At 70.1% G+C, this 55,736-nt stretch carries 53 protein-coding genes and 1 tRNA gene (1 of these 54 running past the window's edge); 31 read left to right on the forward strand and 23 right to left on the reverse strand.

Annotation, left to right across the window (positions count from 1 at the left end):
• Positions 1-59: 59 nt before the first annotated feature.
• Positions 60-758 carry a DUF5324 family protein gene (locus ACWGKJ_RS13575; RefSeq protein WP_385033028.1) on the reverse strand — a complete coding sequence of 233 codons (699 nt, stop codon included), beginning with the start codon at positions 756-758 and terminating at the stop codon, positions 60-62.
• A 353-nt stretch (positions 759-1,111) separates the two neighbouring features.
• On the opposite strand from ACWGKJ_RS13575, the gene ACWGKJ_RS13580 reads away from it, so the two are divergent.
• Together ACWGKJ_RS13580 and ACWGKJ_RS13585 are read left to right on the forward strand one after the other, a co-directional pair.
• Entirely contained in the window at positions 1,112-1,663 is a 552-nt protein-coding gene (locus ACWGKJ_RS13580) for a peptidylprolyl isomerase (protein ID WP_385033031.1), read from the forward strand.
• A 154-nt stretch (positions 1,664-1,817) separates the two neighbouring features.
• Complete coding sequence (locus ACWGKJ_RS13585; RefSeq protein WP_385033034.1) at positions 1,818-2,711, forward strand: rhomboid family intramembrane serine protease; 894 nt, start codon at positions 1,818-1,820, stop codon at positions 2,709-2,711.
• 278 nt (positions 2,712-2,989) lie between these two features.
• On the opposite strand, the gene crgA is transcribed toward ACWGKJ_RS13585, so the two are convergent.
• Positions 2,990-3,247, reverse strand: coding sequence for a cell division protein CrgA (gene crgA, locus ACWGKJ_RS13590; protein ID WP_385033037.1), 258 nt, complete (start codon positions 3,245-3,247; stop codon positions 2,990-2,992).
• A 145-nt stretch (positions 3,248-3,392) separates the two neighbouring features.
• Here crgA and ACWGKJ_RS13595 point away from each other — a divergent pair, with 145 nt between their 5' ends.
• From ACWGKJ_RS13595 to ACWGKJ_RS13620, 6 genes are read left to right on the forward strand one after another with little or no spacing between them, the layout of a single operon-like run.
• Positions 3,393-4,160, forward strand: coding sequence for a DUF881 domain-containing protein (locus ACWGKJ_RS13595; RefSeq protein ID WP_385033040.1), 768 nt, complete (start codon positions 3,393-3,395; stop codon positions 4,158-4,160).
• A 20-nt stretch (positions 4,161-4,180) separates the two neighbouring features.
• The gene (locus ACWGKJ_RS13600; RefSeq protein ID WP_385033043.1) at positions 4,181-4,888 is read left to right on the forward strand and encodes a class E sortase; all 708 of its coding nucleotides are present in this window, start codon (positions 4,181-4,183) and stop codon (positions 4,886-4,888) included.
• A gap of 60 nt (positions 4,889-4,948) precedes the next feature.
• Complete coding sequence (locus ACWGKJ_RS13605) at positions 4,949-5,125, forward strand: hypothetical protein (protein ID WP_385033046.1); 177 nt, start codon at positions 4,949-4,951, stop codon at positions 5,123-5,125.
• Positions 5,122-5,760 carry an aminodeoxychorismate/anthranilate synthase component II gene (locus tag ACWGKJ_RS13610; RefSeq protein WP_385033049.1) on the forward strand — a complete coding sequence of 213 codons (639 nt, stop codon included), beginning with the start codon at positions 5,122-5,124 and terminating at the stop codon, positions 5,758-5,760. The genes ACWGKJ_RS13605 and ACWGKJ_RS13610 overlap by 4 nt, the downstream gene beginning before the upstream one ends.
• On the forward strand, positions 5,757-7,211 hold the full coding sequence (locus tag ACWGKJ_RS13615) for a class E sortase (protein WP_453315734.1): 1,455 nt from the start codon (positions 5,757-5,759) through the stop codon (positions 7,209-7,211). The genes ACWGKJ_RS13610 and ACWGKJ_RS13615 overlap by 4 nt, the downstream gene beginning before the upstream one ends.
• A gap of 29 nt (positions 7,212-7,240) precedes the next feature.
• Positions 7,241-7,972 (forward strand): class E sortase, encoded by a 732-nt coding sequence (locus tag ACWGKJ_RS13620; RefSeq protein ID WP_385033055.1) that lies wholly within the window; start codon positions 7,241-7,243, stop codon positions 7,970-7,972.
• Positions 7,973-8,165: 193 nt separating this feature from the next.
• Here the strand turns inward: ACWGKJ_RS13620 and pknB are convergent, their stop codons facing one another.
• From pknB to ACWGKJ_RS13650, 6 genes are all read right to left on the reverse strand, one after another.
• A complete protein-coding gene (gene pknB, locus ACWGKJ_RS13625; protein ID WP_385033058.1) occupies positions 8,166-10,178 on the reverse strand; it encodes a Stk1 family PASTA domain-containing Ser/Thr kinase in 2,013 nt (670 codons plus the stop codon).
• Between the two features lie 163 nt (positions 10,179-10,341).
• Entirely contained in the window at positions 10,342-11,805 is a 1,464-nt protein-coding gene (locus tag ACWGKJ_RS13630) for a peptidoglycan D,D-transpeptidase FtsI family protein (protein WP_385033061.1), read from the reverse strand.
• Complete coding sequence (locus tag ACWGKJ_RS13635) at positions 11,802-13,211, reverse strand: FtsW/RodA/SpoVE family cell cycle protein (RefSeq protein ID WP_385033064.1); 1,410 nt, start codon at positions 13,209-13,211, stop codon at positions 11,802-11,804. Before ACWGKJ_RS13635 ends, ACWGKJ_RS13630 begins: the two co-directional genes overlap by 4 nt.
• Before the next feature lie 24 nt (positions 13,212-13,235).
• Entirely contained in the window at positions 13,236-14,747 is a 1,512-nt protein-coding gene (locus tag ACWGKJ_RS13640; RefSeq protein WP_385033068.1) for a PP2C family protein-serine/threonine phosphatase, read from the reverse strand.
• Between the two features lie 130 nt (positions 14,748-14,877).
• The gene (locus tag ACWGKJ_RS13645) at positions 14,878-15,396 is read right to left on the reverse strand and encodes an FHA domain-containing protein FhaB/FipA (protein ID WP_385033071.1); all 519 of its coding nucleotides are present in this window, start codon (positions 15,394-15,396) and stop codon (positions 14,878-14,880) included.
• Positions 15,397-15,406: 10 nt separating this feature from the next.
• Positions 15,407-16,234: an FhaA domain-containing protein gene (locus ACWGKJ_RS13650; RefSeq protein ID WP_385033074.1), complete on the reverse strand. Its 828-nt coding sequence runs from the start codon at positions 16,232-16,234 to the stop codon at positions 15,407-15,409.
• Positions 16,235-16,558: 324 nt separating this feature from the next.
• Here ACWGKJ_RS13650 and ACWGKJ_RS13655 point away from each other — a divergent pair.
• Positions 16,559-16,644, forward strand: a tRNA-Leu gene (locus tag ACWGKJ_RS13655).
• A gap of 178 nt (positions 16,645-16,822) precedes the next feature.
• Here the strand turns inward: ACWGKJ_RS13655 and ACWGKJ_RS13660 are convergent.
• Entirely contained in the window at positions 16,823-19,186 is a 2,364-nt protein-coding gene (locus tag ACWGKJ_RS13660; RefSeq protein WP_385019645.1) for a DHA2 family efflux MFS transporter permease subunit, read from the reverse strand.
• 10 nt (positions 19,187-19,196) lie between these two features.
• A complete protein-coding gene (locus ACWGKJ_RS13665) occupies positions 19,197-19,808 on the reverse strand; it encodes a TetR/AcrR family transcriptional regulator (protein ID WP_385019643.1) in 612 nt (203 codons plus the stop codon).
• Between the two features lie 133 nt (positions 19,809-19,941).
• On the opposite strand from ACWGKJ_RS13665, the gene ACWGKJ_RS13670 reads away from it, so the two are divergent.
• On the forward strand, positions 19,942-20,304 hold the full coding sequence (locus ACWGKJ_RS13670) for an ArsR/SmtB family transcription factor (protein ID WP_385019653.1): 363 nt from the start codon (positions 19,942-19,944) through the stop codon (positions 20,302-20,304).
• Entirely contained in the window at positions 20,288-23,044 is a 2,757-nt protein-coding gene (gene mgtA, locus ACWGKJ_RS13675) for a magnesium-translocating P-type ATPase (protein ID WP_385019641.1), read from the forward strand. Before ACWGKJ_RS13670 ends, mgtA begins: the two co-directional genes overlap by 17 nt.
• Before the next feature lie 72 nt (positions 23,045-23,116).
• Here the strand turns inward: mgtA and ACWGKJ_RS13680 are convergent, their stop codons facing one another.
• On the reverse strand, positions 23,117-24,862 hold the full coding sequence (locus ACWGKJ_RS13680) for an LCP family protein (RefSeq protein ID WP_385019639.1): 1,746 nt from the start codon (positions 24,860-24,862) through the stop codon (positions 23,117-23,119).
• A 144-nt stretch (positions 24,863-25,006) separates the two neighbouring features.
• On the opposite strand from ACWGKJ_RS13680, the gene tatA reads away from it, so the two are divergent.
• A complete protein-coding gene (gene tatA / locus ACWGKJ_RS13685; RefSeq protein WP_385019637.1) occupies positions 25,007-25,351 on the forward strand; it encodes a Sec-independent protein translocase subunit TatA in 345 nt (114 codons plus the stop codon).
• 175 nt (positions 25,352-25,526) lie between these two features.
• Here the strand turns inward: tatA and ACWGKJ_RS13690 are convergent, their stop codons facing one another.
• Positions 25,527-26,141, reverse strand: a complete 615-nt coding sequence (locus ACWGKJ_RS13690; protein WP_385019635.1) for an FMN-dependent NADH-azoreductase — start codon at positions 26,139-26,141, stop codon at positions 25,527-25,529.
• A gap of 164 nt (positions 26,142-26,305) precedes the next feature.
• Between ACWGKJ_RS13690 and ACWGKJ_RS13695 the strand changes: the two genes are divergently transcribed.
• A complete protein-coding gene (locus tag ACWGKJ_RS13695; RefSeq protein ID WP_385019633.1) occupies positions 26,306-26,653 on the forward strand; it encodes a winged helix-turn-helix transcriptional regulator in 348 nt (115 codons plus the stop codon).
• 66 nt (positions 26,654-26,719) lie between these two features.
• Here ACWGKJ_RS13695 and ACWGKJ_RS13700 read toward each other — a convergent pair whose 3' ends face one another.
• A complete protein-coding gene (locus ACWGKJ_RS13700) occupies positions 26,720-27,163 on the reverse strand; it encodes a MarR family winged helix-turn-helix transcriptional regulator (RefSeq protein WP_266855192.1) in 444 nt (147 codons plus the stop codon).
• Positions 27,164-27,254: 91 nt separating this feature from the next.
• Between ACWGKJ_RS13700 and ACWGKJ_RS13705 the strand changes: the two genes are divergently transcribed.
• The 4 genes from ACWGKJ_RS13705 to ACWGKJ_RS13720 all read left to right on the forward strand — a co-directional run bounded on the left by ACWGKJ_RS13705 (position 27,255) and on the right by ACWGKJ_RS13720 (position 31,448).
• Positions 27,255-28,406 (forward strand): ABC transporter permease, encoded by a 1,152-nt coding sequence (locus ACWGKJ_RS13705; protein WP_385019630.1) that lies wholly within the window; start codon positions 27,255-27,257, stop codon positions 28,404-28,406.
• 348 nt (positions 28,407-28,754) lie between these two features.
• Positions 28,755-30,179 (forward strand): DUF2252 domain-containing protein, encoded by a 1,425-nt coding sequence (locus tag ACWGKJ_RS13710; protein WP_385019628.1) that lies wholly within the window; start codon positions 28,755-28,757, stop codon positions 30,177-30,179.
• A 96-nt stretch (positions 30,180-30,275) separates the two neighbouring features.
• Positions 30,276-31,058, forward strand: coding sequence for a J domain-containing protein (locus ACWGKJ_RS13715; protein WP_385019651.1), 783 nt, complete (start codon positions 30,276-30,278; stop codon positions 31,056-31,058).
• Positions 31,059-31,103: 45 nt separating this feature from the next.
• On the forward strand, positions 31,104-31,448 hold the full coding sequence (locus ACWGKJ_RS13720) for a rhodanese-like domain-containing protein (RefSeq protein ID WP_385019626.1): 345 nt from the start codon (positions 31,104-31,106) through the stop codon (positions 31,446-31,448).
• 123 nt (positions 31,449-31,571) lie between these two features.
• Here the strand turns inward: ACWGKJ_RS13720 and ACWGKJ_RS13725 are convergent, their stop codons facing one another.
• From ACWGKJ_RS13725 to paaA, 6 genes are all read right to left on the reverse strand, one after another.
• Entirely contained in the window at positions 31,572-32,735 is a 1,164-nt protein-coding gene (locus ACWGKJ_RS13725; protein ID WP_385019624.1) for an acyl-CoA dehydrogenase family protein, read from the reverse strand.
• 115 nt (positions 32,736-32,850) lie between these two features.
• Complete coding sequence (locus tag ACWGKJ_RS13730; RefSeq protein WP_385019622.1) at positions 32,851-33,921, reverse strand: 2Fe-2S iron-sulfur cluster-binding protein; 1,071 nt, start codon at positions 33,919-33,921, stop codon at positions 32,851-32,853.
• Positions 33,922-34,407, reverse strand: a complete 486-nt coding sequence (gene paaD, locus ACWGKJ_RS13735; RefSeq protein ID WP_385019620.1) for a 1,2-phenylacetyl-CoA epoxidase subunit PaaD — start codon at positions 34,405-34,407, stop codon at positions 33,922-33,924.
• Positions 34,401-35,102 carry a 1,2-phenylacetyl-CoA epoxidase subunit PaaC gene (paaC, locus tag ACWGKJ_RS13740; RefSeq protein ID WP_385019618.1) on the reverse strand — a complete coding sequence of 234 codons (702 nt, stop codon included), beginning with the start codon at positions 35,100-35,102 and terminating at the stop codon, positions 34,401-34,403. The genes paaD and paaC overlap by 7 nt, the downstream gene beginning before the upstream one ends.
• Positions 35,099-35,410, reverse strand: a complete 312-nt coding sequence (paaB, locus tag ACWGKJ_RS13745) for a 1,2-phenylacetyl-CoA epoxidase subunit PaaB (RefSeq protein WP_385019616.1) — start codon at positions 35,408-35,410, stop codon at positions 35,099-35,101. Before paaB ends, paaC begins: the two co-directional genes overlap by 4 nt.
• Positions 35,407-36,459, reverse strand: a complete 1,053-nt coding sequence (gene paaA / locus ACWGKJ_RS13750) for a 1,2-phenylacetyl-CoA epoxidase subunit PaaA (protein WP_385019614.1) — start codon at positions 36,457-36,459, stop codon at positions 35,407-35,409. Before paaA ends, paaB begins: the two co-directional genes overlap by 4 nt.
• Before the next feature lie 225 nt (positions 36,460-36,684).
• Here paaA and ACWGKJ_RS13755 point away from each other — a divergent pair, with 225 nt between their 5' ends.
• The 3 genes from ACWGKJ_RS13755 to ACWGKJ_RS13765 all read left to right on the forward strand — a co-directional run bounded on the left by ACWGKJ_RS13755 (position 36,685) and on the right by ACWGKJ_RS13765 (position 39,724).
• The gene (locus ACWGKJ_RS13755) at positions 36,685-37,587 is read left to right on the forward strand and encodes a DUF5819 family protein (RefSeq protein WP_385019612.1); all 903 of its coding nucleotides are present in this window, start codon (positions 36,685-36,687) and stop codon (positions 37,585-37,587) included.
• The gene (locus tag ACWGKJ_RS13760; RefSeq protein ID WP_385019610.1) at positions 37,584-38,915 is read left to right on the forward strand and encodes an HTTM domain-containing protein; all 1,332 of its coding nucleotides are present in this window, start codon (positions 37,584-37,586) and stop codon (positions 38,913-38,915) included. The genes ACWGKJ_RS13755 and ACWGKJ_RS13760 overlap by 4 nt, the downstream gene beginning before the upstream one ends.
• 155 nt (positions 38,916-39,070) lie before the next feature.
• Positions 39,071-39,724, forward strand: coding sequence for a TrmH family RNA methyltransferase (locus ACWGKJ_RS13765; RefSeq protein ID WP_385019608.1), 654 nt, complete (start codon positions 39,071-39,073; stop codon positions 39,722-39,724).
• A 65-nt stretch (positions 39,725-39,789) separates the two neighbouring features.
• On the opposite strand, the gene paaN is transcribed toward ACWGKJ_RS13765, so the two are convergent.
• Positions 39,790-41,463, reverse strand: a complete 1,674-nt coding sequence (gene paaN, locus ACWGKJ_RS13770) for a phenylacetic acid degradation protein PaaN (RefSeq protein ID WP_385019606.1) — start codon at positions 41,461-41,463, stop codon at positions 39,790-39,792.
• A gap of 122 nt (positions 41,464-41,585) precedes the next feature.
• On the opposite strand from paaN, the gene ACWGKJ_RS13775 reads away from it, so the two are divergent.
• Both ACWGKJ_RS13775 and ACWGKJ_RS13780 read left to right on the forward strand, forming a co-directional pair.
• Positions 41,586-43,118, forward strand: a complete 1,533-nt coding sequence (locus ACWGKJ_RS13775) for a 3-hydroxyacyl-CoA dehydrogenase (RefSeq protein WP_385019604.1) — start codon at positions 41,586-41,588, stop codon at positions 43,116-43,118.
• Positions 43,118-43,717: a TetR/AcrR family transcriptional regulator gene (locus ACWGKJ_RS13780; RefSeq protein WP_385019602.1), complete on the forward strand. Its 600-nt coding sequence runs from the start codon at positions 43,118-43,120 to the stop codon at positions 43,715-43,717. Before ACWGKJ_RS13775 ends, ACWGKJ_RS13780 begins: the two co-directional genes overlap by 1 nt.
• 30 nt (positions 43,718-43,747) lie before the next feature.
• Here ACWGKJ_RS13780 and ACWGKJ_RS13785 read toward each other — a convergent pair whose 3' ends face one another.
• Positions 43,748-44,266, reverse strand: coding sequence for an Lrp/AsnC family transcriptional regulator (locus ACWGKJ_RS13785; RefSeq protein WP_385019600.1), 519 nt, complete (start codon positions 44,264-44,266; stop codon positions 43,748-43,750).
• Positions 44,267-44,437: 171 nt separating this feature from the next.
• Here ACWGKJ_RS13785 and pdhA point away from each other — a divergent pair, with 171 nt between their 5' ends.
• The 7 genes from pdhA (at position 44,438) to ACWGKJ_RS13820 (ending at position 52,993) form a co-directional block, all read left to right on the forward strand.
• A complete protein-coding gene (pdhA, locus tag ACWGKJ_RS13790) occupies positions 44,438-45,556 on the forward strand; it encodes a pyruvate dehydrogenase (acetyl-transferring) E1 component subunit alpha (protein WP_385019598.1) in 1,119 nt (372 codons plus the stop codon).
• Positions 45,553-46,557 (forward strand): alpha-ketoacid dehydrogenase subunit beta, encoded by a 1,005-nt coding sequence (locus ACWGKJ_RS13795; protein WP_385019596.1) that lies wholly within the window; start codon positions 45,553-45,555, stop codon positions 46,555-46,557. Before pdhA ends, ACWGKJ_RS13795 begins: the two co-directional genes overlap by 4 nt.
• On the forward strand, positions 46,557-48,065 hold the full coding sequence (locus ACWGKJ_RS13800; protein WP_385019594.1) for a dihydrolipoamide acetyltransferase family protein: 1,509 nt from the start codon (positions 46,557-46,559) through the stop codon (positions 48,063-48,065). The genes ACWGKJ_RS13795 and ACWGKJ_RS13800 overlap by 1 nt, the downstream gene beginning before the upstream one ends.
• A 501-nt stretch (positions 48,066-48,566) precedes the next feature.
• Positions 48,567-49,427: an NTP transferase domain-containing protein gene (locus tag ACWGKJ_RS13805; protein ID WP_385019592.1), complete on the forward strand. Its 861-nt coding sequence runs from the start codon at positions 48,567-48,569 to the stop codon at positions 49,425-49,427.
• Positions 49,424-50,929: a molybdopterin molybdotransferase MoeA gene (locus ACWGKJ_RS13810; RefSeq protein WP_385019590.1), complete on the forward strand. Its 1,506-nt coding sequence runs from the start codon at positions 49,424-49,426 to the stop codon at positions 50,927-50,929. The genes ACWGKJ_RS13805 and ACWGKJ_RS13810 overlap by 4 nt, the downstream gene beginning before the upstream one ends.
• The gene (locus tag ACWGKJ_RS13815) at positions 50,926-52,005 is read left to right on the forward strand and encodes a potassium channel family protein (RefSeq protein ID WP_385019587.1); all 1,080 of its coding nucleotides are present in this window, start codon (positions 50,926-50,928) and stop codon (positions 52,003-52,005) included. Before ACWGKJ_RS13810 ends, ACWGKJ_RS13815 begins: the two co-directional genes overlap by 4 nt.
• A gap of 10 nt (positions 52,006-52,015) precedes the next feature.
• The gene (locus tag ACWGKJ_RS13820; protein WP_385019585.1) at positions 52,016-52,993 is read left to right on the forward strand and encodes an NAD(P)H-quinone oxidoreductase; all 978 of its coding nucleotides are present in this window, start codon (positions 52,016-52,018) and stop codon (positions 52,991-52,993) included.
• A gap of 95 nt (positions 52,994-53,088) precedes the next feature.
• Here ACWGKJ_RS13820 and ACWGKJ_RS13825 read toward each other — a convergent pair whose 3' ends face one another.
• Positions 53,089-53,523 (reverse strand): VOC family protein, encoded by a 435-nt coding sequence (locus ACWGKJ_RS13825; protein ID WP_385019583.1) that lies wholly within the window; start codon positions 53,521-53,523, stop codon positions 53,089-53,091.
• 502 nt (positions 53,524-54,025) lie between these two features.
• Here ACWGKJ_RS13825 and ACWGKJ_RS13830 point away from each other — a divergent pair.
• Both ACWGKJ_RS13830 and ACWGKJ_RS13835 read left to right on the forward strand, forming a co-directional pair.
• Positions 54,026-54,256 carry a hypothetical protein gene (locus tag ACWGKJ_RS13830; protein WP_385019581.1) on the forward strand — a complete coding sequence of 77 codons (231 nt, stop codon included), beginning with the start codon at positions 54,026-54,028 and terminating at the stop codon, positions 54,254-54,256.
• Positions 54,257-54,263: 7 nt separating this feature from the next.
• On the forward strand, positions 54,264-55,412 hold the full coding sequence (locus tag ACWGKJ_RS13835; protein ID WP_385019579.1) for a helix-turn-helix domain-containing protein: 1,149 nt from the start codon (positions 54,264-54,266) through the stop codon (positions 55,410-55,412).
• A 67-nt stretch (positions 55,413-55,479) separates the two neighbouring features.
• On the opposite strand, the gene ACWGKJ_RS13840 is transcribed toward ACWGKJ_RS13835, so the two are convergent.
• On the reverse strand, positions 55,480-55,736 hold the final stretch of the coding sequence (locus ACWGKJ_RS13840) for a dienelactone hydrolase family protein (protein ID WP_385019577.1). It continues 505 nt past the right edge of the window; only the last 257 of its 762 coding nucleotides appear in the window; its start codon lies off the right edge, out of view; the stop codon is at positions 55,480-55,482.

Consider the following 55,736-nt stretch of genomic DNA (forward strand, 5'->3'; position numbering starts at 1 on the left):
CCTGAGTCTCCTGGCGCCCCGCACGCGCGTCCCTGTCCACCGCGACCGGCGTCCGCCGGTCAGTTCCGGGGGTCGTCGCGTTCCTGGTCGCCCTCCTCGGCCTTGGCCTGCTTGGCCTTGACCTCGGGGTCCAGGGCGTCGGCGCTGCCGTCGACCGCAGTGAGCGGCGGCCGGCCGTCCCCGACCTCGGTGGGCGCGGGCGGCTCGACCAGCCAGTCGGGGTTCGCCTGCTTGTCCCACCACTTCCAGGCGGCGAACGCACCTCCGGCGACCACGCCGAGCACGAAGACGCCCTTCGCCAGCCGGCCCGCCTTCGCGCGCCGCTGCTGCTTTCTGACCAGCTTCTGAATCTGCTTCGCCGACACCTGACCGCGCAGCGCGGCGACGGCGGCCGCACTGCGGGCCGCGGCCTCCTCACGGACGGGCTGAGCCGCTGCCACGGCCTGCTCCACCCGCGGCGCGAGCTGACACTGCGCCTGCCGGGCGGCCTTCGCCGCGCGCTGCGCGGCGGCGTCGACCTTCGGCGGTACATGAGTGAGGGCCTGGTCGACGTGGGGTGCGAGCCGTGCGTCGTACTGGGTACGGGCCTGCTGCGCTGCCAGCGAGACCTTCGGGGCCAGCCGTACACGAGCTTCGTTGGCGTAATGCGTGGCCTGTTCCTTGGCCGTTTCGGCGTAGGGCGCCACCACTTCCGCGGCGTGCAGCACGTTCTCCTTCGCCGTACCGGTCGCGGCGCGCACGCTGTCCATGCGGGTCACGGGTTCCTCCTCATCGGTGGCGTTCTGTCATTCGCCTGTCCACCCTTTTCGAAATCATGCCTGCACGGCACCTTCGCGGCACGTGAGGGCAGGCATCCGGGTCAGGAAAGACATAATTCGTCATTGTGGTGCAAGGGGGCGTCTGCGCCCCGACAATGCCATGATTCGGCCCCGGGCGCGCCCGGTTCGCCGGTGACCCGGGTGCTTTTCCCCTGCGTGGCGGCCTGAACAGGACGACGTGAACCAGCCGCACCGGACGGGCCGGACCGGACGGAAGGCGCTGGGCCCCGGGGCCTCCGGGGCCGTGCGAGGATCGGGGAACGTCAGAGAAGACTTACGGAAGGCACACACCCGTGGCCGAGCAGCTTTACGCCACCCTGAAGACCAACCGCGGCGACATCGAGATCCGGCTGCTGCCGAACCACGCGCCGAAGACGGTCAGGAACTTCGTCGAACTCGCCCAGGGAGAGCGGGAGTGGACCCACCCGGCCACCGGCCAGAAGTCCACGGACCGGCTCTACGACGGCACCGTCTTCCACCGGGTGATCAGCGGCTTCATGATCCAGGGCGGCGACCCGCTGGGCAACGGCACGGGCGGCCCCGGCTACGAGTTCGCCGACGAGTTCCACCCGGACCTGGCCTTCGACAAGCCGTATCTGCTCGCCATGGCCAACGCGGGCCCTGGCACCAACGGCTCGCAGTTCTTCATCACGGTGCAGCCGACGACCTGGCTGACCCGCAAGCACAGCATCTTCGGCGAGGTCACCGACGCGGCGAGCCAGCAGGTCATCGACGCGATCACCGCCACGCCGACCAACCCGCGCACCGACCGGCCGGTCCAGGACGTCGTCATCGAGACGGTCGTCGTCGAGACCCGTGACGGGGCCGGCACCCGCAAGAGCTGAACCACGGCGGCCGGTGCCGGCCGCCGGATCACACGGGCGCGGGAGCGGGGAGCCCGTTGCCTTGGCGGGTACGGGAACCACCGGCCCCGTCCGTCCGTATGACGAGCGGGGCGGGTGCAGCGCGTACGCGGCCCGTACGAGACGAGGGAACCCGATGGAAGAGTTGCCAGGAGGCCCGGAGCGGCGGTCAGGGGCGGGCGGTCTGCCCCACTGCTACCGCCACCCCGGCGTGGAGACGGGCATCAGCTGCGTCCGCTGTGAGCGGCCGATCTGCCCGCAGTGCATGGTCAGCGCCTCGGTCGGCTTCCAGTGCCCGGAGTGTGTACGCGGCTCGGGCACCGGCAGCACCCCGGCGGCGGCGAGCAGACCGCGCACCGTGGCGGGCGGTACAGTCACCGCCGACCCGCGTCTGCTCACCAAGATCCTCATCGGGATCAACGTCGTGGTGTTCATCATGCAGGTGGCGAACAACAACAGCTTCGACACCAGTTACGAGCTGCTGGGGCAGGCGCGGACCATGCCGTTTGGGCCGCTCGAGGGCGTTGCCCAGGGGCAGTGGTACCGGCTGTTCACCGCGATGTTCATGCACGCCAACTACGCGCACATCGGGTTCAACATGCTGAGCCTCTGGTGGATCGGCGGGCCGCTGGAGGCGGCCCTCGGCCGGGCCCGCTACCTCGCGCTATATCTGCTCTCCGGGCTCGCGGGCAGCGCGCTCACCTATCTCATCGCGTCGCCGACCGAGGCGTCGCTCGGTGCCTCCGGCGCGATCTTCGGGCTGCTGGGCGCGACCGGTGTCCTGATGAAGCGCATGAACTACGACATGCGGCCGCTCATCGGGCTGCTCGTGGTCAATGTGATCTTCACTTTCACCGGCGGAATCGCCTGGCAGGCGCATCTCGGCGGCTTCGTCGCCGGGATCGTCATCGCGATCGGCATGGTGCACGCACCGCGCGAGCGGCGGACGCTGCTGCAGTTCGGCACCTGTGTACTGGTGCTGCTGGCGACCCTCGGCATGGTGCTGGCCAGAACGGCCATGCTGACCTGACAGGGCCGTCCCCGGGGGCTCCGGGCCCGGTTGTCCACAGCGAGTGGCGGGCCCTGTGCATCCTGTGGGGAACAACAGTGCCCCTCGCCGCTGACCTGGGTTTCCCCAGGAAGGGCAAGGGGCGGGGCACTGTTGTGGTATGGCGTCGAGTAGTCACACCGGTGTCAACGCCCGAAAGTTATCCACAGATCTTCTGAGTTTTCCCCGGCTGTGGATAGCGCTGTGGATAACTCAGGGCAGGGCTTGACGGGAGCCAAGGCGTGTGAAGGGCCCGCGGGCTACTTCCACTGGGTCGAGACGCCGAAGCCGCCCGCGATGAAGCCGAAACCGACCACGATGTTCCAGTTGCCGAACGCCTCGATGGGCATATCGCCGCCCGTGACGTAAAAGACGACGATCCAGGCGAGACCGATCAAGAAGAACGCCAGCATCACCGGCGCCACCCAGCTGCGGTTCGTCAGCTTTATGGGAGTCGCCTGCTTCGTCGCGGGCGGCGGCGTGAAATCGGCCTTCTTGCGGATACGTGACTTCGGCACGAGGGGCTCTCCTGTCGATGCGCTGCGTGACCGCGCAGGGGGAACTGTGTGGGAAGTGCCGGGAGCGGTTGCGACGGGGCGCATGGCCTCCCCCGGGCGTCCGTTAGCGTAGTGCTTCCGGGGTGTGGAAGGAGATAAGGGTACGTTGAGCAATTCTGACGACTCTCCCACAGGGGCCACCCGCCACCGCATCCGGCGGCCGGTCCGGATCCTCACCGCGGCCGTCTTCGCGCTCGCCGGACTCATCTTCGTGACCAGCTTCAACACCGCCAAGGGCACCGACATCCGCACCGACGCCTCGATGCTGAAGCTCTCCGACCTCATCCAGGAGCGCAACGGCAAGAACAAGGCGCTCGGCGACTCCACCGCCGCCGTACGCCGCGACGTCGACGCGCTCGCCCAGCGTGACGGCGGGGCCACGAAGAAGCAGGACGAGGGGCTCAAGGCCCTGGAGAAGTCCGCCGGTACGCAGAAGCTCAGCGGCGCCGCGGTCTCGGTCACGCTCGACGACGCCCCGCCGGACGCCACCGCCAACCCCGGCTACCCCGACCCGCAACCCAATGACCTGGTCATCCACCAGCAGGACCTCCAGGCCGTGGTCAACGCCCTGTGGAAGGGCGGCGCCAAGGGCATCAAGATCATGGACCAGCGCCTGATCACCACCAGCGCCGTGCGCTGCGTCGGCAACACCCTGCTCCTCCAGGGCCGCGTCTACTCGCCCCCGTACAAGGTGACCGCGGTCGGCGACCGCGGCAAGCTGAAGAAGGCGCTCAACGCCTCCCCGGCGATCCAGAACTATCTGCAGTACGTGAAGGCGTACGGGCTCGGCTGGAAAGTCGACGACCACCGGACGGTGACTCTTCCCGGCTACTCGGGCACAGTGGATCTCCATTACGCAGCACCTGTGGGGTAGTTCCAGGGAGGCGGACGGCTGTGACGGTGCGACTGATCGTCAGGAGCTTCAGCGAACTCTGCATCACCGTGGGCGCGTTGATCGTGCTGTTCGTCGCGTATCTGCTGTTCTGGACGGGCGTCAAGGCGGACAGCGCCGCGGACCACCAGATCGACGACCTGCACCGCCAGTGGGCCCACAGCGCGGCGGCCACCCCCGGCCCCGGGGCCTCCGGGCCGTCGAGAGCGCCGCAGCCGAAGCCGGCCCCCGCCGCCTACCGGGCGGGTAAACCCTTCGCCGTGATGTACATCCCACGCCTCGGCGGCGACTGGAGCAGGCCCGTGCTGCAGAACACGGCCGTCGGCACCCTCCAGCGGGGCCTCGGCCACTACGCGGGGACCGCCAGGCTCGGCGCCACCGGGAACTTCGCGGTCGCCGGACACCGGCGCACGTACGGCGACCCGTTCAAGGACTTCCCGAAACTGCGGCCCGGGGACGCGGTGGTGCTCACGGACGGGACGACCTGGTACACGTACCGCATCGACCGCAAGCCCTATCTGACCGTCCCGTCCGACACCGGAGTCATCGCTCCGGTGCCGGTCAAATCCGGTTTCCAGGGGGCGGGCCGCTATCTGACACTCACCACCTGCGACCCGGAATGGGGCAGCAGCCACCGGCTCATCGCCTGGGGGCACCTCGACTCCACGCAGCCGGTGACGCAGGGCAAGCCGGCCGCTTTGCGCGGGTGACCCACGAGCCCCCGCCCCTGCCCTCTACTCTGGTGCCGTCACACGAACGGAAGGGACAGCATGTACGGCTGGATCTGGCGGCATCTGCCGGGCAACGTATGGCTGCGGTCGGCCATCTCGCTCGCGCTCGTGCTCGTACTCGTCTACCTGCTCTTCCAGTACGTCTTCCCGTGGGCGGAGCCGCTGCTCCCGTTCAACGACGTGACGGTCGACCAGGGAATGGGGGCCGTGCGATGAGCGCCCGCATCCTCGTCGTGGACAACTACGACAGCTTCGTCTTCAACCTGGTCCAGTACCTGTATCAGCTGGGCGCCGAGTGCGAAGTCGTGCGGAACGACGAGGTCACCCTCGCGCACGCACAGGACGGCTTCGACGGCGTCCTGCTCTCTCCCGGACCCGGAACGCCCGAACACGCCGGTGTCTGCGTGGACATGGTGCGGCACTGTGCCGACACCGGGGTCCCCGTCTTCGGGGTCTGCCTGGGCATGCAGTCGATGGCCGTGGCGTACGGCGGAGTGGTGGACCGCGCCCCCGAGCTGCTGCACGGCAAGACGTCTCCGGTGACGCACGAGGGTGCCGGTGTCTTCGCCGGGCTGCCCTCGCCCTTCACCGCCACCCGCTACCACTCGCTGGCGGCCGAGCCCCGGACCGTACCGCCCGAGCTTGCGGTCACCGCGTGGACCGCGGACGGCATCATCATGGGGCTGCGCCACCGTGAACTGCCGGTCGAGGGCGTGCAGTTCCACCCCGAGTCGGTGCTCACCGAGCACGGCCACCTGATGCTCGCCAACTGGCTGGTGCAGTGCGGCGACACAGGCGCGGTCGGACGGTCGGCGGGGCTTGCGCCGGTGGTGGGCAAGGCCGCGGCGTGACGGGAGTGCGCCCCGGACAGGACGGCTCGGGGGCGTCGGAACCACGGCCGGAACCACCGGGCGGGCCCGGCCGCGACTACGACCCGCTGACGGACCCGCTGCCCGCCGGCAGCCATGGATCGCCGTGGTTCCGCGCGGAGCGCAGGGAGCGCACGACGCCCGAACCGGCCGTGCAGGACCCGCCACGGGACTGGTACGGCCGGGAGGCGGTGTACGAGCCCATAGCCCCGCCGCAGGCCACACCCCCGGCCGGGCCCCCGGCCGCGGGGCCTTACGTACAGCCGGGCCCGAAACCGTACGCCCAGCCGGGCCGGAACCGGCAGCCGCACGTCCCTCCGGGCCCGGCCCCGAAGCCGTACGCGCAGCCGGACCAAGCCCCGAAGCCGTATGCCCAGCCGGCTTCGGCCCCGGGCGCCTTCCGGCAGGCCCCGGCTCCGGCCTCCTCCCCGCAGCCGGCCCCGGCCCCGGCGCCCGACCAGGAGGGCAGCACGGCCGTGCTCCCCGTCATCCAGGACGACGGGGCATCGGCCCTCCCGAGTACCGGCGGCGCCGCAGCCCCGTCGTCATCCGAGGTGCCGTTCCCGTCGTCATCGTCCGCGGCCGATGACCGGCCTCCCGTGCCGACGACCGGCGGCCGTGCCGAGCGCCGCAGGGCGGCCAGAGGCCGGGGCCGTAGGAGCACCGCGCCCGCCGCCCCCGCCGAACCCGTCATCCCGGCCATCCCCCGCACCCGGATGGAGGCGCGCCTCGCGGCCCGCGCGCTCAAGGACAGCCCCGCGGTCATCGCCAGCCGGGCGATCGGCGAGATCTTCATCAGCCTCGGCGTGCTGATGCTGCTGTTCGTCACCTACCAGCTCTGGTGGACGAACGTACGTGCCCACCAGGAGGCCAACGGCACGGCCCACAGCCTCCAGGACAACTGGGCGAAGGGCGACGACAAGAAGGGCGCCCCCGGTGCCTTCGAGCCCGGACAGGGGTTCGCGATCATCCACATTCCCAAGCTGGACGTGGTCGTGCCGATCGCGGAGGGCGTCAGCAAGACCAAGGTGCTCGACCGCGGGATGGTCGGCCACTACAGCGAGGGCAAGCTCAAGACGGCGATGCCGTCGGCGAAGACGGGCAACTTCGCACTGGCGGGCCACCGCAACACCCACGGCGAACCGTTCCGCTACATCAACAAGCTCAAGGACGGCGACAAGGTCGTCGTCGAGACGCAGGACGACTACTACACGTACGAGGTGACGAGCCACCTCGCCCAGACGTCCCCGTCGAACGTGTCGGTGATCCAGCCGGTTCCGGTGGGATCCGGCTTCACCCGGCCGGGCCGCTACATCACGCTCACCACCTGCACCCCCGAGTTCACCAGTACGTACCGAATGGTCGTGTGGGGCAAGATGGTTGACGAACGGCCAAGGAGCAAGGGGATGCCCGAAGCCCTGACCGCAGGCTGAACGGTTACGGACAACAGGGGACAGGTGCGGTGGCATCGACGACCGAGCAGGACGAACAGACGACCACACCCCGTGCCCGCGGCGCCGGCCGAGGACCGATCGCGACCGCGGTCAGTCTCTTCGGCGAACTGCTCATCACGGCGGGTCTCGTGCTGGGGCTCTTCGTCGTCTACTCGCTGTGGTGGACGAATGTCGTGGCCGACCGGCACGCCGCCGCCCAGGGCCACAGGATCCGGGACAACTGGTCGCACGGCAGCTCCGGGCCCGGTGCCCTGAACACCAAGGACGGCATCGGCTTCCTCCACGTCCCGTCGATGAAGAACGGCGATGTGCTGGTCAGGCGGGGCACCGACACCAGCATCCTGAACGAGGGCGTCGCCGGGTACTACGTGAAGCCGGTCAAGGCGGGGCTCCCTTCCGACAGGACGGGCAACTTCGCACTGGCCGCGCACCGCGACGGGCACGGCGCCAAGTTCCACAACATCGACAAGGTGAAGACCGGCGATCCGGTCGTCTTCGAGACCAAGGACACCTGGTACATCTACAAGGTGTTCAGGGAGCTCCGGCAGACCTCGAAGTACAACGTCGACGTGCTCCAGCCGGTGCCCAAGGAGTCCGGCAAGAAGAAGCCGGGCCGCTACATCACGCTGACGACCTGCACCCCGGTCTACACCTCGCGCTACCGGTACATCGTGTGGGGCGAGCTGGAGCGTACGGAGAAGGTCGACGCGAAGCGCACCCCGCCGGCCGAGCTGCGCTGACCCCCGGCCGGGCGGGCCCCTGAAGCAACGACGCGGCGGCCCCCTCACCCTTCACGGCCGGACGAAGGGCGAAGCCCCGGCCCCAGCGGCTGGACTCCTTCCCAGGAGCCTTGCCGGGGGCCGGGGCTTCGCCCGTGCGTGGTGGTGCGGTAACCGTGACTGGTGGCTTGTGGCCGGTGCCCCGGTTCAGCCGTCAGTGCCAGCCGTCCAGGATCCCGCCGCCATCGTCGTTGTTGTTGTTACCGCCGTGGTTCCCGCGGCCGTTGCCGCCACCAAGCGTGGTGAGCGTCACGGTGGTGCTGCCCGGGTCGTCCTCCTGGGTGCCCACTCCGGGGTCGGCGCCGGTGACGATCGCGTTGTCGTCGCCGTTGCTGCCGCCCGCGACCTGGACGTTGGTGAAGCCTGCCTGGTTGAGGATCTGCTTCGCCTCGGACAGCTTCTTGCCCCTGACCTCGGGGACCGCGGTCGGCGCCGGTGACTCCTTGGCCTTGGCGACCGTCAGCGTGATCGTCGCGCCCTTCTTGGCCTGGCCCCCTGAAGGCGACTGGCTGATGACCGTGCCAGGGGGCTGTTCCGACTCCTGGTCGGCGGCCCGGGAGACCTGGAAGCCCGCGTCGGTCAGCTGCTTGGACGCGTCCTCGAAGGTGCGGCCCGTGACCGGAGGCACATCGACCTTGGTCGACTTCGCGATCTTGATCGTGACCTCGGAGCCCTTCTGGGCCGAGGTGTTGCCCTTCGGGGACTGGTCGAAGACCTTGCCCTCCTCGGATTCGGACTCGACCTGCTGCGGGTTCACCTTGAAGCCCTTGCTCTCAAGGAGCTGGGTGGCGTCGTCCTCGGTGTCGCCGTTGACGTTGGGCACGTCGACCTTCGGGGCGCCGGTGGACACGACGACCGAGACGGTGTCGCCCTGGTCCAGCTTGGAGCCGCCGAACTTCGGGTCCTGGCTGCAGACGGTGCCCTTCGCCGCGTTGTCGCAGGGCTTCCGGTCCGTGATGGAGAGCTTCAGCTTCGAGTTGGCGACCGAGTCCTTCGCCCTGTCCAGGGTCTCGCCGACGAGCTGCGGCACAGCGACCTTGCCGGAGTCGCCACCGCTGCCGCTGAACACCGCTTTGCCGATGAGGATCGCACCGACCAGCACCAGGACACCCGCCACGATCAGCAGGATCGTCGAAGTGTTGGACTTCTTCTGGGGGCGGCCCCGCCGGCGGTCGGGGCGGTCGTCGTAGCCGTCGTCCGGGTTGATCGGCGGCAGCATGGACGTCTGGCCGTCGGCCTGGTCCTGCTGCCGTATGGCGGCGGTGGGCTGCTCCGCGTCGTAACCGCCGTAGCCCGCCGCACCCATCGCCGCGGTCGCGGCGACCGGCTGGCCGTCCAGGCATGCCTCGATGTCGGCGCGCATCTCGTCGGCCGACTGGTAGCGGTAGTCGGGGTCCTTGACCAGGGCCTTGAGGACGATGGCGTCCATCTCGGGCGTGATCTCGGGATCGAAGTTGCTGGGCGCCTGGGGCTCTTCGCGTACGTGCTGATAGGCGACCGCGACCGGGGAGTCCCCGATGAATGGCGGCCGGACCGTCAGCAGTTCGTACAGCAGACAGCCGGTCGAGTACAGGTCGGAGCGGGCGTCGACCTGCTCGCCCTTGGCCTGCTCGGGGGAGAGGTACTGGGCCGTGCCGATCACCGCGGATGTCTGCGTCATCGTCATCCCGGAGTCGCCCATGGCGCGGGCGATACCGAAGTCCATGACCTTGACCTGGCCGGTGCGCGTCAGCATGACGTTGGCCGGTTTGATGTCACGGTGGACGATGCCGTTACGGTGCGAGTACTCCAGCGCCTGGAGGATGCCGATGGTCATCTCCAGGGTGCGCTCGGGCAGCAGCTTGCGGCCGGAGTGCAGGAGCTCCCTGAGCGTGGACCCGTCGACGTACTCCATCACGATGTACGGGATGGAGATGTTGTCCACATAGTCCTCGCCGGTGTCATAGACAGCGACGATCGCGGGGTGGTTGAGCGAGGCGGCCGACTGGGCCTCACGGCGGAACCGGGCCTGGAAGGACGGGTCGCGGGCGAGGTCAGCCCGCAGCGTCTTCACGGCGACGGTGCGGCCGAGCCGGGTGTCATGCGCGAGGTAGACCTCGGCCATGCCACCACGGCCGAGCACCGAGCCCAGCTCGTACCGGCCGCCGAGGCGACGCGGCTCTTCCATAGCTAATCCAGCCCTCTCCGTATGTCCCGACCGCACCCTGGGGTGGTCCGGCGGTGTGCTGTTCGCGGATACGCTACCGGCCACGGATGGATGATCGGGACGCGACCGTCAGCTGATACCGGACCGGTATCGCGCAGGTGTCGTGTGGCTTCCGTCACGGCCGTCACTTCTTGCTGTTGATGACGGCGGCCATGACGTTCTTGGCGATCGGGGCGGCGAGACCGCCACCGGAGATGTCCTGGCGGGAGGCGTCCGAGTCCTCGACGACGACGGCCACGGCGACCGGGGAACCCTGATCGGTCTTGGCGTACGAGATGAACCAGGCGTAGGGGTTACCGCTGTTGTTGATGCCGTTCTGCGCGGTACCGGTCTTGCCGCCGACGGTGACGCCAGGGATCTTCGCCATCGTGCCGGTGCCGTTCTCGACCACGCCCTCCATCATCTTCTGCACCATCTGAGCGTGCTCCTTGGTCAGGGGCTCGCTCTGCTTCTCCGGGTTGGTCTTGGCGACGGTGTCCAGGTTCGGAGCGGTGAGACGGTCGACCATGTACGGCTTCATCAGCGTGCCGTCGTTGGCCACGGCGGAGGCGACCATCGCCATCTGCAGCGGGGTGGCCGCGGTGTTGAACTGGCCGATCGAGGAGAGCGCGGTCTGCGCCTTGTCCATGTCCTTGGAGAAGACACTGGCGTTGGAGCGGGTGGGCGTGAACTGCTCACTGTTGAAGCCGAACTTCTCCGCCTCGGCACGCATCTTGTCGTCACCGAGGTCGGCGCCGATCTTGCCGAACACCGTGTTGCAGGAGACCTCCAGGGCCTTCACCAGCGTGGCGTTCTTGCAGGGCAGATTGCCCTCGTTGGGCAGGTCGTGGGTGGAGAGCGGCAGCCGCCAGGGCAGCGGGGACCTGGTCGGGGTGTCGACGCTGTCGTACAGGCCGTTCTCCAGGGCGGCCGACGCGGTCACCACCTTGAAGGCGGAGCCGGGCGGATACGTCTGGCGCAGCGCCCGGTTGAGCAGCGGCTCGTTCTTGTCGTCCTTGAGCTTGATGTAGTTCTTCGAGTCCGTGGTCGTGGAGTTGCCCGCGAACGTCGAGGGGTCGTACGAGGGCGTCGAGGCCATGGCGAGGATCGCGCCGGTCTTCGGGTCGAGCGCGGCCACGGCGCCCTTCTTGGTGCCGAGCCCCTTGTAGGCGGCCTTCTGGGCATCGGCGTTCAGCGTGGTGACGACATTGCCGCCCTGCTTCTTCTCGCCCGTGAACATGGAGAGCGTCCGGTCGAAGAAGAGCCGGTCGTCGTTGCCGGTCAGGATGGAGTCGTTCAGGTTCTCCAGCTGCGTCGCGCCGAACGCCTGCGAGGCGTAACCGGTGACGGGCGCCCACATGGGGCCGTCCTTCCAGGTGCGCTTGTACTTGAAATCGCTGCCATTGGTCTCCGTCGAGCCGGTGATGGCCTTCCCGTCGACGATGATGTCGCCGCGCTCGTGGGAGTAGCGCTCGATCTCGACGCGGCGGTTCTCCTTGCGGGAGTTGAGGCTGTCGGCCTGGACGTACTGGATCCAGTTGTCGCGCAGCAGCAGGGCGACGACGAGAAGACCGCAGAAGATCGCGATCCGGCGCAGGGGCTTGTTCACGGTCGGACCACCTGGGTCATCTCGGCGTCGGGGGACGGGGCGGGGGCCGGGGCCGGGCGCCTTGCGGTGTCGCTGATCCGGATCAGGATGCCGATCAGGGCCCAGTTGGCCAGTACGGAAGAGCCGCCGTACGCGATGAACGGCATGGTCATACCGGTGAGTGGGATGAGGCCCATGACACCACCGGCCACAACGAAGACCTGGATGGCGAAGGCGCTGGAAAGGCCGATGGCGAGGAGCTTGCCGAACGGGTCTCGCGCGGCCAGGGCAGTGCGCACACCACGCTCGACGATGAGGCCGTAGAGCACCAGGACGGCCATCATTCCGGCCAGGCCGAGTTCTTCGCCGACGGTGGCGAAGATGAAGTCGGAGTTCGCGGCGAAACCGATGAGGTCCGAGTGGCCCTGGCCGAGCCCGGTGCCGAGGGTTCCGCCCGATCCGAAGGCCATCAGGGACTGTGCCACCTGATCGCTCTGGGCCAGAGTCGCCTTGGAGAAAGGCGCCAGCCAGGCGTCAACGCGCTCTTGGACGTGAGGTTCGAACGTGGCCACACCGACCGCTCCGGCGGCGGACATGATCAGACCGAAGACGATCCAGCTGGTGCGCTCCGTCGCGACGTACAGCATGACGACGAAGAGGCCGAAGAAGAGCAGCGAGGTCCCGAGGTCCGTCTCGAAGACCAGGATGAGGATCGACATCGCCCAGATGACGAGGATCGGCCCGAGGTCACGGCCGCGCGGCAGATACAGCCCCATGAAGCGGCGGCTGGCCAGCGCAAGCGCATCGCGCTTCACCATGAGATAGCCGGAGAAGAAGACCGCGATGACGATCTTGGCGAACTCGCCGGGCTGAATGGTGAAAGAGCCGATGCTGATCCAGATCTTGGCACCGTTCACGGAGCGGAAGAACACCGGCAGGATCAGCAGGACCAGCGCCGTCACCATGGAGATGTAGGTGTAGCGCTGCAGGATCCGGTGGTCCTTGAGGAAAACGAGGACCACGACGAAGAGGGCGACACCGAGTGCCGAGTAGAGCAGCTGCTTCGGCGCGTCCGGGCTGAAGCCTCCGAAGGCGTACTTGGCCCGCTGGATCAGCCTGGGTGACTGGTCCAGGCGCCAGATGAGCGCCAGCCCGATGCCGTTCAGCAGGGTGGCCAGCGGCAGCAGCAGCGGATCGGCATAGCGCGCGAATTTACGCACCACGATGTGGCCGACGGCCGCGAGCAGCGAGAGCCCCGTCCCGTAACCGAGGATGCCCGCCGGCAGCGAGCCGTTGATCGCGAGGCCCACGTTGGCGTACGCGAAGACCGAGATGGCGACGGCGAACACCAGCAGGAGCAGCTCGGTGTTGCGGCGGCTCGGTGCTTCGATCGCGCCGATGGTGGTCGTGTTGGTGACAACGCTCATGGTGGTGAAAGGCCCCCTACGGCTCTACTGCTTACCGCACAGCGGGACCAGCTTCTGCTCATCCTCCGAGAGGCTGGGGCCGGGCGTGGGTGTGGCGCTGGGCTTGGGTTTCGTGGTGGTCCGGCTCTTGGAGGAAGAGGTGGAAGAGGTGGAAGAGAGGGTGCTCGACGTGCCGGTGGTCTTGCCCGTGTCCGTCTTCGGCTTGTTCTCGTCCTCGACCTTGCGGCGCTCGGCGTCCTTCTTGCAGGCGCCGGCCTGCTCGGCGAGTTCGCTGATCTTGCGCTTCGCCTGGCTGAGGTTGCCTTCCGTGATCGTCGAGTCGACCTGCTTGCGCTGGTACGGCGGCAGGTACTTGAGTTCGATCTCCGGGTGGTCCGTCTCGATCTTCGAGAGTTTGACCCAGGCGAGGTCCTGGCTGATGCCCTGGTAGAGCGCGACGTTCTGGTTGTTGGACCCGACGTAGTACTGGGTCTGGGTCCAGCGGTAACCGCCGTACAGCCCGCCGCCGATGACGGCGAGGGCGAGTACGACGAACAGCGACCGCTTGATCCACTTGCGGCCGCCGGACGGCTTGACGAAGTCCTCGTCGCTGTACGCACCGAACGTGCCGTCGGGGGTCCCGCCATAGCCGTCGCCGCTTCCGGGCGGGCCGAAGCCGCCCGGCGCGGGCGGCGGCACCTGGCGGCCGAGACCCGACGCCCGTCCGGCCGGGGTCTGCATGGCCCCGCCGTCATGCTGCGCCGCCTGGTTCTCGGCGACCGCGCCGACGACGACCGGGGTGTCGTTGAGCTGCCCGGCCAGGGTGTCGTTGGTGTCGGCGTCGAGCACATCGGCCACGATGCATGTGATGTTGTCGGGTCCGCCGCCGCGCAGGGCGAGCTGGATCAGATCCTGGATCGTCTCCTGGGGGCCCTGATAGCTGGCGAGGGTCTCCTCCATCGTCTGGTGCGAGACGACGCCGGAGAGCCCGTCGGAGCAGATCATGTAGCGGTCACCGGCCCGCACCTCCCGGATGGAGAGGTCCGGTTCGACATGCTCACCACTGCCCAGGGCGCGCATCAGCAGGGAGCGCTGCGGGTGGGTGGTGGCCTCCTCCTCGGTGATACGGCCCTCGTCAACGAGGCGCTGCACCCAGGTGTGGTCCTGGGTGATCTGTGTCAGGACGCCGTCCCGCAGCAGATAGGCGCGGGAGTCGCCGACATGCACGAGGCCAAGGCGCTGACCGGTCCAGAGAAGAGCGGTGAGCGTGGTGCCCATGCCTTCGAGCTGGGGGTCCTCCTCGACCATGATGCGGAGCTGGTCGTTGGCCCGCTGTACGGCGGTGCCGAGCGAGGTCAGGATGTCGGAGCCGGGGACGTCGTCGTCGAGGGTGACGAGCGTGGAGATGACCTCGGAGCTGGCGACCTCGCCCGCGGCCTGGCCGCCCATTCCGTCGGCGATGGCGAGGAGCCGGGGCCCGGCGTAACCCGAGTCCTCGTTCCCCTCGCGGATCATGCCCTTGTGCGATCCGGCGGCGAAGCGCAGGGACAGACTCATGCGCACCTCGCCTGTCGGCTCCGGGTACAACCGGTCTCGAGCCACACTGCCCACCCTCCGGTCGGGAGCGCGCCCCGGTCCGTTGCCGGAACCGGTGCGGCTCGCTCGCTCCGCTCGCTCATTGTCGTGACTACTTCCGCAGCTCGATGACGGTCTTGCCGATGCGGATCGGTGCGCCCAGCGGGATCGGTGTCGGGGTGGTCAGCCGGGTCCGGTCGAGATAGGTGCCGTTCGTCGAACCGAGGTCCTCGACGATCCACTGGCCGTCACGGTCGGGGTAGATCCTGGCATGCCTGCTCGACGCGTAGTCGTCGTCCAGCACGATGGTGGAATCATGTGCCCGGCCGAGCGTGACGGTCTGGCCCTGGAGCGCGACCGTGGTGCCGGTGAGGGACCCCTCGGACACGACGAGTTTGCTGGGCGCGCCCCGGCGCTGGCGGCCGGTGGCCGGCTGCTGCCGCTGCTGCGGCGGCGTGGCGGGCTGCCGCGCGGTCTGCGAGGGACGGGTGTCCGCGTTGCGGCGCGAGCCGCGTTGCGTGACGCGCGTCCCGAACAGATCGCTGCGGATGACCTGGACGGCCACGATCACGAACAGCCACAGAACAGCTAGAAAACCTAGCCGCATGACCGTCAGGGTCAGCTCTGACATTGCCCCCGCTTCACCCTTCGGCTTGCCGGTAAACGATGGTGGAATTGCCCACGACGATCCGCGAGCCGTCGCGGAGCGTAGCGCGGGTGGTGTGCTGTCCGTCTACCACGATGCCGTTGGTGGAACCGAGATCCTGGATCGTCGAGGGGGAACCGGCGCGGATCTCACAGTGCCGACGGGATACGCCGGGGTCGTCGATCCGCACATCGGCTTCGGTGCTGCGGCCGAGGACCAGGGTGGCGCGCGAGATCTGGTGGCGGGTGCCGTTGACCTCGATCCAGCGCCGGGTCTGGGTGCTCGGCATGGGCCCCGGAGCGGGTGCGCGGCCGGGTGCCGGGCGCTGGGCTCCGGGCGGGGGCCCGGCGGGCATGGGAGGGGCGGCGGCCGGCGGATAGCCGTAACCGCCCGCGTCCCGCTGGGGCTGGTGGGACGGAGGTGCGGCGGGTCCCTGCTGCTGGCTGGTGCTCGACGCGAGGGTGCGGCTGCGGACGCGGTAGAGACCGGTGTCCAGGTCTTCGGCCTTCTCCAGATGGACCTTGATCGGGCCCATGAAGGCGTACCGCTGCTGCTTGGCGTAGTCCCTGACCAGACCGGCGAGTTCGTCGCCGAGCTGTCCGGAGTACGGGCTGAGGCGCTCGTAGTCCGGTGTGCTCAGTTCGACGATGAAGTCGTTGGGGACGACGGTCCGCTCGCGGTTCCAGATCGTCGCGTTGTTGTCGCACTCGCGCTGGAGCGCACCGGCGATCTCGACGGGCTGGACCTCGGACTTGAACACCTTCGCGAAGGTGCCGTTGACCAGACCTTCGAGACGCTGCTCGAACTTCTTCATGACTCCCATGAGGCACCTCCTCCGACGTTGTCGTCCTGGTACTGCTTACTGATCGTATCCACGCACGGGGAAATCGGCTGGTTCCCCTTGTCTCCCCTGTGGATAAGTGTCACCTCTCACACGGATCGTAGAGGTGCCTCCTGACCAGTGTCCCGCACTCGGCGTGCACTGAGGAGGAGTGGGGGGAGGGCCGCCCCGTTCCACGGGGCGGGGCACCGGCCGTCTCTCCGTCCCCGGGGGAACGGATGTGAATCCACCCTGTCCAGCGTGCTAATCTTCGGATGTCGCCAGGCGGTCGCACAAACCAGTGAGAAGGCCTCGGATACACCACTTGCGCGAGTGGCGGAACGGCAGACGCGCTGGCTTCAGGTGCCAGTGTCCTTAGGGACGTGGGGGTTCAAATCCCCCCTCGCGCACCATCATCGGACACCGGTGAAGGTGTTCAGTATCACCACGGAACGGCCCGCATCACGATCGTGATGCGGGCCATTTCTGTGTCTCGTGGCCTGTGTCTTGTGCCCTGTGTCCTGTGGCCTGTGTCTCAAGTTCGGGGCCGGGGCGGCCGTACGGAGACCGTGCGGCCGCCCCGGATCCGGTTCAGTCCGAGTGCCCCAGCAGTACGTCGAACCCGTCCTGGGCGTCCGAAGGGACGGTGAGCTGGGACGCGGCGGGCGGGTAGCCCGCGGCGATCACCGTGTAGTCGACGCCGGTGAGGCCGGTGAACGTGTAGACGCCGTCCGGGCCCGTGGTGTGCCGGCCGACGACATTGCCCGCCGCGTCGACCAGGGTGACCAGGGCGTCCTCCACCGGCGCGCCCTGCGGCCCGTGCACCGTTCCCCGCACCGTCGCCGCTGCCGTGAGGGCCGCGTCGTGCCGGGTGGGGGCGGAGCCCGCGACCGTGACCAGGGCGGCGTAGGGCTGGTGGCCCTCCGCTCCGGCGGTCAGGGTGTAGGCGCCCGGCGGCAGCGCGGGCAGCCGGTAGCCGCCGTCCGCGGCCGAGACGGTGGAGTCGACCACACTGCCCTCCGTGTCCGTCACGACGAGCAGCGCGCCCTCAAGGGGCCCGGCCGCCGTGCCGACGGTGCCGAAGAGCCCGCCGGTCCCGCCGAGCCGGACGTTGTGGGCCACCGGCTCGGTGCCCAGGACGAGTTCGCTGATCTTCGGCCGGCAGTCCGGCGCCGAAGCGACCAGGACGTACCTCCCGTACGGGGCGGACAGCGCGTACGAGCCGTCCGGCGCGGGGACCGCGCGGGCGACCTGGCGGCCGCCCTGGTCGATGAGGGTCACCGCGGACGCCACCGGGGCGCCGTCCTCGCCCACCACCCGTCCCCGCACGCTCGCCTGCTGCGGGGCCGTGTCCGGTGCGGCCGTGGGCAGTTCGGCGGTCGGGCGGTCCTGCGGGGTCGCGGCGGCCGCGTCCTCGATGGCCTCCTCGGGGGCCGCCGCGGCCTGCGGGGTGGCCGGTGCCGGTGCGGTGCCCAGCGGGCGGCCCTTGCGGTAGAGGAAGAGCGCGATCAGGAAACCGAGCGCGAACAGACCGGCGGCCCACCAGTAGACGGTGGAGTAGCTGTGCACGGCGGCCTCGGCGAGGGCCGGCTTGGAGGTGCCGTGGTCCTTCACGTAGTCACTGGCCGCGGTGGTCGCCATGGTGGAGAAGAGCGCGGTACCGATCGAACCGCCCACCTGCTGCATGGTGTTGACGGTCGCGGACGCGACGCCCTGGTCGGCGGGGGCGATGCCCAGCGTGGCCAGGGACATGGCCGGGGGCATCACCATGCCGATACCGGCACCGATGAGGAGCAGGGGCGGCAGGATGTCCGCGCTGTAACTGCTGGTCAGGTCGAGCCGGGACAGCCAGACCAGGCCGCCCGCGGAGAGCAGGGTGCCGATCGGCACCATGATCTTGGGGCCGATCCTCGGCATGAGCACGTTGATCGACAGCTGCGCCAGCAGCATCAGCATCAGGATCATCGGCAGGAAGGCGAGCCCGGTCTTGACCGGGGTGTAGCCGAGGATCTGCTGGAGGTAGTAGGTCAGGAAGAGGAAGATCCCGAACATTCCGGCGCCGGTGGCGAACACCATCAGATACGAGGCGCTCCGGTTGCGGTCGGCGAAGACCCGCAGCGGCAGCAGGGGGTGCGACGCCCTGGTCTGCCAGCCGGTGAAGGCCAGCAGCAGTACGCCACCGCCCGCCAGGAAGCCCCAGCACAGCGGGTCGCTCCAGGCGTACGTCTCCGCGTTGGAGAAGCCGTAGACGACACAGAAGAGCCCGGCGGAGACCAGCAGGGTGCCCAGCAGGTCCAGCTTGGGGCGCTGGGCGGGTGCGGGCCGCCGGATGAAGAGCAGCGCACCGGCCACCGCGAGTACGGCGATGACGAGGTTGACATAGAGCGTCCAGCGCCAGTTCAGGTGCTCGGTGAGCACCCCGCCGAGCAGCAGCCCCACCGCGCCGCCGGAACCGGCGATCGCGCCGAACACCCCGAAGGCGCGGCCGCGTTCCTTCGGATCGGTGAAGGTCGTCGTCAGCAGCGACAGCGCCGACGGCGCGAGCATCGCGCCGAACGCGCCCTGGAGCGCACGCCCCACCACCAGCAGGGTGAAGCCGTCCGCCGCTCCGGCCACCGCGGACGAGCCGGCGAAACCGATGAGCCCGATCAGCAGGGTGGTCTTGCGGCCGAAGAGGTCGGCCAGCCGTCCGCCGAGCAGCAGCAGACTGCCGAAGGCCAGTGAGTACGCGGTGACGACCCACTGCCGGTCGTCGTTGGAGAAGCCCAGGTCCTGCTGGGCCGAGGGCAGTGCGATGTTCACGATGGTGGCGTCGAGGACGACCATCAGCTGGGCGAGACCGATCACCACGAGGGCCCACCAGCGGTGCGCCGGGGGCGGCGACGGTGTGGGGGCCGGTGGCGCGGCCGGCGGGGATATGGTGCCGACGGCCGCGTCGGCGGATGCGGAACTCATCATGTACTCCTCAGGTGGTATCTGTGGCGCTGCCGTCGGTCTCCCGGAGCAACACGGGGAGGGCGACGGCGTCGACGTAGCGGCGCAGGTAGTCGGCGTCGGGCTCGCGCTGGTCGAAGACCAGCCTGGCGAAGCCCGCGCCCTGGATGAGGTGGGGGAAGAAGTCGAGGGCCGGATTGGCCGGATCGATCTCTCCGCGTGCGATGGCGCGGTCGACGATCCCGCGGGCGGCCTCCAGGTCGGGCCGTACCAGTGTCTCGTGCATGGCCTCCGCGAGTGCGGAGTCCTGCCGGACGGCCAGGGCGATGCCGCGCATCAGGGCGTGGTCCTTCCTGGCCTTCCCGATGCGGGAGGTCATCTCGTACAGGTCTCCCCGCAGGGAGCCGGTGTCGAGGCCGGACAGGGTGAAGGGTTTGCCGTGCCGCAGCGCCTCGGACACCAGCCGGGGCTTGCCGTGCCAGCGGCGGTACAGGGTGGCCTTGCTGCACTGGGAACGCTGCGCCACGGTGTCGAGGCGGGTGGCCTCGTAGCCGACCTCGCGGACCAGATCCAGGGTGACCGTGAAGATCTCCGCCTCACGCTCGGGCGTGAGCCGTGTTCTCCGGGACTCGGGCTGCGGCATACCCACTCCAGTAAACGAAACTGTTTCGTACCGTTAAGCTAGGTGCTCCCGCTGTCCGGACGCAAATGCGGCACAGCCGCGCGGCCTAGACTGGTGTGGTCCCGAGGGTGGTCCAGCGGTGGGGGAAGGCGAAGTGGCGGCAGGCGTCGAGAGGTTTCCGGATCCTTCCGCCGAAGTGCTCGCGGAGGCGGCCGCCGCGTTCGGTCTGCTCGCCTCGTCGGCCAGGCTGCACATCGTGTGGGCGCTGGCCCAGGGCGAGAGCGATGTGAGCGGTCTCGCGGAGCGGGTGGGCGGTGCGCTCCCCGCGGTGAGCCAGCATCTGACGAAACTGAAACTGGCCGGTCTGGTGCGCTCCCGGCGGGAGGGGCGGCGGCAGGTGTACTTCGTCGACGATCCCGATGTGGTGACCGTCGTACGGCTCGTGGTCGGCCAGCTCGCCGACCGGGCCGGCGGCGGGGCTCCCCGGGCGGGTCACCTCCGTGGGACAGGCACCTGAGGCCGCCGCGGCCCCGGAGCCCGGCCCCGGGGCCGCCCTGCGGGCCGTGCGGGTGGCAGAGGGTGTTCCGGCGGCCGGCGGCGCCGTACCCGATCTGGGGGCGCTGACCTCGCTCCAGGTGCTGCGCGCCCTGGACAGCGGGCCGCGCGGGCTGACGGAAGCGGTGTCCGACGCACGGCTGCGGCAGTGCGGCGAGAACACCCTGCCCGCCCGGCTCCCCGTCCCCTGGCTCGTACGCTTCCTGCGCAGCGTCCGGGACCCCTTCACCGCTGTGCTGCTCTGCCTCGGAGTGGTCTCGTCGCTGGTCGCCGCGTGGGGCACCGCATCGGTGATCACCGCGCTCGTGGTGGTGAGCTGTGCGCTGCGCTCCGCGGGGGAGCACCGCGCCGACCGCTCGATGAACGCGCTGCGCGGACTGGTGGCCAGTACGGCGACCGTGCTCAGGCGGCCGGCGGACGACGCCCTTCCGGCGGCCCGTGAGGTCCCGGTCGACCAGCTGGTGCCCGGTGACGTGGTCCGGCTCGGGCCGGGCGATCTGGTCCCCGCCGATGTGCGGCTGCTGCGCTCCACCGGCCTGAGCGTCAACCAGGCGGTGCTCACCGGGGAGTCGGCGGCCGTCGCCAAGTCCGCGACCGATGTGCCCGGTACGGCGTCCGACGGCAGCGCATTCGACCGTGCGCACCTCTGCTTCCAGGGCAGCAGCGTCGCGTCGGGCAGCGGCAGCGCCGTCGTAGTGGCGACCGGGGCCCGGACCTGGTTCGCCGCCGGGCACGGAGCGGCCGGGCCGCGCGGGCCCAGCGCCTTCGACAGGTCAGTGCACGGTATTTCGTGGATCCTCATCCGCTTCATGCTGCTCACCCCGCCGCTGGTGCTGATGGCGAACGCGGCGCTGCGCGGGCGGGGTCTGGAGACGCTGCCGTTCGCCGTCGCGGTGGCGGTCGGCCTCACCCCCGAGATGCTCCCGGTGATCGTCACCAGCTGTCTGGCCCGTGGCGCCTCTCTCCTCGCCCGTCACCACGGGGTGATCGTCAAACGGCTGCCCGCGCTGCACGATCTGGGCGCGGTCGACGTGCTGTGCCTGGACAAGACCGGGACGCTCACCCAGGACCTGCCCGTGGTCGACCGGGCGCTGGACGCGGCCGGTGCGGACGACCGCGACGCGCTGCACTGGGCCGCTGTCAACGCCTGGTGGACCCTCCAGCTGGCCGACCTGCCCGCCCCCGACCCGCTCGACGAGGCGCTGCTCGACGGGTCGGACGGCGAGGAGTTCCTGCCGTACGAGGGGATCGCCGCGCTGCCCTTCGACCCGGTGCGGCGCCTGTCGACCGCGGTCGTACGCCGTCCCGGGCGGCTCGGCGTCGACACTCTCGTGGTGAAGGGCGCAGTCGAGAACGTTCTGGAACGCTGCGCGCTCGACGGCCCGGAGCGGGAGCGGCTGCTCGCGGCGGCCGGGGAGCATGTACGGGACGGGGCGCGGCTGCTGGCCGTCGCGACCGCCGAGCGCCCGGCGCGCAAGCGGGCGTACACCCCTGCCGACGAGCGCGGCCTCAGCTTCCGCGGCTTCGTGACCCTGCGGGACGCGCTGGTGCCGGGCGCAGCCGACGCGCTGCCCAAGCTCGCCGGGATGGGCGTGGCGGTGAAGGTCGTCACGGGTGACCACCCCGGTACGGCCGCCCGCGTCTGCCGGGAGCTGGGGCTCGACCCGGGGACCGTGCTCACCGCCCGCGACATGGACGCCCTCACGGACGGCCAACTGGCCGCGGCGGCAGGCGAAACGGTGGTCTTCGCCCGCTGCACCCCGGAGCACAAGGCGCGGATCGTCCGCGCGCTGCGGTCCGAAGGGCACGTCTGCGGTTTCCTCGGGGACGGCGTCAACGATCTGCCCGCCCTGTACGCGGCGGATGTCGGGATCTGCCCGCGCGACGCGGCCGATGTGGCGCGGGAGGGCGCGGACGTGGTGCTCGCCGAGCACGCCAAGGACCTCTCGGCCGTCGAACACGCGCTGACGGCAGGGCGTCACAGCAGCGGCAACATCGCGACGTATCTGCGCATCACGCTCTCGTCCAATCTCGGCAACGTCATCGCGATGCTCGGCGCGGGTCTGCTGCTGCCCTTCCTGCCGATGCTCCCGGCCCAGGTGCTGGTGCAGAACCTCTGCTTCGACGCGGCGCAGCTCGCGTTCGCCTACGACCGGCCCGCCCCGGGTGTGCTGAGCAGCCCCGCCACTCTGCGATCGCGCGACTTCCTCCGTTTCATCACCGGGTTCGGCGTGCTCAACGCGGTCGCCGACCTCGCGACGTTCGGGGTGCTGGCACTCGCCGTACACGGTCCCGGCGGCCCGGACAGCGAGACCGTGTTCCACTCCGGCTGGTTCGTGGAGAACCTCCTGACGCAGTCGCTGGTCATGCTTCTGCTGCGTACGGGGCGCCGGGCGGCCGAACGCGGTGTGCCCGGCCCGGACAACTTGGGGGCGGGGGCCGGTGCCGGTTCGGGGCGCCGGGCGGACGGGACCAGTCCGGTCCGCTGGGCGGCAGCCGTGCTCGCCGCCGTCGGGCTGCTGCTCCCGCTCTCACCGCTCGGGCCGCTGCTGGGCATGGCGGCCCTGCCGGGGCTCTACTACGCGCTGCTCCTGGTGGTCCTCGGCCTGTACGCGGTGGGGCTCGCGGCGGCCAGGCGGCGGTACGACAGCCGCCGGTACGGCGACCGCCGGCCCGACAGCCCTCGCGCGGTGGCGTGTTGACCGTGGCGTGGGGCGGTGGCGGGTCCGTACCGGCGGCCGGGGCCGCTCATCCGTAGGACAGGTCGCTGAACGTCAGCCGTAGGACAGGTTGCTGCACGGCCCGTCGTCCCCGGAGCGGGCACCGGACGCCACGGACGACGGGAGCGAGGAGGGCGACGAATCGGCCGGCGAGGAGGCCGCCGGGTCGCTGCTCGGGGTGGCGGAGGGGTTGTCGGCGTAGACCTGGCCCAGGGTCACGGTGACACCGCTGCCCGCGGTACCGGCGGGCGCTTCCTGGACGGTCGCCCCCACGAAGAGCCTCGCCACGGTCGCGGCCTTGCTCTGCTCACCGGGACCGTAGGTGACGACGGTGGAGGTGCGGTCCTGGGTGGGGGCCGTCACCGTCCCGTTCACGGTGAAGCCGTGGTCCCGGAGGCTCTGGGCCGCGCGGGCCGCGAGACCGGTGACCGTGGTGCCGTTCTGCACGGTGACGGCGATTCCGGCACCGGAGACGGGGCCCTGGGGGGCGGCCGGTGTCGAGGAGGGGCCGGGGGACGCGGGGCCGCCGTCCTTGCCCGTTTCGCCGTCCTTGCCCTCCTTGCCTTTCTTGCCGCTGGCGTCCTTGCCGTCGATCGTGCGGTCGGCCCGCAGATCGGACCAGAGGGCGTTCGCGTCCGGCTCGACTATGGCCACGCGCGCTCCCTGGTACCGCCAGGGGATGGTGACGAACTTGGTGTTGTGCAGATCGATGCTCTTCAGCGACATCACGAAGGAGAGCAGCTTGTCGGCGGACGAGAGCCCCGGATCGACGGTCAGCGAGTGGGTGGCCGCGTCGGCGAGGGGCAGCAGCTTGGTGGGGGTGAACCCGTCGTCCTTCACCTTCTTGATCAGGGAGGAGACGAAGGCCTGCTGGCGCTTGATCCGTCCGATGTCGGAGCCGTCACCGATGCCGTGCCTGATCCGTACATAGTCGAGCGCCTTCTGCCCGGACACGCTCTGCTCCCCCTTGGCGAAGAGGAGCTTGCCGCGGGTGGTGCGGTTCGGGTCGAGATCCCGCTGGTAGATGTTCTGCGGCAGACACACCTGGACGCCGCCGACGACGCCGGTCAGCTTGGAGAAGCCCTCGAAGTCGACGACGACGGTGTGGTCGATGCGCAGACCGGTGAGCTTCTCCACCGTGTTCTGGGTGCAGGCCGGGTTGCCCTTGGCGGTCTGGCCGACGGAGTAGGCCGCGTTGAACATCGTCTGCGGCTGCGGCTTGGTCCAGCTGCCGTCGGGCAGCTTGCAGGACGGGATGGTGACCAGGGTGTCGCGCGGGATGGAGACGGCGAGCGCGTGCTTGTGGTCGGCGTAGATGTGCAGGACGAACGCGGTGTCGGAGCGCCCCACGTCGTTCTTGTCGCCGCCGCCCAGCACGCTGTTGCCGCCGGTCCGTGCGTCCGAGCCGATGACCAGTACGTTCTGGCCCTTGGTCGAGGCCGTGGGCCGGTCGGCCGAGATGCCGTCCGAGCTGAAGGAGTTGATGTTCCCGTTCAGCCGGAGGTAGACCCAGCCGGCGCCCGCGGTGGCCAGCACCAGCAGGGCCACGGCTATGGCGAGTACGAGCCGGGTGCGGCTGCGCCCCTGACGCTTCCGGCGTTTGGGCCCGCGTCCCGGGGCATGGGTGGCGTGCTGTCCGCGGTGGGGCGGCCGGTGGCCCGTCCCCTGGCCGGCTCCGTGATCGGCGTGGCCGCTCGTGCCGTTCTTCTCGCGGCGCTCTTTCCCTGCGGCCGTGCCTTCTCCGGTCGCGGGCCGGGGGATCCGCTTGCCTCCGCGTGTGGTCCGATCGCTCGTTTTCATCTGCGCGCTTTCATCCGTCCGTCCGTACAGAGGGGACGAACGGCCCCACCCCATGGTTGTACAGTTGCGCAATGTAGCAAGCTTTTCTGGAGATGATTCCGGCGGTACGGTCCGTCGGCCGACGAGAAGAAGGGTGGGGTGGACATGCTCCGCAACGGCCTGGAGCCCTGGCACCTGCTCATCGTGGCAGTCGTGGTCATGGTGATGTTCGGCTCGAAGAAGCTGCCCGACACCGCCCGCGCGCTGGGCAAGTCGATGCGCATTCTCAAGAGCGAGGCGAAGGCGATGAAGGAGGACGGGGCGTCGGCGCCGGGCTCGCCGGGCTCGCCGGTCGCTCATGGCGCTGCGGCCTCGGAATCCGATGCGGCTGCGGGCGCGGCCCGTTCGGCGGACGCGGCGGACTCGGTGGAGCCCACCGGGGTCACTCTGGGGGCGGAGTCGGCCACGTCCGGCGCTCAGCGGGTTGAGCGGGCAGCGAAGACCATCTGAGGCTGCTTCGGGCCGCCCCGAGGTCGCTTGGGGCCTGGGTTTCACGTGAAACCCCCGCGCGGGTCGACGAGAGCCGCACGGGGGTTTCTGCGGAGGCAGCCCTGGCCGCCCTGATCTGTCCTGGCCGTCCTGATGTGTACGGCCTTCTGTGCGCCGGGGGTCTGCGGTGGGACGGTCAGGCCGCGAGACGCGTGGCGAGCGCCTTCGCCTTGGAGGCTGCGTCTTCCAGCGCCTTGGCCCTCGAGGTCTCCGCGAGCGGTACGAGGTCGGCCATGGCGGGCTGCGAGGCGGCCAGCGTCAGTTCGGGGACGATGAAGTCGACCTCGGCGCCGAACATCCCCGTCAGCAGCTTCTCCAGGTAGTTCTGGACGAACTCGAAGGTCTCCCGGGGGGTTCCGGGAGCGTAGGAGCCGCCGCGGCTGGCCACGATCGTGAACGGGGTGCCGGCCAGCGGGCTCTCCGTGCCGCCGCCGTTGTGGCCGGAGATGATCGCGTGGTCGAGCCAGGCCTTGAGGGTCGAGGGGATCGAGAAGTTGTACATCGGGGCGCCGATCAGCACGGCGTCCGCCTCGGCAAGCTCGTTGGCGAGCTCGGCCCGCAGCGGTGACTCGACGCCCGCAGCCGCGGCGGCGGCGTCCAGGTGCGGCAGCGGATGGGCGGCGAGGTCACGGTAGATGACCACGCCCTCGGGGTGCTGCTCCCGCCAGGCGTTCACAAAGACGGCGGTGACGTCACGGGATGCGGAGCCCTGTGGGAAGACGGCGGAGTCGATGTGCAGAAGAGTGGCCATGTCGGTCTCCATGGAGTGTGGGTGGGGCGTGGGTGGAATGGGGATGCGTAGGCGGCGCGTGGTCGCGGTCCGTAATCCTAAAAACCATGCGTTCCTATCTTTAGCATAGTCACTTACTTTTCCGCAGCTGCTACGGAGTGGTCCGCACTCAGTACTCTGTGGGCATGGCGGAACACAGCGAGCAGACGTGCAAGCAGGTCGGCGGGGCGATCACGCGCGTCTTCGAGCTGCTGGGCAAGCGTTGGACGGGCCTGATCGTGGCCGTGCTGATGCAGCAGCCCGTGTACTTCGCGGACCTGCGGCGGGCCATTCCCGGTATCAGTGAGCGGATGCTCTCCGACCGGCTGACCGAGCTCGCGGCGGCGGGACTGCTCGTACGCGAGGTGGACGAAGGGCCCCCGCTGCGGGTCTCGTACCGGCTGACCGAGGCGGGCAGGGCGTTGGGGCCCGCGCTCCACGAGCTCGGACAGTGGGCGGAGGCGTATCTCCCGGACGCGGGCGGCCCCTGCTGACCGGGCCGACTGCGCTCTGACCGGTTGTGGCGCTGCTCACCCGGCGCTGTTCACCCGGCCCGGCTCTCAGCTCAACTCTGCCGAGTTGTAACGCAGTAGATAGGTCGCGAAGCGGTCGAGGTCCTCTTCGCTCCAGTCCGCCAGCCGGTCACGGACGGCCGCGCGCCGGCTGCCCTGGGACGAGGCGAGTTTCCGCGTACCGGCTTCGGTGGGGTGGAGCACCTGCACCCGCTGGTCGTCGGCGGCGGGGCGGCGCTCGACCAGGCCGAGTTTTTCCAGCACGGCGAGCTGTCGGCTGACGGTGGACTTGTCCAGCATGTAATGCGCCGCGAGATCGGTCGCGCGACAGCCCTGGCTGTCGTCGATGTGCGCGAGCAGGGTGTACGAGACCAGGGGTAGCTCGGGGTGGAGGCGGGCGGCCGTGGCGCGGGCGCGCCGGGCGAACGCCGTCAGTTCGCGCTGGATCGTGTCGACGGACGCGTCGTGGTCCCGGGGGTCTTTGCCGGTCATGGTTGGCCCTCCTAGTTATTAGTTGTATAGTACAACTCAAATAGAAGTTGTAAAAGCCAACTAGCGCGTCAGTGAGCAGGAGAGGTGTCCGATGTCCGCAGGCCCCACGAACGGTGCCGTCAGTACGGGGGCTGCTCTGCGCCATGTCCTCGGCCATCTCGTCACGCCCCTGCTGATGTGCATCGGCATGGGGCTCGCGTATCTGGGGGCGTTCCACGCCCCGCAGCCGCATGAACTCCGGGTCGCGGTCGTCGGTTCCGGGCCGAGCGCCCAGGTGCTGGCGCAGACGCTGCACGACAAGGGGGACGGTGCCCTCGACGTCAGGACGGTCCCGGACCGCTCCGCCGCCGTGCAGCAGTTGAAGGACCAGGACGTGTACGGCGCCTTCGTGCCGAACCGTACGAGCCCCGAACTGGTCGTCGCCTCCGCGTCGTCCGACACCACGGCCACGGCGGTGGAGAAGGTGTTCACACAGGTCGCGGCCCAGCAGGGCGAACCGCTCAAGGTGACCGACGTGGCGCCGACAGCGAGTGGCGACCCGACAGGACAGGGCATCTTCTTCCTGCTGGTCGCCCTGAGTATCGGCTCGTACGCCTCGGTCGCGGTGATCGGCGGAGCCGGTGGAGTGCTTCCGCTGCGGATCAGGGCGCTGCTGGCGCTCGGAACCTCCCTGGTGGTCAGCGCGATCGGCGCCGCCTTTGCCGGGCCGGTGTTCCATCTGGTCAGCCAGGGGCTCGGTGGGGTCTGGGCCATGGCGTGGATCTACTCGGCAGGCATCCTGCTCGTCGGGGTGGGACTGCACACCTTCCTGAAGCGGTGGACGACGCTCGGTGTGATGGTGCTGTTCGTGATGCTCAACTTCACGAGTTCCGGCGGCATCTTCCGGCCCGAGCTGCAGCCCGGATTCTTCGGGGCGCTGCACGCCTTCTGGAATGGCGCGGGCTTTGTGGAGGGTGTGCGCAGCCATGTGTACTTCGGTGGCCACGCCCTCGGCGGCAATGTGCTGGTCCTGGCCTTCTGGCTACTGGCGGGGCTGGTGGTGACGGGCGTTGCGGGGCTGGTCGAGGCGGGCCGCCGCAAGTCGGCAGCGCGGGACGCCGGGCGGACGGCGGCCACGCCGGAGGCGCCACAGCGGGCAGTGGTGGAAGCGCAGCCGGAGAAGGAGAAGGGGCACGCGGCGGAGGAAGCGGCGGCGAAGGAAGAGGCGGAAGAGGAGGAGCTGGAAGAAGCGGTGGGTGTGTGAGCGGGCCCGGGGCCGGCACCGGGGCGCGCCGGCCCAAGTCCAGAACCGCACCGGCACCTGTCCCCGTCTCACTGCACCACTGCACCACTGCACCACTGCACCACTGCACCACTGCACCGCGCCACTGCACTGCACCACTGCACCACTGCACCACTGCACCACTGCACCGCGCCACTGCACTGCACCACTGCACCGCACCGCTGCCTCGCACCGCTGAAGCGCACGGCTGAACGGCGCCGCTGTACAGCCGAGTTGTCCACAACCGGGCAGTTGTCCACAGGCTCGAACGGGCCCGGGCCCACGGCGGTACGGTCGACGCAGTCGGTGTTGATCGAGAGCGGGGGCTCCATGGACGAGCAGGTACGTATCCCGGCGGTGGCCGGATTCGCGCAGCGGATGGCCGGCGCTCCGCCCGGTCCGCATCCGCCGTCGTCGCGCTCACCGAAGGCCATGGGGAAGGAGTTGCGGACCCGCGTCCCCCGGTCCGCCCATGCTGCGCCGGTCCCGGAGGGGAGACGCCCTGACCCGGTGCGGGCGGTCGAGGAGTCGAACCGGGGCAGGGTGCCCAGCCTGGTGCCGATACGGGTGGGCCGGATGTCCGCCACTCCCTTCGCCTTTCTCCGCGGTGCCGCGGGGCTGATGGCGCACGACCTCGCGGGCACGCCGTCCACGGGCATCGCCGCGCAGATATGCGGTGACGCGCACGCGGGCAACTTCGGTCTCTACGGCGATGCGCGGGGCCGCCTCGTCATGGATCTGAACGACTTCGACGAGACCGAGACCGGCCCCTGGGAGTGGGACCTCAAGAGGCTGACGGCCTCCCTGGTGCTGGCGGGCCGGCAGGCCGGAGCGGACGAGGACAGCTGCCGGGCGGCGGCCTTCGACGCCGTGGGGGCGTACCGGCGCACCATGCGGCTGCTGGCGAAGCTGCCGGTGCTCGACGCGTGGAACGCGATAGCCGACGAGGAACTGGTCTCGCACGCGGACGCGCACGACCTCGCGGGCACGCTGGAGCGGGTCTCCGAGAAGGCCCGTGGCAACACCAGCGCGCGCTTCGCCGCCAGGGCGACCGAGGAGTGCGGCGACGGCAGCCGCCGCTTCGTGGATGCACCCCCGGTGCTGCGCCGGGTCCCGGACGCCGAGGCGGCAACGGTGGCCGGATCGCTCGCGGAGTATCTCGGCACCCTGCCGCACGACCGGCTTCCGCTGCTGGCGCGGTACGCGATCCATGACGTGGCCTTCCGGGTGGTGGGCACCGGCAGTGTGGGCACCCGCTCGTACGTGGTGCTGCTGCTCGATCACCGGGGCGAACCACTGGTGCTCCAGGTGAAGGAGGCACGGGCCTCGGCGCTGCTGCCCTATCTGCCCGCGGCCGGGTTCACATCGGGCCGGACGGAGCACCATGGGCGCCGGGTGGTGCTGGGGCAGCAGCGGATGCAGGTCGTCAGTGACAGCCTGCTGGGCTGGACGACGGTGGAGGGGCGGCCCTACCAGGTGCGGCAGTTCCGGAATCGCAAGGGCAGCGTGGACCCGGTGGCGCTGGCGGCCGGCCAGGTCGATGACTACGGCCGGATGACCGGCGCGCTGCTGGCGCGGGCCCATGCGCACAGCGCGGACCCCCGGCTGATAGCCGGGTACTGCGGAAGGAACGAGGAACTGGACGAGGCGGTGGCCGCCTTCGCCGTGGCCTACGCGGACCGTACGGAGGCCGATCACGCGGAACTGGTGACGGCGGTGCGGTGCGGACGGATGGCGGCTGAGCCGGGAGTGTGACCCGGGAGGTGCGGGCGCCCGTAGGCTGGACGGGTGACGGAGGATGCCACCGGGGGCACGACCACCCGGAACGACGACGACCAGAGCGGGCAGCCCATGGGCGAGCAGCGGCCGGAGGCGCGGCTTGAGAGGGCTGTACGCGCCGCCGAGCAGGCACTGATCGAGTTCGAGATCGCGGTGGAGACCTTCCGGGTGGAGGTCGAGAACTTCTCCCGGCTCCACCACCAGAGACTCGGCCCGATGTATGCCCGCCTCGACGAGCTCGACGCGCAGCTCGCCGAGGCCCGTGCCGCGCTCAGCGGCGACCCGGAGGACCTGGCCAAGGCCCAGGAGGCGCGGGCGATGGTGCTGCCCATGCCCGGCGTTGACGAGCTGTTCCACGACTGGATCGACTCGGAGGGGCTGCCTCCGGAGGCGCAGGCCATGCTGAACGAGCAGCCGGTGCAGCCGCCGAAGCGGGTACGGCCCAGTGAGGAGGCGCGCAAGCTCTACCGCGAGCTGGTCCGGGAGGCGCACCCGGACCTGGCGCAGGACGACGCGGAACGGGAACGGCGTGACGAGTTCATCACCCGGGTCAACGCCGCCTATGCCCGGGGCGACGAGGCGGCGCTGCGGGAGCTGGGCGAGGAGTGGGCCGCCGGTCCGGTCCAGGAGGCTGCCGAGCCCAGCGAGAGCGATGAGCTCTACGCCAGGCTGGAGTGGCTCTCCCAGCGCAAGGAGCTGCTGTCCCTGGTCGCCCAGGAGCTGGAGGAGAGCGCTATCGGAGCGATGCTCCGGATGGCACCGGACGACCCGGACCGGCTGCTGGAGGAGATCGCGGAGCAGTTGCTCGCCCAGGTCTCCGAGCGTGAGGCCGAGCTCGCGGAGATGGTGCAGTAGCGTTCCCGGTGACCTCAGCTGTGCACATGAGAGAAGGCATGACCCATGAATTTCGCCCCGCTGCCCCAGGTGGATATCGCGGCGGTACCGGCCGACGGCCTGCTGGTCGATGTCCGGGAGGACAACGAATGGGCGGCCGGGCACGCCGAGGGGGCCCTGCACATTCCGATGAGTGAGTTCGTGGCGCGCTTCGGTGAGGTGACCGAGGCGGTGGCCGAGGGCGGGCGGGCGTTCGTGATCTGCCGGGTCGGCGGCCGTTCCGCCCAGGTCACCCAGTACTTGGTGCAGCAGGGGATCGACGCGGTGAACGTCGACGGCGGAATGCTCGCCTGGGAAGGCGCCGGGCGCCCGATGGTGACGGACGGCGGAGACGCCGCGTACGTCCTCTGACTCTGGCTGACGCCGCTGACACTGGCGCCCCCGAGACTGGCGCCCCAGGCTGCCCTTCCGTGGCGCCCCTGGACTGACGCACCCAGGCCGCCCTCCCGCGTCCCGGCCGGCCTCCCGGCGGGGTCAGCCCAGGGGGTGGGCTGCCAGTAGGCCGCCCAGTGCTTCCTCGTGGGCTGCGGCCGGGCCGAGTGCGAGTTCCACCTGCTTGGCCCACGCGTGGTACCGGTGCAGCGAATAGTCGGTGTCAGCCCCGAAACCGCCATGCAGATGCTGTGCGGTCTGGACGACACGGCGTACACCGTCGGAGGCCCAGATCTTGGCCACGGCGATGTCCCCGGCTGCGGGAAGCGGTCCGCCCGCGCTGGTGGAGAGGCGCCAGGCCGCCTGCCAGAGCGTCACCTCCATGGCGCGAAGGTCGATGTAGCGGTCCGCGGTCTGGACGGCGACCGACTGGAAGGTGGCGACCGGGAAACCGAACTGTTCCCGTTTGCTCGTATAGGCGCTGGTCATGGTCAGCACCCCCTCGCCCAGGCCCAGCGCGAGGGCACAGGTGCCGGTGGTCAGCAGATCGCGCAGCAACTCCCAGGCGCCGTCGGCCTCGATGACATCGCGGCCCGGGACCCGGACCGAGTCCAGCCGCACCTCAGCGAAACGCTCTCCACTGGTGGAGATCTGCTCGGCCAGAGTGACTCCGGAGGTCTCAGCGGCGCCGGCGGACCCCCGCGGCCCGTTACGGGAGATCAGCGCGAATACCGCGCTTCCTGAAGGGGTGTGGGCCGGTACCGCTATCAGATCCGCGGTCTGTGCCCAAGGCACCCCTGTCTGGACCCCGTCGAGGACCCAGTTGTCACCGTCCCGCTGTGCGGTGACGGCGAGTTCGGCGGGATCGTGGCCGGTACGGCCGTTGGCGCCGACGGTGAGGACCAGCTCACCACGGGCCACGGCAGGCAGGACCGCTTCCCTCAACTCCGCGCTGCCGTAACGCTCCACCGCCATCGCGACCGCGCTGGTCTCCATCAGGGGCACCCGGGCCAGCACCCGGGCGGACTCGCGCAGCACCAGACAGAGCGCGATCGCGTCGAGCCCTGCCCCGCCGTACTCGGGCGCCAGAACCAGGCTCAGCAGATCCGCCTCCGCCAGCTTCCCCCACAGGGTCCGGTCGAAGTCCTCGGCCACCGCGCCCGCCGTGAGCGCCGGGCTGGGCACTCCGTCGGGCGCGACGCCCGAGAAGACCGCCTTCGCCGCCTCTACGGCCGCCTGCTGCTCCTCGGTGAAGGTGAAGTCCACAGCCCTGTCCTCCCACGCCGACCCGCTCAACCTGTCCAGCATTTCTGATGCTGCGTCAGATTAGGGCAACGGGCCGAGATGCGGAACACCGGCGGCGAAGCGAACAGGATCGCTCTCAGCGGTCGAAATCCAGCTCCACTTCCGGTGTCAGCGGGTGCGACTGACAGGCCAGCACATAACCGGCTTCGGTCTCTTCCGGCTCCAGCGCGTAATTGCGGTCCATCCGCACCTCACCCGAGACCAGGAACGCCCTGCATGTTCCGCACACCCCGCCCTTGCAGGCATACGGTGCGTCGGAACGGCTCCGCAGGACCGTTTCGAGAAGCGAATCCCCTTTCTGCACCGGCCATGTGCCCGACCGTCCGTCCAGGGTGGCGGTCAGCGTGCTGTGCGCCGGACCGGCCGCCGACACCGGCACCACGGGTGCCTCGGCGGTGGAGGTGCCGTCGTCGACATGGAAGATTTCCTGATGGATACGGGACCTGGCCACTCCCAGCCCCTCCAGCGCCCGCTCCGCGCCCTGCACCAGACCGAATGGTCCGCACAGGAACCAACCGTCCACGTCCGGGACCGGCAGAAGCGCCGGCAACAGCCCTGCCAGCCGCTCCTGGTCCAGTCGGCCCGAGGGCAGACCCGACTGCTGCTCCTCCCGGGAGAGTGCGGTCACCAGCTGGAAGCGGTCCGGCCAGCGGTCCTTCAGATCGGCGACCTCGTCGAGGAACATCGTGGAGGCCGCGGTGCGGTCGCTGCGTATCAGACAGAACCGCGCATCCGGCTCACGGGCCAGCAGGGTCGCCGCGATGGAGAGCACCGGTGTGATGCCGCTGCCTCCCACGATCGCCGCGAACCGGCCCGGTCGCGGCCCGAAGGCGAAGCGGCCCATCGGCTCCATGACCTCGACGGTGTCCCCGACGCCCAGCTCCTTGAGCGCGTATGTGGAGAACTCGCCGCCCTCCACCAGCCGCACCCCTACCCGCACGACCGGTTCGTCGGGGGCGCCGACAGCAGGAGTGCAGATCGAGTACGTACGGCGGATCTCCGCGCCGTCCACGACGCGGCGCAGGGCCACATGCTGGCCGGGGGTGTGGCGGAACGTCTCACGCAGCTCCGCGGGGATGGCGAAGGTGATCGCCACGGCGTCGTCCGTGAGCCGTTCGACCGCGCTGACCCGGAGCGGATGGAACATCTACAACTCCTTGAAGTGGTCGAAGGGTTCGTGACAGGAGGCGCAGCGGCGCAGCGCCTTGCAGGCCGTGGACGAGAACCGGCTCAGCAGCTCGGTGTCGGTCGATCCGCAGTGGGGGCAGCGGATGGCCAGCGCAAGGGCGACAGGGCCGGTCGGACGCGGGGGCGCCACCCCGAACTCGGCCAGTTTCCGCCGGCCTTCGTCGCTGATGTCATCCGTCGACCAGGCAGGTGACAGCACGGTGCGCACCGAGACATCCGGTATTCCGTGTTCGTGGAGGACCCGCTCGATGTCGCAGGACATCGACTCGATGGCCGGGCAGCCCGTGTAGGTCGGGGTGAGCTCGACCGCGACCCGGCCGGGGCCCAGGATCTCCACCCGCCGCAGCACTCCCAGCTCCTCCAGTGTCACCACCGGCAGCTCGGGGTCGGGGACGGCTCCGGCGAGCTTGCGCAGTTCCGCTTCGAGCGGTGTGGTGGTCACCATGTCGCCCCCGGATGGCTGCGGTGCAGATGCTGCATCTCGGCGAGCATCCGCCCGAACGGTTCGGTGTGCAGGCCCTGCCGCCCCGCCCCCGCGGACCAGGCCCCTGTCCGTGCCCCGAACGGCACGGACAGGGTGGCCCGCGACAGCAGCTCCGTCACGGAAGCCGACCAGCTGTCCTCCAGGCCGGACCAGTTCACGTCCACCCCTTCGACCGGCTGGAACATCTCTCCGGTGAAACGCCACAGCGCGTCAAGACCGCGCTGCATCCGCTCATGGCTCTCGGCTGTCCCGTCGCCCAGCCGCAGGGTCCACTGCTCGGCGTGTTCCTGGTGGTAGGCGACTTCCTTGACCGCCTTCCCCGCCAGCGGAGCGAGGGGACCGGCTCCGCCGGCCAGCCGGTCGTACAGCAGGTGCTGGTAGGTGGAGAAGAAGAGCTGGCGGGCGACGGTGTGTGCGAAGTCGCCGTTCTCCTGCTCGACCAGCTGGAGGTTGCGGAAGGTGCGCTCCTCGCGGAGATAGGCGAGTTCGTCCTCGTCCCCCACCAGGGAGAGCAGCACCCGTGCCTGTCCCAGCAGATCGAGGGCGATGTTGGCGAGGGCCACCTCCTCTTCCAGTACCGGCGCGTGGCCCGCCCACTCCCCCAGGCGGTGGGAGAGGACCAGTGCGTCGTCGCCGAGGGCGAGAGCCGCGCTCACAGGTGCTGCACCCCTTCCGGGATCTCGTAGAACGTGGGGTGCCGGTAGGGCTTGTCACCGGCCGGTTCGAAGAACGAGTCCTTCTCGTCGGGCGAGGAGGCGGTGACAGCGGTGGAGGGAACCACCCAGATGGAGACGCCCTCGTTCCGCCGGGTGTAGAGATCGCGGGCATGGTGCAGGGCCATCTCGGCATCGGGTGCGTGCAGGCTGCCGCAGTGGGTGTGAGCCAGCCCGCGCCGTGAGCGCACGAATACTTCCCACAGCGGCCACTCCCCGGTGGCCGGGCTGTTCTCGGATGTGGCGGTCATGCGGGCGCCTTCCCTTGCTCTGCCGCGCCGGCGCTCGGCGCCGCACCGGCTGCTGTCTTCGCGGCGTACGCGGTCGCCGCCTCCCTCACCCAGGCGCCCTCTTCGTGGGCCCGGCGGCGCTGGGTGATCCGCTGTTCGTTGCAGGGGCCGTTGCCCTTGAGGATTTCCTTGAACTCGGTCCAGTCGATGCTGCCGAAGTCGTGCCGGCCCCGCTCCTCGTTCCACCGCAGATCGGGGTCGGGGAGGGTGAGACCCAGGGCCTCGGCCTGGGGGACGCAGATGTCCACGAAACGCTGGCGCAGCTCGTCGTTGGAGTGCCGCTTGATCTTCCAGGCCATGGACTGCGCGGAGTGCGCGGACTGGTCGTCCGGCGGGCCGAACATCATCAGCGACGGCCACCACCACCGGTCCACGGCGTCCTGGGCCATCGCGTGCTGTTCAGGTGTGCCACGGCTGAGGGTGAGCAGCAGCTCGAAGCCCTGGCGCTGGTGGAAGGACTCCTCCTTGCAGACCCGGACCATCGCCCGCGCGTACGGACCGTAGGAGCAGCGGCAGAGCGGCACCTGGTTGGTGATCGCAGCGCCGTCCACCAGCCACCCGACCGCGCCGACATCGGCCCAGGTCAGCGTGGGGTAATTGAAGATCGACGAGTACTTCTGACGTCCTGAGTGCAGCTTGTCCAGCAGCTCTTCGCGGCCGGTGCCGAGGGTCTCGGCCGCGCTGTACAGATACAGGCCGTGTCCTGCCTCGTCCTGGACCTTCGCCATCAGGATCGCCTTACGGCGCAGGGAGGGGGCCCTGGTGATCCAGTTGGCCTCGGGCTGCATCCCGATGATTTCGGAGTGGGCGTGCTGGGCCATCTGACGTACGAGTGAGGCGCGGTACTCGTCCGGCATCCAGTCCCGTGGCTCGATCCGCTCGTCCGCGGCCACAGCGGCGTCGAAGGCGGCCTGCCTCATCTCGTCAGGTCCGGCCCCGGGCGCCGCTGAGGGGCCCGGGGCCGCCGGGGGCTGTGGTGCCCCGTCCGTCCCGTACGCCACTGTCGCCATCGCGTGCCCCCTACCGACCGATCGTTCGGTTCATGGACTTCAATGGTGGGGCGAGGGCCCTTAGGGTGTCAACCCTGTGGATAACTGGCCTGAAGACCGGCGGGCACCAAAGGGGATCGGGGCGGGATGGATTCGTACGGCAGTGAGGAGCCCGGGGCGAGCGGGCCCGAGGCTCCATCTCCAAAAGCTCCACCACCTCCACCTCCACCTCCGCCCCGAAAGCCCGTGGAGACTTCCGGGGCCGACGGGGCTGTCGGGGCCGATGGGGCTGTCGGGGCTTCCGAGTCGGGTGGAGCCACCGAGTCGGGCGATGCGTCCAAGTCGGATGGGGCCGCCGAGCCGGGCAATGGTCTTGGATCGGGTGAGGCCCCCGAGCAGGGCAGGGCTCGTGAGTCGGGTGAGGCCGACGAGCAGCGTGAGGTTCCCGAGCCCGGTGGGAGCTACGAGTCTCATGGCGCCCCCGAGCCCCGTGGGGTTGCCGGGGAAGGCCGTGGGATCGTCGCGCTCTCCTTTCCGTACCAGGTGGCCGCGGCCATCGCGCTCGGGCTCATCGGGGTGCTGACCGCTGTCCACCTGTCGATGGTCTTTCTGCATGTCGCGCCGTCGAACACGGTGAGCAAGAAGTACGGCAAGGCGGTGGACGACTGGATCTACCCCGAGTTCGAGCAGAACTGGAAGCTCTTCGCACCCAATCCGCTCCAGCAGAACATCGACGTTCAGGCCCGTGCAGAAATACGCACGAAGAGTGGCGGACTCACCACCACAGGCTGGACCGATCTGTCAGCCGAGGACGGGGCTTCCCTCCACCACAACCCTCTCCCCAGCCACGTCGACCAGAACGAGCTCCGTCGTGGCTGGGACTTCTTCACTGGTTCCCACAACAATGACAACCAGCCGGTCGGGCTGCGCGGCGACCTGTCCGAGCGGTACATCCGCCGCATCGTCGTCATGCGGTTGAGTGACGAGCAGCGGAACGGTGCCACGATCGAGCGGATACAGGTCCGCTCGGCGACCTCTTCGGTGAAGGCTCCCCCGTGGAGCCAGGAGAAGATCAACACACAGGTCTCCTACCGGGTCCTGCCCTGGTGGGCAGTCGTCCCTGCGGACCGTACGGAGGCCGGCCGGTGACCTCAGCCAGCAGTAACGCCAACACCACAGGCAACAGCACCGGCCGTTACAGCGCCGGCGGTGACGGCACCGGCAACAGCGCCGGTGGCGGCAGCGACACCGACCACCTCGGTAACGTCGGCCTCGCCATCGCGCGCGGCATCCAGCGCATCACCGCAGCCCCGTTGGGCCGCTATCAGGCCGCGGTGGTCAGGATCGGGTTCTCCGCCACGTGGCTGCTCTTCCTCCTGCGCGAACTGCCGCACCGCCGTGAGCTGTACGGGCCCCACTCCCCGTGGGACTGGGGCCTGGCCAGGCAGCTCGTCGACAGCAACCACGCGTTCACCGCTCTGATGTGGTCGGATTCCACGGCGTGGTTCGAGGTGGTGTACGCCCTCGCCGTGCTGTCCAGCGTGCTGATGCTGCTCGGCTGGCACACGCGCTTCGCGTCCGCGATGTTCATGGTCGGCGTGCTGTCACTGCAGAATCGGTCCATCTTCGCGGGCGACGGCGGGGACAACGTCATCCACATCATGGCGATCTATCTGCTGGTGACGCGCTGTTCACAGGTCTGGTCGCTGGACGCGCGCCGGGCGGCCCGTACCGCGAAGGCTGCCGAAACCGGCGGCCCCGCCGCCTCCGAACCTGCCGGGGGCCGGGTCGGACCGCTGCTCTGGTCGGTGCTCGGTGTCGCGCTTCTCGTGATCACTCTGCTCGGGAAGATGAGCGGCGGCTGGGCGCTGATCTTCTGGGCGATGTGGCTGGTCCAGGGCCTGTGGTGGGTGGTGAGCCGAATGGCGCCGGGGGAGCCCCGCACCTTCCTCGACGTGCTCGCCAATCTCGCGCACAACGCCGGTCTCGTCGTGATCGCGGCCGAGGTCTGTCTGATCTACTCGACGGCCGGCTGGTACAAGATCCAGGGTTCCCGCTGGGAGGACGGCACGGCCCTCTACTACCCGCTCAATCTGCACTACTTCTCGCCCTGGCCGGCCCTGTCCTCACTGCTCGCCGCCAGTGGTGTGATGGTGATGCTGCTGACGTACGGCACGGTCATCGTTCAGGTGGCCTTCCCCTTCACCCTCTTCAACCGGCGCGTCAAGAACGTGCTGCTGGTCGCGATGATCATGGAGCATGCCGGCATCGCGGTGCTGCTGGGCCTGCCGTTCTTCTCGATGGCGATGATCGCGGCGGACGCGGTCTTTCTGCCGACCGGGTTCCTGCTCTGGCTGGGCGGCCGGGCAGCCATGCTGACCGCCCGCGCGCGAACCGGTGCGCGGCGCGGGCGGGTGGTGGCACCTCGTACGGCCGAGGGGGAGCAGGGCGAGCAGCCCCGTACGCTCGTGGGGTGACCAGCGAGACTCCCCCCGAAGTACCCGAAACACCCGAAGCACCGGAACCCCCCGGAGCACCGGAAACACCTGAAGTGCCTGAAGCATCCGACGCAACGGGTGTACCCGGTGCACCTGATGCACCCGGAGCGTCCGGTGACGCGCCGGGTGCGCCCGTGCTGTCGGAGCGTGCCGGCGAGCCGACGCAGTACGACGATGTCTTCGTGGCTGAAATCGGCGTCGGGCCGCACCCCTTGCCGTGGCCTGAGGGCGCGCAGTACGACCGGGAACTGCTCGCCACGGGGGACCGTCGCAACGTGGTCGACGCCTACCGGTACTGGACGCGGGAAGCGATCGTCGCGGATCTGGACACCAGGCGTCACGACTTCCATGTCGCGGTGGAGAACTGGAGCCACGACTTCAACATCGGATCGGTCGTCCGTACCGCCAACGCCTTCCTCGCCAAGGAGATCCACATCGTGGGGCGGCGGCGCTGGAACCGGCGTGGGGCCATGGTCACCGACCGCTACCAGCATGTGCGCCATCACCCGGACACGGAGTCCCTCACCGCCTGGGCCGCTGCCGAGGGCCTGCCGATCATCGGGATCGACAATCTCCCGGGCGCGGTCCCACTGGAGCGGACGGAGCTGCCGCGGAGGTGTGTGCTGCTGTTCGGGCAGGAGGGGCCGGGGCTGACGGAGGAGGCCCGGAAGCACGCACAGCTGGTGTGCTCGATCGCGCAGTTCGGCTCGACCCGGTCGATCAACGCGGGCGCCGCCGCGGCGATCGCCATGCACGCCTGGGTACAGAGGTACGCCCTGATCGACTGAGCGGGCCGGCCTGCGGCAGACCTGGCCCGCCCTGCATCGGACCCCCCGGCCCTGCGCCCCCGCCTTCACGCTTGGCGGCGGACCTCCACCGTCCGGAACCTGTTGGCCACGAACGCGCCATCGCACAGCGCTGCGTTCGCCGCCGGATTTCCGCCCGAGCCGTGGAAGTCCGAGAAAGCCGCGGTCTGGTTGACGTAGACCCCGCCCGTCAGATTCAGCGAAAGCTGGGCGCACTCCTCCAGGCAGACCTCCTCCACAGCCCGCTCCACCTCGGTCGATGTGGTGTACGCGCCCACCGTCATCGCTCCCTTGTCGCGGACCGTGCGACGGAGCAGGTCAAGGGCCGACCTGGTCGAGTCGACGGCTACCGCGAAGGAGACAGGGCCGAAGCACTCGGAGAGATAGGCCGCGTCGGCATCCTCCGTGTCCCAGTGCTTCCGCGCGCCGTCCATCTTGACGATCGCCGGTGTACGGACCACGGCCCCCGGGAAGTCCGGATGGGTGATCTCCCGTGACGCGAGAGCCACTTCACCCAGATCCGCGGCCGCTTCGAGGCGGTCCCGTACATCGGGGTTGACCAGCGCCCCCAGCAGCGCGTTCGCCCGGGTGTCGTCGCCGAGGAGTCCCGCGACCGCGGCCGAGAGGTCGGCGACCACCTCGTCGTAGCTCTTGGGTCCCGCGTCCGTGGTGATGCCTTCGGCCGGGATCAGCAGGTTCTGCGGGGTGGTGCACATCTGGCCGCTGTACAGCGAGAGCGAGAACGCCAGGTTGGCGAGCATGCCCTTGTAGTCGTCCGTGGAGTCGACGACGACCGTGTTCACCCCGGCCTTCTCCGTGTAGACCTGCGCCTGGCCGGCGTTGGCCTCCAGCCAGTCGCCGAAGGCGGTCGAACCGGTGTAGTCGATGATCCTGATCTCCGGACGGACCGCGAGTGCCTTGGCGATCCCCTCGCCGGGCCGTTCGGCGGCGAGCGCCACCAGATTCGCGTCGAACCCGGCCTCGGAGAGGACCTCACGGGCCACCTGGACAGTGAGGGCGAGCGGCAGCACCGCGCGTGGGTGCGGCTTCACCAGAACCGGGTTCCCGGTGGCCAGCGAGGCGAACAGGCCCGGATAGCCGTTCCAGGTGGGGAAGGTGTTGCAGCCGATCAGCAGGGAAATGCCCCGGCCCACCGAGGTGAAGGACTTCCGCAGCTCCAGTGGATCGCGCTTGCCCTGCGGCTTGGACCAGTCGGCCGACAACGGCGTCCTGACCTGCTCCGCATAGGCGTAGGCCACGGCCTCAAGGCCGCGGTCCTGGGCGTGCGGGCCGCCCGCCTGGAAGGCCATCATGAACGCCTGGCCGCTGGTGTGCATGACCGCGTGGGCGAACTCCGGCGTACGGGCGCTGATCCGCGCCAGGATCTCCAGACAGACCAGGGCCCTGGTCTCGGGACCGGCCGCGCGCCACGCCGCCGTGCCCGTGCTCATCGCGGGCAGCAGCACATCCAGATCGGGGTGGGGATAGGTGATGCCCAACTCGACTCCGTACGGCGATACTTCGCCGCCCGTCCAGTCGTCGGTTCCTGGCTGGCCCGGATCGATGCGCTGCCCGAGCAGCGCGTCGAAGGCGGCATTGCCGTCACCGCTGTACGCCTTGGGGTGCTCGGGGTGCGGCGTCCAGTACGCACGCGTACGGATCGCTTCGAGGGCCTGGTCGAGCGTGGGCCGATGGGTCTTGGACAGCTCGGTCAGCTGCATCGCGGAACAACTCCTCGTCGAGCTGCGCAGGACAGGTGGACAGAGTTAGAGTAACCGAACGATCGGTCGGGACAAGGGGGTCCGCTCAGACTGTGGATAACTCCGTACGGGAAGATCGCCCCATGACCGCCACCGCACACCTGCCCGCCCTGGCGCCGGGCCGTACCGTCGCCGTCGTCGGCACCGGCACCATGGGCCAGGGCATAGCCCAGGTCGCCCTGGTCGCCGGACATCCGGTGCGCCTCCACGACGCGCTGCCCGGCCGCGCGGAGAAGGCCGCCGAAGCCATCACCGCCCGGCTGGACCGGTTGGTCGCGAAAGGCCGCATGGACGCGGCGCAGCGGGACGCCGCCCGGGACCGGCTGCTGCCCGCCGCCGATCCGGCCGAGCTCGCCGACGCCGGGCTCGTGATCGAGGCGATCCTCGAACAACTCCCCGCCAAACAGGAACTCTTCACCACTCTTGAGGACATCGTCAGCGAGGACTGCCTGCTCGCGACCAACACCTCGTCCCTCTCCGTGACCGCCATCGCGAGCGCGCTCAGCCACCCGGGCCGTTTCGTCGGGATGCACTTCTTCAACCCGGCGCCGCTGCTCCCCCTCGTCGAGATCGTCAGCGGCTTCGCGACCGAAGAACAGAGCGCCCGGCTCGCGGCCGCGACGGCGAAGGCCTGGGGCAAGACCCCCGTACGCTGCACCGACACCCCCGGCTTCATCGTCAACCGCATCGCACGCCCCTTCTACGCCGAGGCCTTCGCGGTCCACGAGGAGCGGGGCGCCGATCCCGCCACCATCGACGCGGTGCTCAGGGAGTCGGGCGGTTTCCGGATGGGCCCCTTCGAGCTGACGGACCTGATCGGCCAGGACGTCAACGAAGCGGTCACCCGCTCGGTCTGGGACGCGTTCTTCCAGGACCCCAAGTTCCGTCCCTCACTGGCTCAGCAGCGGCTCGTCGAGTCCGGGCGGCTGGGCCGGAAGAGCGGCCACGGCTGGTACGGGTACGAGGAGGGCGCGGTCAGGCCCGAGCCGCACACCGCCCCGGCCACCGAGGCCCCGTCCGGAATCACGGTGGAGGGCGACCTCGGGCCCGCGGCCGAGCTGGTCGCGATGGCCCGCGAGGCGGGGATCGCGGTGCGTGAGGACGAGGAGGACGGGGGGAGCAGGATCGTGCTGCCCAGCGGGGGCCAGCTGGTGCTGGCGGACGGGCAGACCTCCGCCGAGTTCCGCGACGTCGTCTACTTCGACCTGGCGCTCGACTACCGGTCCGCCACCCGTATCGCGCTGTCGGCGTCCGAGGTCACCGGCTGGGAGACGCTGCGCCAGTCGATCGGTCTCTTCCAGAGCCTCGGCAAGAAGGTCAGTGTCATCGGGGACGTCCCCGGCATGATCGTGGCCCGGACGGTCGCGATGCTGGTGGACCTCGCGGCGGACGCCCTGGCCAGGGGCGTCGCGTCCGCAGAGGACATCGACACGGCGATGCGGCTCGGCGTGAACTATCCGCTGGGGCCGGTCGAATGGGGGCGCAGGCTCGGCCGTGCCTGGGCGCACGAGCTGCTCGACGAACTCCACGCGCGCGTGCCCAGTGGCCGCTATGCGCCGTCGCTCGCGCTGTACCGGCAGTCGTACGTCCATCCGGAGAAGGGCGGGACGATCTGATGGCTACCCCCAAGCGGGACACGTACACACCGGAGACCCTGCTGACGGTCGCGGTGCGGGTCTTCAACGAGCGCGGCTACGACGGCACGTCCATGGAGCATCTCTCGCAGGCCGCGGGCATCTCCAAGTCCTCGATCTACCACCATGTCGCGGGCAAGGAAGAGCTGTTGCGGCGCGCGGTCAGCCGCGCCATCGACGGGCTCTTCGGTGTCCTGGACGAGCCGGGGGCGGCGCGGGGGCGCGCGATCCAGCAGGTCGAGTACGTCACGCGCCGTACGGTCGATGTGCTGATGGCGGAACTCCCCTATGTGACGCTGCTGCTGCGGGTGCGCGGCAATACCAGGACCGAGCGCTGGGCGATGGAGCGGCGCCGGGAGTTCGACCAGCGGGTGGCCGAGCTGCTGAAGGCGGCGGTTTCCGACGGGGATCTCCGCTCCGACGTGGACATACGGCTGGCGACCCGGCTGCTCTTCGGGATGATCAACTCGTTGGTCGAGTGGGTCCGCCCGGCGCCGGGCGCGGGCCCCGACGCGGACCAGCTGGCCGAGACCGTCGTACAGCTGGCGTTCGAGGGGCTGCGTACCGCTCCTCCGCGCTGACCTGGGCGGTCGTGCCCTGCGGGCCCGGGATCACTCGTCCCGGTGACTGTCCAGGTCCGTCGGCTTGGCCGGGTCCAGGTCCGTCTCCTCGAAGACCAGCAGGGTCCGGGTCGAGAGCACCTCGGGGATGGCCTGGATCTTCGTCAGGACGAGTTCCCGCAGCGCCCTGTTGTCCGCGCTGTGTACCAGCAGGAGCACATCGAAATCGCCGCTGACCAAGGCGATATGAGCCGTGCCCGGCAGCTCGGTGAGCTGCTGGCGGACCGTGCGCCAGGAGTTCTGGACGATCTTGAGGGTGATGTAGGCGGACGACCCCTGGCCGGCGCGCTCATGGTCGACCCGGGCGCTGAACCCGCGGATCACGCCGTCCTCGATCAGCCGGTTGATCCGGGCGTACGCGTTGGCGCGCGACACATGGACGCGGTCCGAGACGGACCGTATCGACGCGCGGCCGTCCTGCTGGAGGATCCGCAGGATGTCGCGGTCGATGGCGTCCAGCGGGCGTGCGGGAGGACGCCCGCCCTCGTCGGCCATTTGTTCAGCTGCCACCTGCCCCCGCCTCTCCGTCATGGACGACCTGCTTCTATCCCAGGCTGTGGAGAACCGTTTGTCCACAGGCTGAGGGGGTCAGTAGCCAAAATGCGCTTTCGACCGAACAATCGGTAGGTGAGGCGCATCACTGGCGATGCGCCCTCCCGCTCCCACGAGGAGGTGTCTGGCATGACGGTCCAAGAGCTGCCCGGTGCTGCTGCCTACCCGGCATGGAAGCTCCGCACCGACCCCGCTCCGCTGCTCCCGGACCCGGAGCCGTACCGGGTGCTCGGTACGGAGTCCGCTGCCGGGCTCGACAGGGAGCTGCTGCTCCGGCTGTACGACGCACTGGTGCACGGCCGGCGGTTCAACACGCAGGCGACGGCCCTCACCAAGCAGGGCAGGCTCGCCGTCTACCCGTCGTCCACCGGCCAGGAGGCCTCCGAAGTGGCCGCGGCGCTGGTCCTGGAGGAGCGGGACTGGCTCTTCCCCAGCTACCGCGACACCCTCGCGGCCGTGGCGCGCGGACTGGACCCGGTCGAGGCGCTGACGCTCCTGCGGGGCGACTGGCACACCGGGTACGACCCACGGGAGCGCCGTATCGCCCCGCTGTCCACCCCCCTCGCCACCCAGCTCCCGCACGCGGTCGGCCTGGCCCACGCCGCCCGTCTGGCCGGGGACGACGTGGTGGCGCTCGCGATGGTCGGGGACGGCGGGACCAGCGAGGGCGACTTCCACGAAGCGCTGAACTTCTCCGCCGTGTGGCGCGCCCCTGTCGTCTTCCTCGTGCAGAACAACGGCTTCGCCATCTCCGTGCCCCTCGCCAAGCAGACCGCCGCCCCCTCGCTGGCCCACAAAGCAGTGGGATACGGAATGCCGGGCCGGCTGGTCGACGGGAACGACGCGGCGGCCATGCACCAGGTGCTCTCCGACGCCGTCCGGCGGGCGCGCTCCGGCGGTGGCCCGACCCTGGTCGAAGCGGTGACCTACCGGATGGACGCGCACACGAACGCCGACGACGCCACGCGCTACCGGGCGGACGCCGAAGTGGAGTCCTGGCGGGCGCACGACCCGGTCCGGCTCCTGGAGCGGGAGCTGACCGGGCGGGGGCTGCTCGACGAGGAGCGCAAGGAGGCGGCCGCCGAGGCCGCCGAGGCGATGGCGGCGGAGCTGCGCGGGCGGATGAACGCCGATCCGCCGCTCGACCCCATGGACCTCTTCGCCGGGATCTATGACACGCCGACGCCGCAGCTGCGTGAGCAGTCGGAGCAACTGCGCGCCGAGCTGGAAGCGGAGGCCGGGCGGTGAGCACAGTCGCGGTGAAGCCGGCCACGATGGCGCAGGCCCTCCAGAGGGCGATGCGCGACGCGATGGCCGAGGACCCCACCGTGCATGTCATGGGGGAGGACGTCGGGACGCTCGGCGGGGTGTTCCGGGTCACGGACGGCCTCGCGAAGGAGTTCGGCGAGGACCGCTGTACGGATACGCCGCTCGCCGAGGCCGGGATCCTCGGGGCAGCGGTCGGTATGGCGATGTACGGGCTGCGTCCGGTGGTGGAGATGCAGTTCGACGCCTTCGCCTATCCGGCGTTCGAACAGCTCGTCAGCCATGTGTCGCGGATGCGGAATCGCACCAGGGGTGCGCTGCCGATGCCGATCGTGGTGCGGGTGCCGTACGGCGGCGGGATCGGCGGGGTCGAGCACCACAGCGACTCATCCGAGGCGTACTACATGGCGACTCCGGGGCTCCATGTCGTCACACCGGCCACGGTCCCCGACGCGTACGGGCTGCTCCGTGCCGCCATCGCCTCCGACGACCCGGTCATCTTCCTGGAGCCGAAGCGGCTCTACTGGTCGAAGGCCGAGTGGTCGCCGGACGCGCCTGCCGCCGTGGAGCCGATAGGCCGGGCCGTGGTACGGCGCGCGGGCAGCAGCGCCACTCTCCTGACGTACGGGCCCTCGGTGCCGGTCTGTCTGGAGGCGGCGGAGGCGGCCCGTGCGGAGGGCTGGGACCTGGAGGTCGTGGACCTCCGCTCGCTGGTGCCGTTCGACGATGCGACGGTATGCGCTTCGGTACGGCGGACGGGCCGGGCGGTCGTGGTCCATGAGTCGGCCGGATTCGGCGGGCCCGGCGGGGAGATCGCCGCCCGGGTGGCGGAGCGCTGCTTCCACCATCTGGAGGCGCCGGTGCTGCGGGTCGCCGGGTTCGACATCCCGTATCCGCCGCCCATGCTGGAACGTCACCATCTGCCCGGGGTGGACCGGGTGCTGGACGCGGTCGCACGACTGCAGTGGGAGGCGGAGAGCTGATGTCCACTGTTTCCGGAGCTTCTGACGCATCCGATGTGAACTGCCTGGAGTTCAGGCTGCCCGACCTCGGGGAAGGGCTGACCGAGGCCGAGATCGTGCGGTGGCTGGTGGAGGTCGGCGATGTCGTCGCCGTCGACCAGCCGGTCGTCGAGGTCGAGACGGCCAAGGCGATGGTGGAGGTGCCCTGCCCGTACGCGGGCATGGTGACGTCCCGGTTCGGCGAGGAGGGCACCGAACTGCCGGTCGGCTCACCTCTGCTGACGGTGACGGTCGGCCCGGAGGTGGGCACCGCGACCGGAGGCGCCGCGGGCGGTGCTGACGGTGGTGGCGCTGATGGTTCTTCGGGAGCTTCGGGAGCTTCGGGAGCTTCGGGGGCAGCGGGAGCAGCGGGGGTTTCGGGTGCCTCGGGATCTGCTGACGATTCGTCGGGGAACGTGCTCGTGGGGTACGGGACACGCGGCGCGGTGACCACGCGGCGGCGGCGTGTGCAGATGGCCACCGGCACCCGGCCGGACTCTGTCCCGCACTCCGCGCTCCGGGCCGGTCCGGTACCGGTGATCTCTCCGCTGGTGCGTCGGCTGGCGCGCGAACACGGTGTGGAGCTGAGGGAGTTGTCGGGCAGCGGGCCCGATGGTCTGATCCTGCGCTCCGATGTGGAGCAGGCGATACGTACATCGGCGGTGGACGGCACCGAACGGGCGGTGACCGGGACGGCGCCGGCAGGGGCTGGGGCTGAGACTGAGGTGGCTGAGGCGTCTGGCGCGGCTGCGGCTTCGAGCACGCCTGCGGCTACTCCTGCTGCCGCGCTTGCGGGGGAGCGGGTTCCGCTGCGGGGGGTGCGTGGTGCCGTCGCGGAGAAGCTCGCGCGGAGCCGTCGCGAGATACCCGATGCGACGTGCTGGGTCGACGCGGACGCCACCGAGCTGATGGCCGCGCGGGCCGCCATGAATGCGGCGGCCGGTCCGGCGGTCCCGAAGATCTCGGTACTGGCACTGCTGGCCCGGGTCTGTACGGCGGCTCTGGCACGCTTCCCCGAGCTGAACTCGACGGTGGACACCGAGGCACGGGAGATCGTGCGCCTTCCCTCGGTCCACCTGGGATTCGCCGCGCAGACGGAACGCGGCCTTGTGGTGCCGGTGGTACGTGGGGCCGATGGGCGCACCACGGAGTCGCTGAACGAGGAGTTCCTACGGCTGACGGAGGCGGCCAGAGACGGAAGGCTGACCCCGGCGGAGCTGACGGGAGGCACGTTCACGCTGAACAACTACGGGGTGTTCGGGGTCGACGGTTCGACGCCGATCATCAACCACCCCGAGGCGGCGATGCTGGGCGTCGGCAGGATCGTGCCCAAGCCCTGGGTGCACGAGGGGCAACTCGCTGTACGGCAGGTGGTGCAGCTCTCCCTCACCTTCGACCACCGGGTCTGTGACGGCGGGACGGCAGGCGGCTTTCTCCGCTATGTGGCGGACTGTGTCGAGCAGCCGGCGGTACTGCTGCGGGGGGTTTAGGGCCTTTCATCCGGGCCGGGTCGGGTCATCAGGCCGGGCTTGCGGGGGCGGGGTCCGGCGCGAGGCGTGTGCTGCCTGGGTCCAGGCCGCTGCCTGGGGCCGGGTGGCTGGCGGGACCGGGTGGGCGCCGGCACGGGTGGGTAGCACTGAGTGGCTGGCGGGACCGGCTGGGTGGAAGGGGCGGACCGTGCGGGGTGGACCGTACGGGGTGGCTGGCGGTACCGGGCAGGCGGCACCGGGTGCGTGCCGCCGGGTGCCTGGCGCACCCGGTTGAGTAGCGCCGGGTGGCTGGGGCTGGTGGCACCGGGCGGCCGGCGGGACCGGCTGGGTGGGCACGGAGTGGACCGTACGGGGCGGCCGGCGGGACCGGGTGGGCGGCACCGGGCGGCTGGCGGGACCGGCTGGGCGGCACCAGGCGGTTGGCGGCACCGGCTGGAGGATGACGGGGGTGAAGGGTGACGCGGGATTCCGTGGAGCCCGGCGGCGGCCCATACTCGCGGGATGACCTTGTATGACGCCGTGGTGCTCGCCGGAGGGGCCGCCAAGCGGCTCGGTGGTGCCGACAAGCCCGGCCTCACCGTGGGCGGGCTGACACTGCTCGACCGGGTGCTCGGGGCCTGCCGAGGGGCCGGGACCATTGTGGTCGTCGGGGGGCGACGGGAGACCGCGCGGCCTGTGGTCTGGGCCCGGGAGGAGCCGCCCGGTGGCGGCCCGCTGGCGGCGCTCGGAGCCGGGGTGCGCGCAGTGTCGGCCCCCAGCGTGCTCGTACTCTCCGCCGACCTGCCCTTTCTGGGTGCGGACACCGTGCCGGGCCTGCTCGGCGCCCTGGCTGCGGGCCCGCACGACGGGGCGCTGCTCACCGATCCGGGCGGCCGTGACCAGCCCCTCGTCGCGGCGTACCGTACCGACGCCCTGCGCCGTGGACTCGCGTTGCTCACCGCCGAGCACGGTTCGCTCGCCGGGCTGCCGCTGCGGCGGCTCACCTCCGGGCTGGAGCTCGCCCGGATCGCCGCGGGCCCCCTGGCCTCGTTCGACTGCGACACCTGGGAGGACGTGGCATCGGCACGTGCCCGTATCAGGGAGCATGGGTATGTGCTTGATGAATGGATCACCGCAGTCAAAGCCGAGCTGGGCATCGAGCTCGATGTCGACACCGGCGTCCTCCTCGACCTGGCTCGCGATGCCGCACACGGCGTCGCCCGGCCGGCCGCGCCGCTGACCACCTTCCTTGTCGGCTATGCCGCGGCGAAGGCGGAACAGGACGGGCCGGAGGCCGTTGCCACGGCCGCACGCAGGGCCGCCGCGCTCGCCAACCGGTGGGCCGACGAAGCCGGAGCGGCCAAGGGGACCGACGCCGGATGACGGATGAGCAGGACCGCGACCTGGAAGAAGCGCTCGCGCTCGTCAGCAAAGAGCCACCAGCCGCCCCGCAGCCCACCGCATCGTCACACCACCGTGCGGCCGGCCGGCAGCCCGCCGCATCCGGGAGCCACCCCGCCGACCGCGCGAACGGCCCTGCCGCATCCGGGGAGCGCGCCGCGCCCGGCACCGCATCCGGAGCCCACGGACAAGCCGCATCCTGGGCCCATGGTGGAGAAGCCGCATTTCGGGCCCGCGGTGAAGGTGTCGACGCCCCGCCCGCCCGGGGGTCGTCCCCCGGGCCGGAGAAGCACCGTGCCGCGCCCTGGGCCGATGCCCGTCTCCGTGCGGCGCGGGCGGGGCGTGCGGTGGCGGCGTCCGCGCGGCAGGCGCCGCTGGACCAGGCGCTGGGCCTGACCCTGGCCGGACCGCTGACCGCCCTCACCGATCTGCCGTCCTTCGACACCTCGGCCATGGACGGCTGGGCCGTCTCCGGCCCGGGGCCCTGGCGGATCAGCGGAGGGGAGGGTGCCCTCGCCGGCCGGGCCGAGCCCGGCCCGCTCGCCGACGGCGACGCCGTACGGATCGCCACCGGTGCCCGGATCCCGCGTGACGCGACCGCCGTCGTCCGTTCCGAACATGCCCGGGCCGACGACCGCGCCGGACAGCTGTACGCGCAGCGCAATGTGGTCACCGGGCAGGACATCCGGCCCCGTGGCCAGGAGTGCCGGACCGGTGACCAACTGCTGCCGACCGGGGGCCTGGTGACCCCTGCCGTGCTCGGTCTGGCAGCTGCGGCCGGTTACGACGAGCTGCCGGTCCTCCCCCGGCCCCGGGTGGAAGTGCTGGTGCTCGGCGATGAGTTGCTGGCCGACGGTCTTCCGCATGACGGGCTGATCCGGGATGCGTTGGGGCCGATGATCGGGCCCTGGCTGCGGACGCTCGGCGCCGAGGTCCTGGCCACCCGGCATCTCGGCGACGACGCCGAGGCCCTCCGGCGGGCCGTCGCCGGCTCCCCGGCCGATGTCGTCGTCACCACCGGGGGCACCGCGGCCGGGCCGGTCGATCATGTCCACCCGATCCTCCACCAGTTGGGCGCCGAGCTGCTGGTCGACAGCGTCGCCGTGCGCCCCGGCCACCCGATGCTGCTCGCCCGGCTGGCCGATGGCCGCCACCTCGTCGGGCTCCCCGGGAACCCGCTGGCCGCCGTATCGGGGCTGTTGACACTTGCAGATCCGCTGATGCGGGCCCTCGCGGGCCGCGCTGTCGTGGAGGCTTATGCCATGCCTGTAAGCGAAGAGGTGCACGGTCACCCGTACGACACCCGACTCGTGCCTGTGGTGCACCGGACATATGAGGTGGTTCCGCTGCATTTCCATGGGCCGGCGATGCTTCGCGGTGTCGCCGCCGCCGACGGACTCGCCGTCGTACCGTCCGGCGGTGCGCGGGCCGGACAGCTGCTGGAGATCCTCGATCTGCCGTGGGCTGAGGAGTGTTTCACGTGAAACTGCCCGGTCATGATGCCCTCGACCGGCAGGTGGGGGAAAAATTGGTGACCCGCCGGGTGAAACTACCCCGGCGGGTGGTCGAGCGACCGCTCCGGCAGGTCGGCAGGCGAGTCCTGATCGCGCTGCTGGTGCTGGTGGTGACGGCCCTCATCGTCTGGCTGGACCGCGGTGGCTATCACGACAACGCCGACAGCACGGTCGACCTGCTCGACTCCTTCTACTACGCCACGGTCACCCTCTCCACCACGGGGTACGGCGACATCGTCCCGTACAGCGACGGTGCGCGGCTCACCAACATCCTGGTTGTCACGCCGCTGCGCGTGCTGTTCCTGATCATCCTGGTCGGCACCACTCTCGAAGTGCTCACCGAGCGCACCCGGGAGGAGTGGCGGCTGAACCGCTGGAGGCTCCGCTTGCGTGACCACACCGTCGTCGTCGGATTCGGTACGAAGGGCCGCTCCGCGATGCAGACGCTGTGTGCGACCGGTCTGAAGCGCGAGCAGATCGTCGTCGTCGACCCCAACAGCAAGGTCATCGAGGCCGCCAACGCGGAGGGTTTCGCGGGCGTCATCGGGGATGCGACCCGCAGTGACGTACTGCTCCGCGCCGAGCTGCAGCGTGCCCGGCAGATCGTCATCGCCACCCAGCGCGACGACACCGCCGTACTGGTCACGCTGACCGCGCGGCAGCTCAACCGGGGGGCGAAGATCGTCGCCGCGGTGCGCGAGGAGGAGAACGCTCCGCTGCTGCGCCAGTCCGGCGCAGACGCGGTGATCACGAGCGCCAGTGCGGCGGGACGGCTGCTCGGTCTCTCCGTGCTCAGCCCGAGCGCGGGGACCGTGATGGAGGATCTGATCCAGCAGGGCAGCGGGCTCGATCTGGTCGAGCGGCCGGTCATAAAGGCCGAGGTCGGCCGGAGCGTCCGGGACGTGAACGATCTGGTCGTCACCGTGAAGCGCGGGCACCGGCTGCTCGGGTACGACGACCCCGACGCCAGCCCGCTCCAGCTCACCGACCGGGTGATCGCGATTGTCCGGGTTTCCTCCAAGGCGACGGGCGCCGGCGCGGAGTAGCCTCGCGATCATGCATGCGATCACGATCCCCGAGTCCGGCGGTCCCGAGGCGCTTGTCTGGGCCGAAGTGCCCGACCCCGTCCCCGGCGAGGGCGAAGTCCTCGTCGAGGTCGTGGCGTCCGCCGTCAACCGTGCCGACGTCCTGCAACGCCAGGGCTTCTACAACCCGCCTCCCGGGGCCTCGCCCTATCCCGGCCTGGAATGCTCCGGGCGGATCACGGCGCTGGGGCCCGGGGTGTCCGGGTGGGCCGTCGGCGACGAGGTGTGTGCGCTGCTGGGCGGCGGGGGGTACGCGGAGAAGGTCGCCGTACCCGTCGGACAGCTGCTGCCGGTACCGGAAGGGATCGATCTCGTCACCGCGGCGGGGCTGCCGGAAGTCACCTGCACCGTCTGGTCGAACGTCTTCATGGTCGCCCATCTGCGCCCCGGCGAGATGCTGCTGGTGCACGGCGGTTCCAGTGGGATCGGCACGATGGCGATCCAGCTGGGCAAGGCGGTGGGAGCGCGGGTGGCCGTCACCGCGGGAAGCCACGAGAAGCTGGCCCGCTGTGCGGAGCTGGGCGCCGACGTACTGATCAACTACCGCGAGCAGGACTTCGTCGAGGAGATCCGGAAGGCGACCGGCGGGGCCGGGGCAGACGTCATCCTCGACATCGTCGGTGCGAAGTACCTGGACCGGAATGTGGAGGCGCTGGCGACCAGCGGGCGTCTTGCGGTGATCGGTATGCAGGGCGGCGCGAAGGGCGAGCTGAACCTCGCGGCGCTGCTGGGGAAGCGGGGCGCCATCACGGCCACATCGCTGCGTGCGCGGCCGCTGGGCGAGAAGGCGGCGATCGTCGCCGCGGTCCGTGAGCATGTCTGGCCGCTGGTCTCCGGCGGCCGGGTACGGCCCGTGGTGGACCAGGAACTCCCCATGGCCCTCGCTGCCGAAGGACACCGGGTGCTGGACTCCGGGGTGCATGTGGGGAAGGTCCTTCTCCGCGCCTGAGGCCGTCCCGGGACTTGGGGTCCGGGACCCGGGACCCGGGCCCCGGACCCAAGTCCCGGGGAGGCGGGAAGCCACCTCCCCGGGGCGGAGCATGTTCAGTCGATGCAGAACTCGTTGCCCTCGATGTCCAGCATCGGGATGCACGACTCGTTCTCCTCGTCGGCGTACAGCGTCTGCACATGGATCGCACCGAGCGCGACCAGTCGTGCGCACTCGGCTTCGAGCGTGGCGAGGCGCTCGTCCCCGACGAGCCCGGTGCCGGCCCGGACGTCGAGATGCACCCGGTTCTTGACGGTCTTGCCTTCGGGGATGCGCTGGAAGTACAGGCGCGGGCCGGCACCTGAGGGATCACTGCAGGCCGACCATGATCCCCGCTTCTCAGGAGTCAGGGTGCGGTTGAAATCGTCCCAGGTGGTGAACCCCTCCGGTGGCGGCGGCATGACGTACCCCAGCACCTCACACCAGAAGCGGGCGAGACGCTCAGGCTCCGCGCAGTCAAAGGTGACTTGGAACTTCCTGATCGCTGGCATCGGCGCACCGTACCGCGTACCAGGGGGGCGAAGCAGCCGGATTGTGACGCTGCTGAGTGGTGGCGCACCTGGTGAAGGGTGCGCCACCTTCTCGGGCGCCGCGCTGGAACGCGGTGATGCCCAGTCCCTGTTTCATGGTGCAGCCACGACGCCAGGGGGCCTCGGCAGCAGAGCTGGAGGCGGCGTTGTAAGGACGATGGCACCGGGTGCCCCGCTTCGGCAATGGCAGCTGGACGAAACTGAATGAAATTAATGGGTCTGTTTCCCTGATCTGCGTCTTCTGGCTGGCAGTGGTGCCGTCCCGCCTCTCAGGCGGTGGTGAATTCCTGGACGCCCAGGTATCAATGCCCCCTTCCCGGAGGCCGCACATGGTGGTGGCCGAACCACCGGTGAGAGGATCCAGGCGGCTGGAGGGCCGACCTGGAAGTCGCCTCCGGCTGTTCACGGTGCAGCCAATCACCGCGCTCCGAAAGGGGCGTGACATGACGACAGGTGGTAACGCATGCGTTCACTCTCTTCTTCTCCGGCCCCCGGCAGGGGCCCTTCCGCGGGGGCTCTGACGACGACGGAGACGGTCGTCGTGGTTGTCGTCCTCGTCGTGGCCACGGTGCTCGCGGCCACCGGGAAACCGATGCCCGGCGCCCTGGAGTTCATCACCGGTGCTCTGTACGTCTCCTGCCGGTACGTCAGGGCCGTACGCGCGGCGGCCCGGCTCCCGCACCCGGTGATCTGACAGCCGCATGGGACGGCGTGAGAACGCCGTTGCCGCATCGACCCGGCAGTCCGAAGCGCTCGCGCTGTGGCTACGTGCCCAGCGCGAGCGCCGAGGCGTCACCTACGCGGCAATGGCCAAGCTGACCGGTCACCAGTTCAGTGCTTCGATGCTGTCGCGCGGCGCCAGCGGCCGCACGGTCCCGTCCCGCCGGCTGGTGCTCGTCTATGTGAGAGCGTGCGAGGCCGATGTCGGGCAGGCGCTGTGGCTGTGGAAGGCCGCGCGCAGTGCCGAACAGCGGGGCTCGGCCCACTCGCCGGCCTTTCAGAACGCAGGGACTGCCGGGAACACCGGGAACACCCGGAACACCGGGGCCGCCGAGAACACCGGGACCGCCGGGACCGCCGAGAACACCGCCCTGGCATCGTCGGTGCGCTCCATGCTGAACTCCGTAGCGACGCGGCCCGACGTGGTCGACAGCTTCGCCACGTTACGGCGCGTCATGGTCGAGATGCGCGTCAGGGAAGGCCAGCCGTCTCTGGCGGAGCTGCAGAGGGCGGCGGGCAAGACTGCTGACGGGAAGCGCCACCGTCTGCCCAAGAGCAGTCTGAGCGTCATTCTGAGGGGCGAGGCCGTTCCCTCACGCGCCCACCTCACGGCGTTCATGGAGGCGCTGAACGTCGAGCCGGCCGGTGTCCGGCGCTGGCAGCAGGTATGGGACTGCCTGCGAGCGGCGCAGAGCCCGCCCGTGAACTTCACGATCCGGTTCCTCGACGCCCCACCGGACGGACAGCCAGATGGCGCCCCTGCTCCGGTGGCCGACGTCGGGACTGCGGACCGGGCCTTCGTGAGAGAGCAGGTCGTCGGCACCACCTCAGGCGTACGAGGGGGACCCCGGGCCGCCCACCGCCCGGTTGGCCGCACACGCGCCGGCCTGCCCATCAGGACGCCGCGCCGCTACAACCGCGCTGCCCCCCGGCAACCGTACGAGCCCGTTTTCAGCACCCGGACCAGGCCCATCCCTCCCCGCATCCCCGTGATCGTCCCTCTCCGCCCGGCTGAACCGGCAGCTCCAGCCGGGCGCATCGCTCGCACGGTGAAGCGATGGTTCCCGCGGAAGCCGCGAGCGGTCCACGTACCAGGCGATGACCACCGCCCGTCCTGGCCGGACTACTGACGGGTCGGCGGGGGAGGCCGCGAGAGCCGCCCGCGCCGTCGCGTCGCCGGGGCACGGACGAGAGTCGTCAGCCGTGCAGGGTCCGGCCGAACAGGTCCAGCAGAGCGGTCCAGTGACGCTCCGTCGCCTCGGAGTCGAAATCGGAGGTGTCGGACTGGGTGTAACCGTGGCCCGCGCCCTGGTACACCTCGCAGCGGTGGGTGACACCGGCTTCGGTGAGTGTCTTCTCCAGGAGCTCCTGCTGCTCGGGCGGCATCGACGCGTCCTGATCGGCGTGGCCGAAGTACACCTCCGCCGTCATGGTGGCGGCCGCGAGGTGGGGGC

The sequence above is a fragment of the Streptomyces sp. NPDC054757 genome, from assembly GCF_053612185.1.

Coding starts and splice junctions, on each gene's coding strand:
- ACWGKJ_RS13665 (WP_385019643.1), bottom strand. CDS start 19,808: ATGCCGCAGCCCGAGTCCCGGAGAACACGGCTCACGCCCGAGCGTGAG.
- ACWGKJ_RS13660 (WP_385019645.1), bottom strand. CDS start 19,186: ATGAGTTCCGCATCCGCCGACGCGGCCGTCGGCACCATATCCCCGCCG.
- ACWGKJ_RS13730 (WP_385019622.1), bottom strand. CDS start 33,921: ATGTTCCATCCGCTCCGGGTCAGCGCGGTCGAACGGCTCACGGACGAC.
- ACWGKJ_RS13705 (WP_385019630.1), top strand. CDS start 27,255: ATGTCCGCAGGCCCCACGAACGGTGCCGTCAGTACGGGGGCTGCTCTG.
- pdhA (WP_385019598.1), top strand. CDS start 44,438: ATGACGGTCCAAGAGCTGCCCGGTGCTGCTGCCTACCCGGCATGGAAG.
- ACWGKJ_RS13820 (WP_385019585.1), top strand. CDS start 52,016: ATGCATGCGATCACGATCCCCGAGTCCGGCGGTCCCGAGGCGCTTGTC.
- ACWGKJ_RS13695 (WP_385019633.1), top strand. CDS start 26,306: ATGGCGGAACACAGCGAGCAGACGTGCAAGCAGGTCGGCGGGGCGATC.
- ACWGKJ_RS13810 (WP_385019590.1), top strand. CDS start 49,424: ATGACGGATGAGCAGGACCGCGACCTGGAAGAAGCGCTCGCGCTCGTC.
- ACWGKJ_RS13800 (WP_385019594.1), top strand. CDS start 46,557: ATGTCCACTGTTTCCGGAGCTTCTGACGCATCCGATGTGAACTGCCTG.
- paaB (WP_385019616.1), bottom strand. CDS start 35,410: ATGACCGCCACATCCGAGAACAGCCCGGCCACCGGGGAGTGGCCGCTG.
- paaD (WP_385019620.1), bottom strand. CDS start 34,407: ATGGTGACCACCACACCGCTCGAAGCGGAACTGCGCAAGCTCGCCGGA.
- paaN (WP_385019606.1), bottom strand. CDS start 41,463: ATGCAGCTGACCGAGCTGTCCAAGACCCATCGGCCCACGCTCGACCAG.
- ACWGKJ_RS13715 (WP_385019651.1), top strand. CDS start 30,276: ATGGGCGAGCAGCGGCCGGAGGCGCGGCTTGAGAGGGCTGTACGCGCC.
- ACWGKJ_RS13780 (WP_385019602.1), top strand. CDS start 43,118: ATGGCTACCCCCAAGCGGGACACGTACACACCGGAGACCCTGCTGACG.
- ACWGKJ_RS13645 (WP_385033071.1), bottom strand. CDS start 15,396: ATGTCAGAGCTGACCCTGACGGTCATGCGGCTAGGTTTTCTAGCTGTT.
- ACWGKJ_RS13680 (WP_385019639.1), bottom strand. CDS start 24,862: ATGAAAACGAGCGATCGGACCACACGCGGAGGCAAGCGGATCCCCCGG.
- ACWGKJ_RS13710 (WP_385019628.1), top strand. CDS start 28,755: ATGGACGAGCAGGTACGTATCCCGGCGGTGGCCGGATTCGCGCAGCGG.
- ACWGKJ_RS13650 (WP_385033074.1), bottom strand. CDS start 16,234: ATGGGAGTCATGAAGAAGTTCGAGCAGCGTCTCGAAGGTCTGGTCAAC.
- ACWGKJ_RS13635 (WP_385033064.1), bottom strand. CDS start 13,211: ATGAGCGTTGTCACCAACACGACCACCATCGGCGCGATCGAAGCACCG.
- ACWGKJ_RS13640 (WP_385033068.1), bottom strand. CDS start 14,747: ATGAGTCTGTCCCTGCGCTTCGCCGCCGGATCGCACAAGGGCATGATC.
- ACWGKJ_RS13805 (WP_385019592.1), top strand. CDS start 48,567: ATGACCTTGTATGACGCCGTGGTGCTCGCCGGAGGGGCCGCCAAGCGG.
- ACWGKJ_RS13690 (WP_385019635.1), bottom strand. CDS start 26,141: ATGGCCACTCTTCTGCACATCGACTCCGCCGTCTTCCCACAGGGCTCC.
- ACWGKJ_RS13585 (WP_385033034.1), top strand. CDS start 1,818: ATGGAAGAGTTGCCAGGAGGCCCGGAGCGGCGGTCAGGGGCGGGCGGT.
- ACWGKJ_RS13610 (WP_385033049.1), top strand. CDS start 5,122: ATGAGCGCCCGCATCCTCGTCGTGGACAACTACGACAGCTTCGTCTTC.
- ACWGKJ_RS13830 (WP_385019581.1), top strand. CDS start 54,026: ATGCGTTCACTCTCTTCTTCTCCGGCCCCCGGCAGGGGCCCTTCCGCG.
- ACWGKJ_RS13720 (WP_385019626.1), top strand. CDS start 31,104: ATGAATTTCGCCCCGCTGCCCCAGGTGGATATCGCGGCGGTACCGGCC.
- paaA (WP_385019614.1), bottom strand. CDS start 36,459: ATGGCGACAGTGGCGTACGGGACGGACGGGGCACCACAGCCCCCGGCG.
- ACWGKJ_RS13835 (WP_385019579.1), top strand. CDS start 54,264: ATGGGACGGCGTGAGAACGCCGTTGCCGCATCGACCCGGCAGTCCGAA.
- ACWGKJ_RS13700 (WP_266855192.1), bottom strand. CDS start 27,163: ATGACCGGCAAAGACCCCCGGGACCACGACGCGTCCGTCGACACGATC.
- tatA (WP_385019637.1), top strand. CDS start 25,007: ATGCTCCGCAACGGCCTGGAGCCCTGGCACCTGCTCATCGTGGCAGTC.
- ACWGKJ_RS13605 (WP_385033046.1), top strand. CDS start 4,949: ATGTACGGCTGGATCTGGCGGCATCTGCCGGGCAACGTATGGCTGCGG.
- pknB (WP_385033058.1), bottom strand. CDS start 10,178: ATGGAAGAGCCGCGTCGCCTCGGCGGCCGGTACGAGCTGGGCTCGGTG.
- ACWGKJ_RS13775 (WP_385019604.1), top strand. CDS start 41,586: ATGACCGCCACCGCACACCTGCCCGCCCTGGCGCCGGGCCGTACCGTC.
- ACWGKJ_RS13825 (WP_385019583.1), bottom strand. CDS start 53,523: ATGCCAGCGATCAGGAAGTTCCAAGTCACCTTTGACTGCGCGGAGCCT.